This window comes from Streptomyces sp. EDA2-14 (genome assembly GCF_054963755.1).
Window position 1 is genome coordinate 56,404 of sequence record NZ_JBUEGE010000007.1, and the last position, 56,189, is coordinate 112,592.

Here is a 56,189-nt window from a genome sequence, read left to right on the forward strand (position 1 = left end):
TGTGTAGTGATCACGAAGGTGATTTCAAGGAGGCCGACATGAGCGAAGCCCCGAAGCAGCAGCCGTTGGACTACCCGATCGTTGCTCCCACTGCCCTGGCGCCGCCCGCGGAGTGGACCGAACTCCGCAGCAAGTGCCCGGTGGCGGCAGTGAGTTTTCCGAGCGGCGACGCTGCGGTGCTGCTGACCCGCTACGAGGACGTGCGCACCGTGCTGGCCGACCCGCGGTTCAGCCGGGAGGGTCTGGCCCGGCCGGACGCCGCACGTATCACGGCCGGTGACGCAGAGGGCATCTTCAGCAGCCCCATGGCGAAGGCCCTGAACGACGAAGGGCATGAGCGCTGGCGTCGGATGGTGGGCAAGTGGTTCACCGCGAAACGGATGGCGGCGCTGAAACCGCGGATGGAGGAGATGGCCGATCAGCTCGTCGACACCATGATCGAGCACGGCGGCCCCGCGGATGTGATCAGCCACCTGGCTTTCCCGCTGCCGGTCTACGTCATCTGCACGATGCTCGGGGTGCCGGAGAGCGACCGGGAACGCTTCAAGGGCTGGTCCGACACCTTCCTCAACATGACGAAGTACAGCCGGGAGGAGACCGACGCAGCTCACCGGGCCTTCGCCGGCTACATGGCGGATCTCATCGCCGACAAGCGGGAAGCGCCCGGGGACGATCTCCTCAGCCGGCTCATGGACGGGGAGGACGCCGAGGGCGAGCCGATGTCCGAGGCGGGCCTTGTGGCCACCGGCCAGGCCCTGCTGCTGGCGGGACACGAGACCACGGCCGGCTTCATCGCGATGATGACGGCGCACCTGCTGTCCGACCGTGGCCGTTGGGAGCGGCTGGTCGAGGACCCCTCCCTGATCCGCCCCGCGGTGGAGGAGGTGCTGCGCTTCGATCCGAACGGCAGCGGTTTCGGAATGCTGCGCTACGCCCACGAGGACGTCGAGCTCTCCGGTGGCACCGTGCCGCGCGGCACGACGGTCGTGTGCAGCATGGCGGCGGCCAACCGGGACGAACAGGCTTGGCAGACACCCGACGTGATGGACGTGGGGCGCAGCCCCAACCCGCACCTCGCGTTCGGCGCCGGACCTCACTCGTGTCTGGGGCAGCCCCTGGCTCGTACCGAACTGCAGGCTGTGCTCGGGGTGTTGCTCCGCCGCCTTCCGAACCTCCGGCTCGCGGTGGATGCCGACGCCCTGCAACGCCACGAAGGCATGCTCACCAGCCCCCTGCGCGAACTGCCGGTGACCTGGTGACCAGAACCGAGCCCCGCACCGGCCGGGGTGCCGGCACACGCGATGCCATCATGGCCGCGGCCGAGCGCCTCTACGCCGAGCATGGACTGTCGAACGTCTCCAACCGGCAGATCGGCGAGGCGGCCGGCCAGGGCAACACCACCGCCGTCAGCTACCACTTCGGCAGCAAGGCCACGCTCGTACGGGCCATCATGAGCCGGCACAGCGACCACGTCGACCTCCTCCGCACGCGCTACGTGGAGGTCGCCGGCGACAGCACCGACCTGCGGGACTGGGTGCGCTGCCTGCTGCGTCCGGTCACCGAGCACAACGCGGCCCTCGGCGTCCCGTCCTGGTATGCCCGCTTCGCCGTCCAACTCATGACGGACCCGCTGATGCGGACGCTGGTGGAGGACGAGTCCCTCACACGGGACAGTCTGCGCCGCACCCTCCAGGGACTGGGCCGGTGCCTGCACGACACCGTGCCCCCCGAGATCCGGCCCGCGCGCGCCAAGATGGCCCGGCACCTCATCACTCACACCTGCGCGGAGCACGAACGTGCGCTGGCCGAGACCAAGGCCGGGTCCGGCACGTCCTGGGAACGCACCGCCGACGCGCTGGAGGACGCGCTGGTGGGCCTGTTCGCCGCGCCCACCACCTCCCGCTGAACAGACCAGCAGGAGCCGAACCATCCGAACAAGGAGACCGCATGAAGATCACCGTGGATGAGGAGAAGTGCTGCGGCGCCGGCCAGTGCGTACTGATCGCACCGGACGTGTTCGACCAGCGTGACGAGGACGGCATCGTCATCCTGCTCGACGCCGAGCCCGCCGCCGACCAGCACGAGGCAGTCCGCGAGTCCGCCAGTGTCTGCCCGGCCGCCGCCATCGTCGTGCACGAGGACGCGTGAACACGCCGTCAGATGTGCTCGTCGTCGGGGCCAGCGCCGCGGGGCTTGCCGTCGTGGAGAGCCTGCGCCGCAAGGGGTACCGCGGGCGGATCACATTGCTCGGCGAGGAGGCCGGAGCGCCGTACGACCGTCCGCCCCTGTCCAAGCAGGTGCTGGCCGGCACATGGGACGCCGAGCGTACGCACCTGCGCACCCGAGAGGTGCTGGACGCCCTGGACGCCGAGTTCGTCCTCGGCGAGCGCGCGGTGGCCCTCGACACAGCCACCCGCACCGTACGCACCGCGAGCGGAAGTGAGCTGGGGGCGGAAATCGTCGTCCTGGCCACCGGACTGCACGCCCGCAAACTGCCCGGCCTGTCAGGGGCAGCGGGGGTGCACGTCCTGCGCACCCTCGACGACGCCGCACAACTGCGCAAGGAACTGCTGGCGGCCGAACGGGTCGTGGTCGCCGGCGACGGGGTGCTCGGCGCCGAAATCGCCGCCACCGCCCGCCAGATGGGTGCCGACGTGACACTCGCCGGACCACAGAGCGCGCCCATGCAAACCCAGTTGGGCCACGACATCGGCCGACGGCTCGCCGCGCTGCACACCGAGCACGGCGTACGACTTCGCCCGGACACACTGGTGGAGGGCCTGGAGACGATCGAAGGACGCGTCTCCGGCGTCTGCGCGGCCGATGGCGCAACCCTCCCCGCCGACCTCGTCGTCTCAGCCGTCGGCGGTACTCCCGCCACCGACTGGCTGACCGACAGCGGCCTCGATCTCGCGAACGGCGTGGTCTGCGACTCCCACTGCCTCGCGGCAGACGGCATCTACGCCGCAGGGGACGTGGCCCGCTTCCATCACGAGGGCCTCGGCCGTTATCTGCGCCTGGAGAACCGTACGAACGCCACCGAGCAGGCCATGCTTGTCGCGGCGAACATCCTGGGAGAGGAACGCCCCTACAGCCCCGTCCCCTACTTCTGGACCGACCAACTCGGCGTCAAGATCCAGGTGTACGGGCTGCCCGCACCGACCGCCACGGTGCACATCGCCGAAGGCGACCCGGAGCAGGGTCGGTTCGTCGCCCAGTACCTCGACGAGGACGGGCGACCCGTCGCCGTCCTCGGCTGGAACATGCCCAAACAGGCCCGCCAGCACCGCCAGCACCTTCTGGGTCGATACGCCCCCGCAGCCCGGCCAGAACCGGCCGCGGTTCCGCAGTGACCTGAGGCCACGGCCGAGTCGGCCGACACGTCCGGCCGCTCACGCCACCGACCACCCACAGCACCAGACCGGTCGTGACCATTCTGGGCCCGTCGCCTGGACCCGGCCACGGTGGCAGAGACCCTCAGCACGCCCCACATCCGCACACTTCCGTCGCGCGCCACGGACTGATTCGGGCCCGCCTGTCACCTTCCGCACGACGGAAGCGGCCCCCCACCGGAGGACCCCATGACCAGCACGCCTACCACCCCCGGGGCAAACGCCCTCGACATACCCGACTTTCCCGCGGCGCGTTCGTCGAAGTGCCCCTTCGCGCCTTCCCCCGACATGCAGGCGCTCTCCGAGCACGGCCCGCTCACCCGGGTCCGCTCCTGGGGCGACAGCACCCCCTGGGCCGTGACCGGCCACGCCGAACAGAAGACACTGCTCTCCGACCCGCGCCTGAGCGTCGAGTTCACCCGGCCCGGCTTCCCCAGCCCGGTGGACCCGGCGAACGCCCACGCCGGCAGCACCGACCTCAGCTTCGTCGGCATGGACGACCCCGAACACGCCCGGCTGCGCCGCATGATCAGCGGTGCTTTCACCATCAAGCGGATCGAGGCGATGCGCCCCCGCGTGCAGGAGATGGCCGACGACTTCATTGATGCCATGCTGGCCGGCCCCAAGCCCGCTGACCTCGTCCGGGATCTCGCCCTGCCGATCCCGTCGCTGGTCATCTCCGAGATGCTCGGAGTGCCCTACGGGGACCACGAGTTCTTCCAGGCCAACAGCAAGACCATCGTCTCCGCCGTCGCCTCTCCGCAGGAACGGGGGACGGCCCACACGAACCTCGCCACGTACCTCGACGAACTCGTCGGCCGCAAGCTCACCGAACCCGGTGACGATCTCCTCTCCAGCCTCTGCACGCAGATCGAGAGCGGTGAGATCACTCGTCGCCAGGCCGCCACGCTGGGCGTCCTCCTACTTCTGGGCGGACACGAGACCACCGCGAACATGATCAGCCTGGGGACGCTGCTCCTCCTGCAGCACCCCGACCAACTCGCCCTGATCCGCGACACCGACGACCCCGCCGTCATCCGCAACGCCGTCGAAGAACTCCTGCGCTACCTCTCCATCGTGCACCTCGGCCGCCGCCGCACCGCCGCTGAGGACATCGAGATCGCGGGCCAGACCATCCGCGAGGGCGACGGCGTCATCCTCCTCGGCGAACTCGCCAACCGCGACCCCGCGGTCTTCCCCGACCCGGACCGCCTCGACCTGACCCGCAACGCCCGCCAGCACCAAGCCTTCGGCGCCGGCAGTCACCACTGCGTCGGCCAGCCCCTGGCCCGCATGGAACTCCAGGTCATCTACCCCACGCTCCTGCGCCGCATCCCCACCCTCCGCACCGTCGACGGCCTCGACGCGATCCCCTTCAAGTACGACGCCCTCATCTACGGGCTGCACGCCCTGCCCGTCACCTGGTAACCGAGCGGCCCGTGTCGATCCGGCGGAGGGCGCTCGCATGGGGGGCAGAGGGTATCTCGCTCGCTCTGTTGAACAACGTCCTGGAGGGCGCCTGGCCAGGAAAGAGCAGATCAGGCGCCCTTTCGTGTCTCCTAGAAGAACCCGAGCTTCTGTGCCGAGTAGCTCACCAGAAGGTTCTTCGTCTGCTGGTAGTGGTCCAGCATCATCTTGTGGTTCTCGCGGCCGATGCCCGACTGCTTGTAGCCGCCGAACGCCGCGTGCGCCGGGTACGCGTGGTAGCAGTTCGTCCAGACGCGGCCCGCCTGGATCGAACGGCCCGCCCGGTACGCCATGTTGATGTCGCGCGTCCACACCCCGGCCCCGAGGCCGTACAGCGTGTCGTTGGCGATCTTGATGGCGTCGTCGTAGTCGGCGAAGGAGGCGACCGAGACGACCGGGCCGAAGATCTCCTCCTGGAAGATCCGCATGCGGTTGGCCCCCTCGAAGATGGTGGGCTGGACGTAGTAGCCGCCCGCCAGCTCGCCGTCGTACTCGATGCGGTGGCCGCCGGTGAGGACCTTCGCGCCCTCCTGCTGGCCGATGTCCAGGTACGAGAGGATCTTCTGGAGCTGGTCGTTGGAGGCCTGGGCGCCGATCATCGTGTCGGTGTCCAGCGGGTGGCCCGGCTTGATGGCCTCGGTGCGGGCGACCGCCGCTTCGAGGAACTCGCTGTAGTGGCCCTGCTGGATGAGCGCGCGGGACGGGCAGGTGCACACCTCGCCCTGGTTCAACGCGAACATCGTGAAGCCCTCGAGGGCCTTGTCGCGGAAGTCGTCGTCCTTGGCCCAGACGTCGTCGAAGAAGATGTTCGGGGACTTGCCGCCGAGTTCGAGGGTGACCGGCTTGATGTTCTCCGAGGCGTACTGCATGATCAGGCGGCCCGTCGTGGTCTCGCCCGTGAAGGCCACCTTGGCCACACGGGACGAGGACGCCAGCGGCTTGCCCGCCTCGACGCCGAAGCCGTTCACGATGTTGACCACGCCCGGCGGCAGCAGGTCCTTGACCAGGTCGAGCCAGACGTGGATCGAGGCCGGGGTCTGCTCGGCCGGCTTGATGACCACCGCGTTGCCCGCCGCGAGCGCGGGGGCGAGCTTCCACGTCGCCATCAGGATGGGGAAGTTCCACGGGATGATCTGCGCGACGACGCCGAGCGGCTCGTGGAAGTGGTACGCGACCGTGTCGTCGTCGATTTCGGAGAGGCTGCCCTCCTGGGCCCGGACCGCGCCCGCGAAGTAGCGGAAGTGGTCGATCGCGAGGGGGATGTCCGCGGCGAGCGTTTCGCGGACCGGCTTGCCATTCTCCCAGCTCTCGGCCACCGCGAGGCGTTCGAGGTTCTGCTCCATGCGGTCGGCGATCTTGAGGAGGATGTCTCCCCGGGCGCCGGGCGCCGTGCGGCCCCAGGCGGGCGCCGCGGCGTGCGCGGCGTCGAGGGCACGCTCGACGTCCTCTGCCGTGCCGCGGGCGATCTCGGTGAACGGCTGCCCGTTCACGGGGCTCGGGTTCTCGAAGTACTGGCCACGTGCGGGCGGCGTGTACTCGCCGCCGATGAAGTGGTCGTAGCGGGCCTCGTAGGAGACGACGGAGCCCTCGGTGCCGGGCGCTGCGTAGCGGGTCATGTTGGCCTGCCTCCTGTGCGGCTGCCCGCCTTTGGGCAGCGTTCGTGAGGAGGCTAGGAATCCCGACGTTGCAGTGACGTTGCGTACGGGTCCGGGGAGCCCAGTTCGTCGTCGAGTGCGGCGATACGTGCCAGGGTCGGCGGTGTCGGGCGGATCGCAGCGAGGGCCCGCCAGGCGTCCAGGTCGTCCTCGCCCCACGGGGCGTGCACCCAGTCGGCGAGCAGGTCCGGGTCGCCGCGGGCGATGAGCGCCGCCCGGAGTTCGTCGGTCAGCCTGCGCCGGATCCGGGTCACGGCGGGCGCCTGCGACATGGGCAGGAGCGGTCCGGTGTACGCGGACGCCGCCGCCGTGACCGCTCCGGAGGCGAGGCGGCGCTCGACCGTGCCGAAGTCGGAGTCGACCGGGGCCGAGAGGCGGTAGGGGCGGGAGTGCAGCACGTCGGGGCCGAGTACCCGGCGCAGCCGGGCCAGTTCGGCGCGCAGCGTCACCGGTGTCACGGACTCGTCCTCGTAGAGGAAGCAGAGGAGCTCGTCGCCGGTCAGGCCCTCCGGGTGGCGGGCGAGCAGGACGAGGAGTTCGCTGTGGCGGCGGCTGAGGCGGAGCTTGTGGCCGGCCGGGGTGAGGAGGAGGGCCTCGTCACGGCCGAGCGCGGTCAGGCGGAGGGCCGGTTCGGCGGCGGGCGGCGGGGACAGGAGGGCGAGTTGGGACTCCGCCGCCCGCGCCACCGCCTGCACGAACGCCAGGCTGTGCGGGTGCGCGAGGCGGTCGCCGCCGGTGATGTCGACGGCGCCGAGCAGTCGTCCGGTGTGCGGATCGTGCACGGGAGCTGCCGCACAGGTCCACGGCTGGACCTTGCGGATGAAGTGCTCGGCCGCGAAGACCTGCACCGGGCGGTCGACCGCGACGGCCGTGCCCGGCGCGTTCGTGCCCATCGCCGACTCCGACCAGCGGGCGCCCGGCACGAAGTTCATCCGGCCCGCCGCCTGCCGCGTACCCGTGTGCCCCTCCACCCAGAGCAGTCTGCCGTGCGCGTCGCACACCGCGAGCAGATGCTCGCCGTCCGCCGCGAACGTGCCCATCAGCTCACGGAACAGCGGCATCACACGGGCCAGCGGATGCTCCGCCCGGTAGCTGCCGAGATCGCCCTCGGGCATCTCCACCGACGCCGAGTCGTCCGGGCTGACGTGCGCGCCCGCCGAGCGACGCCAGGACGCGGCGACGACCGGCCGCACCGGACGGGCCACGGTGCCCGCAAGGGTGAACCGGTCGTGCGCGCGGCGCAGCGCCCGGACCTGCTCGGACGGATCGGTGCCCGGCTCCAGGGCGACCCACGGATCGGTCAACTCGGCCTCCAGGACGGCTCCCTCGCGACGGTGCGGTGACCACATGGTCGCTCCGGGGACGCGGGCCGACAAGGATCAGGACACGGGTCGGGCGTATCGGCACATGCCGCACACGCGTGTGGAGACGCCCGCGCCCGCCCTGATCTGGCCCTGATCCGGCTCTGATCCGGCTCTGATTCGGCCCTGATCCGGCGGCTCGGATCGGGTCGTGACGCGACCGGAATCAGGCTCCGACGACCAGCCGCATGTACCGGTCCCAGTCCCAGTACCGCCCCGGATCCGTGTGGTCGGTGCCGGGCACCTCGACGTGGCCGATGATGTGGTCACGGGTCCTGGGGATGCCGTGTCGCGCGCAGATCGACGCGGTGAGCGCCGCCGACTCGCGGTACATCGCCGCGGTGAAGTACTCCGGTTTGTCGACCCACCCCTCGTGTTCGATACCGATGCTGCGCGTGTTGTAGTCCCAGTTGCCCGCGTGCCAGGCGACGTTCTTCTCCCGCACCATCTGTGCGATGTGGCCGTCGGAGGAGCGGACGACGTAGTGGGCGGAGACCTGCTTGGCCGGGTTCTGGAAGATGCCGAGCGTCGTCCCGTACGACTCCTGGGTGACGTGGACGACCACGAAGTTGACCGGGTACGTCAACGGGCGGTTGGCCACCGTGTAGTTGGACGTGCTCGCCGGGACGGACTCGGCCTTCGGGTAGTCCACCGTCGCCAGCGGGCGGGCGTCGGCTCTTCCCGTGGCCAGGAGGGCGGTGGGCGCGGCGGCGGCGAGCGCGCCGAGTTGGAGCAGACGGCGGCGGCTGTGGAACGCACCTGTTGCTCGGTTCATGTCAATCCTGCCTCTCGATCACCGGTGGGGGCGGAGCTCATTGGGGCGGAGCGGTGCGGTGGGGGAGATGGAGTGGGGGAGTGCGGTGGGGAGATGGGGCGACATGCCTCACGCGGAACGGTGCGACATGCCTCTTGAGAAATACCGTACGGGGCCCCCGGCCAGGGGCGGAAGAGGGCGCGGTTGAGGTGTGGACAACTCGCGGATTGTGCACAACCGCACGTCAGAGGTCCGCACCTGTGGCACTTGGAGAGACGGCGGCCCCACACCGTGGTCACCGCTGAGATCCACCACCGGCGGCCTACGCCGTGGCCACCGCGCCCACCGGATCGTCGAGCACGGCCCGCACCACCGAGTTCGCCGCGCCCAGGAGCGGCCCGTCCGAGCCGAGGCCGGAAGCGGTGACATCGTCCGCGGGGAATGCCGTGCGGCGCGTCAACTCCCGCTCCAGGGAGGGCAGAAGCCAGGGTGCAAGCCGGGAGAGTGCGCCGCCGAGGACCACCGCGCGTGGGTCCACGAGGTTGACCGCGCCGGTCAGTGCAATGCCGAGAGCGGTGCCCGCCGAGCGCAGCGCGCGCCGCGTCGCGGTGTCGCCCTCGGCGGCCCGCTCGGCGAGCAGCGACACCCGGTCGGGGCCCGGCGCGATGCCCGCGGCGCGCAGCACCGCCTCCTCACCCGCGTACTGCTCGAGACACCCCCGGCCCCCGCACGGGCACGCGGGCCCCTCCGGGCGCACCGGCACATGGCCCAGTTCGCCCGCGAACCCCCGTGTCCCGCGCAGGAGGTGACCGTCCACGACGAGGGCCGCGCCGATGCCGATCTCCGCCGACACATGGAGGAAGTCGGCGGGGGAGTCGTCGGCGAGCCACAGTTCGGCCAGGGCGCCGAAGTTCGCCTCGTTCTCGACGGTGACCGGTACGTCGTCCGGGAGCAGGGCCGCGACGTCCGTGTCGTGCCAGTCGAGGTTGGGTGCGCGTACGACGGTCGTCGTGCCGCGGGCGACCAGGCCCGGCACGGCGATCGCGAGTCCGGCGGGGTGCAGACCGGCCTCCCGCGCCGTCGCGCCGACCTCCCGCACCAGTTCCGCGAGGTCGTCGAGTACGGGCTTCGGGGCGCGCCCCCGGTTGCTCACACGGCGCCGGGCCCGCGCCCGCACCTCGCCGCGCAGGTCCACCGCGCACACCGCGAGATGGTCGACGCCCACCTCGGCGCCGAGCCCGGCGGGCCCCCGACCGCTGACCGTGAGCGCCGAGCCCGGCCGCCCGACGCCGCCCGGACGCTGCGGCCCCAGCTCCTCCAGGAGCCCCGCCCGGATCAACTCGTCGACGAGCGTCGAGACGGCCGCCCGGGTCAGGCCGATGTGCTGCGCGACCGCGGCGCGCGACAGCGGTCCCTCGGCGGCGACGGTGTGCAGGACGCGGGACAGGTTGCGGCGGCGCATGGCCTGCTGGGTGTCGGACGTGCCCGGTCGCGGCCGGTGCAGGGGTGCGGTCATTCGCTCATGTTCCCAGGGGCGGAGAGGTGGGGTGCTGCCGGGATCGGGGGCGGGGCCCGTCGTGGCACGTCCGCGGGCCCCGGGGGTCACCCGTTCCCGAGGAGCGGATCCGCCTGCGCGAGTACCGTCGAGATCCGCTCCAGGGCCGCGTCGTCGCGCCGCTCGACCGGATCGAGGAGCGGGCCGCGCGCCGTGTTCCAGCGCCGGGCCACCGCTCCCGGGTCCTCGCCGGTCAGCACGCCCGCGGCCTGCGCCGCCGCGCCGAGCGCCACCAGTTCGCCGGCCTCCGGCACCTGCACCGGGCGCCCCGACAGGCGTCGCACCGTCTGCTGCCAGGCCGTCCCGCGGGCCCCGCCGCCGATCAGCAGCAGGGGAGCGGTGGGGTCCGCGTCCGCGTCGAGGACCAGGTCGAGCGCGCCGAGCAGGGCGTGCACCGCCCCGTCGTACGCGGCCTGAAGGAGCTGGCCGCCGGTCGTGTCGTGCCGCAGCCCCGTCAACAGGCCGGAGGCGTCGGGCAGATTGGGCGTCCGCTCGCCGTCCAGGTACGGCAGGATCGTCGCCGTGCCGCCCGCCTCGACGGCCTCCCGGTCCAGGCCGAGCAGGGCCGCGATCCGGTCCACCGCGAGCGTGCAGTTCAGCGTGCAGGCCAGCGGCAGCCAGTCGCCGCGCGCGTCCGCGAAACCGGCGACGGTGCCGGTGGGGTCGGTCGGCCGGTTCCGCGACACCGCGTACACCGTGCCCGACGTGCCGAGGCTCAGCACCGGGGTCCCCGGCAGCAGGCCGAGGCCGAGCGCCGCCGCCGCGTTGTCACCGGTGCCGCCCGCCACCAACGTGCCCCTGGCGAACGGCAGGTCGCCGTCGGACGCGTGCACCGTGCCCGCGACCTCGCCGGGCCGGACCACGCGCGGCAGCAGCTTCGGGTCGAGCCCCACATGCCCGAGCACGTCCTCGTCGTACGCCTCGGTGGCCGATGCCCACCACCCCGTACCGGACGCGTCGCCCCGGTCCGTCGTGCCCTCGCCCGTGAGGCGGCCGGTCAGGTAGTCGTGCGGCAGCCGGACCGCCGCGGTCGCCTTCACCGCCTCCGGCTCGTGCTCGGCGAGCCACGCCCACTTGGAGATCGTGAACGAGGCCGCCGGCACGACGCCGAAGCGCTCCGCCCACGTCTTCGCCCCGCCCAGCTCGTCCGTGAGCCGGCGAGCCTGCGGCGCGGACCGCACGTCGTTCCACAGCAGCGCGGGCCGCACCGGGCGTCCCTGCGCGTCCAGCGTCACCAGACCGTGCTGCTGCCCGCCGACCGACACCGCCGAGGCGCGCCGGGCCGCGTCGCCGCACTGGGCGAGCGCCGAGCGCAGCGCGGCGTACCACTCCTCGGGGTCGCTCTCGCGGCCCGCGCCGGAGGTCACGGTGTGCGGAGCCTGCCCGCTCGCCACGGTCTCGCCCGTGGCGACGTCGACGACCAGGACCTTCGTGGACTGCGTGGAAGTGTCGACTCCTACGACGAGGGGTCCGTCGGCAGCTGACATGCGGCTCTCCTGAACTGTGTGTCGATAACTGTGTGTCGATATCGGGCCCCGAAGGACAGCCGTTCGCCCCGGGACGCGATCGACTCTCGCCGATTGCGCCTCGCGGGTCGAGGGCTCTTCCCAGCAGCGTCCTCGCATACTAATTTGTAAAGCGCCATGACGAAATAGGCGGCCGCATCCCGTGTGCGCGGCCGCCGGGCAACGGCTAGGGAGCCGCGAGATGACGTACCAGCCCACCCCTGACGACAAGTTCACCTTCGGCCTCTGGACGGTCGGCTGGCAGGGCCGCGACCCGTTCGGCGACGCCACCCGGCCGGCGCTCGACCCGGTCGAGTCCGTGCAGCGGCTGTCCGAGCTCGGCGCCCACGGCGTGACCTTCCACGACGACGACCTGATCCCCTTCGGCGCGTCCGAGGCCGAGCGCGAGTCGCACATCAAGCGCTTCCGGCAGGCCCTCGACGCCACCGGCATGGTCGTCCCGATGGCGACCACGAACCTGTTCACGCACCCGGTCTTCAAGGACGGCGGCTTCACCGCCAACGACCGCGACGTGCGCCGCTACGCGCTGCGCAAGACCATCCGCAACATCGACCTCGCCGCCGAGCTCGGCGCCAAGACCTACGTCGCGTGGGGCGGCCGTGAGGGCGCCGAGTCCGGTGGCGCCAAGGACGTCCGCGACGCCCTCGACCGCATGAAGGAGGCCTTCGACCTCCTCGGCGAGTACGTCGTCGAGCAGGGCTACGACCTCAAGTTCGCCATCGAGCCCAAGCCCAACGAGCCGCGCGGCGACATCCTGCTGCCGACCGTCGGCCACGCCCTCGCGTTCATCGAGCGCCTGGAGCGGCCCGAGATGTACGGCGTGAACCCCGAGGTCGGCCACGAGCAGATGGCGGGCCTCAACTTCCCGCACGGCATCGCCCAGGCCCTGTGGGCGGGCAAGCTCTTCCACATCGACCTCAACGGCCAGTCCGGCATCAAGTACGACCAGGACCTGCGCTTCGGCGCCGGCGACCTGCGCGCCGCGTTCTGGCTCGTCGACCTGCTGGAGCAGGCAGGCTACGAGGGTCCGCGGCACTTCGACTTCAAGCCGCCGCGGACCGAGGACTTCGAGGGCGTGTGGGCCTCGGCCGCGGGCTGCATGCGCAACTACCTGATCCTCAAGGACCGGGCCGCTTCCTTCCGCGACGACCCGGAGGTCCAGGCGGCGCTGGCCGCCTCCCGCCTCGACCAGCTCGCGCAGCCCACCGCCGCCGACGGCCTGTCCGCGCTGCTCGCCGACAAGAGCGCCTTCGAGGAGTTCGACGTGAACGCCGCCGCCGAGCGCGGCATGGCCTTCGAGCGCCTCGACCAGCTGGCGATGGACCACCTGCTGGGCGTGCGCGCCTGACGTCAGGGCACGTATGGGGATGGTTGGACCGACCGAGCCTCTTCGGCCGGTCGGTCAACTTCCCTCAGGGGCTCGCGTGTTGGTGACTGGGCGGCAATGCTGGAGGGGTGTCCACGCCTCCGGTGCCGCCCCGGTCACCGCCACCGCCCGGCGGCGAATTCGGTGCGCCGCCACCCGACGGCCCGGGCCCCGCCGACCGGCGCCGGTTCCTGCTGATCGCGGTGCTCCTCGCCGTCGTGGTGATCACGTGCGCCGTGGTCCTCGTGGTGAACCGCGACTCCGGCTCCGACGGGGACAAGAAGTCGCCCGACAAGAGCAGCGAACAGGCCACGCCCTCACGGTCCCGCAGCCTCCCGAGCGAGCTGCCGTCTTCGTTGCCCAGCAAGCTGCCGAGCGAGCTCCCCAGCGGTCTGCCGAGCGAGCTGCCCAGCGAATTGCCCAGCGGGCTCGGCGGCTGAGCCGTACCGGTCCGCTCGCCTACAGGGCGCCCTTCGGCAGCTTCACGTGCGTCACCTTCGTCTCGACACCGCTGTCCACGAGCCGCCCGTCGGCGTCGAACGCCTCGGCACCGTCCGTCATCCCGAAGTCGTTGTCGTTGATCAGCGCGAGGGTGTCCTGGCCCGCGAGCGCGATGCCCTCGATCTTGTCAGGGACGCCGTTGACCTTGGCCAGGTCCACCACGAGGCGCTTGTCGAGGACCGGAACGCCGCTGTCCGCCGGGTCGTCCAGCTGCTCCAGCGACGGGGAGGTGGCCGCGTCGTCCCAGCGTCCGCCCAGAATGTCCGCGCCGCGCGTCAGCCTGACCTCCTGGAGACGGGCCGCCTTGTCGGTGCGCTCCTCGACGAGCAGCCGGTCGCCGCCGACCGCGACGACGGACGAGATCTTCAGCTCGGACGGGTCGTCCTCGCCGGGGTCGACCACGTCCACCGGGTCGAACCGGTAGGCGTACTCCGCCGTGACCGCCCGGCTCTTGGGCGAGAACCGGAGCAGCCGCGTCGTGCGCGAGGATTCGCCCGCGTCCTCGTCCGGCAGCGACAGCGGGCTCTGCACCGCCAGCACGAGATCGCCGCCCGGCAGCTGGGCCAGGCCCTCGAAACCGCGGTTGACCTTGCGGTGCAGCAGCACGGACGGCAGCGACTCGACGACCGGGTAGTCCGCACCCTTCAGGTTCAGACCCTTCGGCACGTGCCGCGCGAGGACCTGCCCGTCCGCGGAGACGTGCATGAGCGAGGGGCCGTACTCGTCGACGAGCCAGAAGCTGCCGTCGGCCGCGCGCACGATGCCCTCGGTGTCGAGACCGTTCGGGTTGTACGTGAGCGGGCTCTTGGCGTCGTACGAGTACGGCTTCTCGTCGCGGCCCTCCTGGTTCGACAGACCGGTGACGGCCTTGCCGGACTTCGTGGTGAGCGGGATCGCGTCGAGGACCTTCACCTCGTCACCCGTGACACGGATCTTCACGATCGCCGGGTCGAAACCGGGCACGGGGAACGTGCGGCGCTTCGTCCCGTCCACCTTGATCTGCCCGTTCGGGCCGCGGTCGGTCACCGTCCAGAACTCGCCCTTGCGGCCTGCCGGGTAGAGGTCCGAGCCGATGCCGCCGAGGTGCACGCCCCGGTCGTTGTCGACCGTGCCCGGCAGCAGGGAGTTGCTGAACCCGCCCAGCGGGATGTCGCCGAGCGTCGCGCTGCCGGTGACCTCGGCCGCGCCGGAACCGCTGGGCGCACCCGTGGCGGCCGGCGCGAGCCCGATCGCCACGAGCGCGGCGAGCGGCACGCCCGCCGCGACGGTGAGTCTGACGGTGCGGCGCTTACCGGGGACGAGCGGGGACATGGGGGCCTCCTGCGGCGCGGATACGGTGTACAGCGCACACGTTCGGCCCCCGCCCCGAACACGGAGTGACGCCAGGGTGAACAGGGTTGCTCAGGACGGCGACTTGATCTCCACGGGGAACGCGAGCCGCACCGACAGCCAGGCGTACACCGGCCCGAGCGCGTTCATGGCGACCACGCACAGCCAGGCCGCCCACGGATTGCCCGCCTCGAAGCCGAACCCGCCGAAGAATGTGGCGAAGTAGCTCGCGAATCCGAAGAACATGCCGGGGATCAGTGAGAAGAAGCGGACCCGGCCCGTGTACATCAGCGCGCTGTTCAGCACCAGGATGCACAGCGCCCCGAACGCGTTGCGGGCCAACTGGCTCTCGCCGAACGCCGTGCCCGCGTGGGTCTCCAGGAGCACGATGAGCAGCGCGTACGTGGACCCCACCGGCATCGCGCACCACAGCCGGCGCGCGTTGGCGAGGTTCGGGCCGCCCAGCAGGAACGTACCCGCCCACGAAATGAAGATGGCCCAGGGCGGCAGGTGCAGCGCGGTGCCGCCCACGAACGCGGTCGTCGCGGCGAGCACCGACGCGACGATCTCGTGCGGTATCCGCTCCCGCATCACCGGTGTCACCGCGGTCTCCGGGCTCGTCCCGGTCGTCACCTCGGCCATGTCAGACCACCCCGCCCGCGACGAGGGAACCGTCGAATTCTCTGGAAACGGTCGAACGGGCCACCACACGGCCTGCCTTGACCACCGCCGTGCGGGCGGGCCGGTCCAGGAGCAGCGTGGCGTGGTCGCGCGTGTCCAGCACGACGAAGTCCGCCACCGCCCCCTCGCGCACCCCGTAGTCCGCGTCCGGAATGCCGATCACGCGTGCGGCGTCGTACGTCACCATCCGCAGCACGCGGCGCAGGTCGGCCGGGCCCGACAGATGCGCGATTCGGGCGAGCAGCAGCGCGGTCTCCAGGACGTCCCCGGTGCCGTACGGGGTGAACGCGTTGCGGATGTTGTTGGTGGCGCAGGCGGTGAGGACGTCCGCGTCCCAGAGTTCACGCACGGGGGCCAAGCCCCGGCGCGGCGCCGTGTCGTCGCCACGACCGCCCAGGAAGAGGTCCGTGGCGGGCAGCGGCACCACCGCGACGCCGGCTGCCGAGAGCGCGGTGAGGACGGCGTGGCGTTCGGCGGGCGGGCGCCCGGCGAGCGAGGTGGCGTGGCCGAGTGTCACCCGCCCCTGGAGGCCGCGTTCGGCGGTGCGGGCGGCGATGAACTCGGCGAGGGCGAAGCGGCTGTCGCCGTGGTCGTCGCCGAAGTCCGCGTGCAGATCGGCCGGGACGCCGTACTCCGCCGCGAGGTCCAGGACCAGTTCCACGTGCCGGTGGCAGTCGGCGAGGGACGCCTCGTTGTACGTACAACCTCCGACGGCGTCGGCGCCCGAGTCGAGTGCCTCACGGAGCAGCTTCTCCGTGCCGGGCGCCTTGAAGATGCCCTCCTGGGGGAACGCGACGACCTGGAGCGTCACCAGGGCCGCCCACTTCTCGCGCAGTTCCAGCAGGACGTTCAGTCCCGTGAGTCCGGCCACGGGATCGACGTCGGGGTGGGTGCGGATCGCCGTGGTGCCGTTGAGGACGCACATACGGAGCACCTGCTCGGCACGCGCGCGTACTTCGTCGTACGTGAATCCCGCCTTGAGCTGTGCGGTGATCCTGATGGCGTCCGCGAGGGAACCGGTGCCCTCCGGGGTCAAGCCGTCGAGCAGCGCCTTGTCCGGGTGCAGATGTGCCTCGATCAGTCCGGGTACGACGACGCGGCCCGCGCAGTCGAGGACCTCGGCGCCGGAGTCGTCGGGTGGGGCGAGGCCGGGGCCGATGGCCTCGATCCGGCCGTCCCGGACGCGGATGTCGGTCGGATCGGGCGAGTCCTCCACACGCGCGTGGCGCAGCAGCAGAGCGGTCACGAGGGGTCTCCTTCGGTAGAGGGATGCGTGACGGGCAGGTGCGGGTGCCTGTGCGGTGCGTGCGGGTGCGGTCGGTGGGGTGTCCGGTTACGTCGCGGCGGGGAAGTCCGCCTTGCGGATCAGGCAGTGGACGCCCTTGATCTGGTCGACCACCTGCGAGACCTCGAAGTCGGCCGCCGCGCTGAGATAGGCGTACGCGGTGGCCCGGTCCATGCCGGTACGTGCGGTGAGGAAGCCGAGCGCGGAGCGCACGCACTGGCGCATCGCCTCGTCGAGATCGGCGTCGAGCCCGAGCGCGATCCAGTGCGTACGGGTCTCGGCGAACGGCTCCGCGAGCAGCCCGGTCACCCGGCGCGCCGCCTCCCCGCGCACCACGGACAGTTCGAACGTGGCGCGCAGCGGCGCCTCCAGGGCGGTGAGCGCCACCTCGCCGTTGCCCTGCGCGAAGTGCGGGTCACCCGCGTAGAAGCCCGCGCCGTCGACACGTACGGGCAGGTACAGGGACGAACCACAGGTCAGGTGCTTGACGTCGAGGTTGCCGCCGAAGGGGCCGGGCGGTACCGAACTGAGGGTGTCCGCGCCGTCGTCCGTCACGCCCATGATCCCGACGAACGGGCCGAGCGGGAACCGGGCGCTGAGCTTCGGCGTGCAGCGCAGCACACCGAACTCGGCGCCGTCGCCGTCGCGTTCGACCGTGCAGAACGTGGAGACCGTGCCTTCTTCGGCGCGCCGAGTGTCGGGGCTCGTGAACTCGGCTCCGGGCTCGGGGAGTTCGTCCGGCAGGGAACCGCGGGTGTGCCGGTTGGAGACGATGCCGTAGTGCGTGCGCCGGTGCAGGCTCACGGTCCGTATGCGGAGCAGGTCGCCGGGGCGGGCGCCGCGCACCGCGACGGGGCCGGTGACGATGTGCGGGCCGAGCAGTTCGTCCGGCGTCCGCCCGAGGTCCGAGGCGGCGATCTCCTGCGCGTCGCGCGGCACCTGGTGGGCGGGCACCCCGTACGAGCCGAAGAACTCCACGGGGTCGCGGCCCTGGTCCGGCAGGATCCCCTCGTGGGACACGAGATCGAACGTGACGGTGTCACCGTCGTCGACCTTCAGAACGGGCGCGCTGTCGGCGCCGGGGAGCACGCCCCAGCGGGCGGTGTCCGGTGTGGTGGCGACGTGGTGGCGGCCGTCGAGGGGCAGGGCGTCGGCGGCGGGGGTGGCGACGGTGCCGTGGCTGGGGCTGGTGGTGCCGTTGGTCAGGGGCATACGGGGTCCTTCGGCCGATAGGGGCGGGGGAGTGGCGGCGAGGGAGGGGCGTGCGGTGGGTGCCGGAGGTGACTCGTGCACACTGCGGTGATCTTGCTTCGGTCGTGTTACGGCTCAGAACCCGTCGTGTTGCCGGTGGCGTCGGCCGGTCGGGGCGTCGGAACGATGCGGGTGCCCGTCGTGCCGCGCAGCGCCTCGCTCAGCGCGCCCGGCGACGTGATCAGGACACGGTGTCCGCCGGACGCGAGGAAGTCCAGGGCGGAACGCACCTTCGGCCCCATGCTGCCCTCGGGGAACTGCCCCGCCGCCAGATGCTCACGGGCCTGCGCCGCGTCCATGCGGTCGAGGTCGCGGTGGCGCGGGGTGCCCCAGTCGAGGGCGATCCGCTCGACGCCGGTCGTCACGATCAGCTCGTCCGCGCCGAGCGCCGAGGCGAGCAGCGCGGACGTCGCGTCCTTGTCGACGACCGCCTCCACACCGCACAGCGCCCCGTCGGGCCCACGGGTGACGGGAATCCCGCCGCCCCCGCCCGCCACCACGACATGGCCGGCGTCCAACAGCGCGGCGACGGCGTCGAGTTCGACGATGGACTGCGGCGCGGGCGAGGGCACGACCCGGCGCCAGCCGCGCCCCGCGTCGTCGGCGACGGTCCAGCCGTGCCGGGCGGCGAGCCGCTCCGCCTCCGCCCGCTCGTAGTGCGCACCGATCGGTTTCGTGGGCCGCGCGAACGCCGGGTCGTCCGGATCGACGACGGTGTGCGTGAGCAGCGCGACGGGCCGCGAACCCGCGGGCAGGGCGTCGGACAGGCCGCGTACGAGGATGTAGCCCAGGCTGCCCTGCGAGTCGGCGACACACATGTCGAGGTCGAGCAGTGGCAGCTCGGGGGCGAGCTCGGCCGCGAGGTCGGCGCGCCGCTTGATGAAGCCGACCTGCGGGCCGTTTCCGTGCGTGACGACCACGCGGTGTCCCGCGCGGACGAGTTCGGCGACCGGCCGGGCCAACTGCCCTGCGGCGACGAACTGTTCCGCGATGGTGGCGCGCGGACCGCCGTTCAGGAGGGCGTTGCCGCCGATGGCGAGCACCGTGACAGGGGCGGCAGGGTGCGTCACGGCCGGCGATCGCACGAGCGAAGCGGCTGGTGAGGGCGCGGTTCCTGGAGGCATGTCAGGACGATAGGAACGCCGGACGCGCCGGTCATGGGCAGCCGGTGCCAGCGTGTGCGCGGGGGCGTTGACGCCCGCTGACAGTGCCTCAGGGCCGACCGGGTGGGGGTGGCGGAGCCGGTCACCGACGCATCCAGCAATCGTATACAACCTTGTGTCACGAGCGTTTACAGCCCCCGCGAGGGCGCCCATAGTGAGCTGCGTGACCCCTGTTCCGCGCACCGTGACGGCGCCCAGTCCCGCCCGCGCCGCGGCCCTGACCGTGGCCGGAGCGCTGGAGCTGCCCGCGCTCGCGGGCGCCCGCCTCGCGGCAGGGGAGCAGGGCGCGCGACGCGCCATCCGGGTCGCGAACATCATGGAAGTGCCGGACATCATCCGCTGGATGCGCGGCGGCGAGTTCCTGCTCACCACCGCCTACGCCGTCCGCGACGACGAACAGGCGCTCACCGGCCTCGTGCCCGAACTCGCCGACCGCGGACTCGCGGCCCTCGGCGTGAAGGTCGGCCCCTACCTGCCGCGGCTGCCCACCCCGATGCTGCGCCGCGCCGACGAACTCGGCTTCCCCATCGTCGAGTTGCCCGGCGACGTCATGCTCAACGACATCCTCTCCGAAGTCATCGGCACCGTACTCAACCGGCAGGCGCTGACCCTGGAGCGCTCGCAGGCACTGCGCGACCGGCTCTCCCAGGCGGTGCTCGGCGGTGGCTCCTACCGCGAACTCGTCGTCCTCCTCGCGGGTGAGACCGGCTGTCCCGCCGCCATCCGCGGCCCGGAGGGAACCCTCGTCGCGGCGGCCGGGGACATCCCCGAGAACACCCCCGCGGCCGTGACCCGGCCGATCGCCGTAGGACACCGCAGCGGCGGCGAGGTCGCCCTGTGGGCGGGCCCCGGCTGCGCGCCCGACGAGGAGTGGGGCACCGCGGCCGACCACGTGGCGAGCCTGGCCGGAATGCTCGCGGTGCAGGAACGCGTACTGGCGGAGCGCGAACGCCGCTACCGCACACTGTTGTTGACCGAGCTCGTCTCGCACCCGCCGCGCGACCGCGCGGAGTCGGCGCGCCGGGCCGCCGCGCTCGGCTGGGACCTGGAGCGGCCGCGCGCCGCCGTGGTCGTCGAGGCCGCGGCGGGCCCGGACGGCGGCGGCGTACGCCTCACAGAGGAGCGGCTGCTCGCCGCCGCCCGCACCGCGCTCGGTGACCGCACACCCGCCTGGGGCACCCCCGGGGGCCTCACCGCGCTGGTCGCGCCCGAGGGCGACGAACTGCGCACGCACTGTGAGGCGTTGCGGCGCGCCGTCACCGCCGCCTGCCCGGGGCGGGCCGTCGCCGTCGCGGCGGGCACCGTCCGAGACGACTTCACCGAACTGCACCTCAGCCACAGCGAGGCGCTCAGCGCGCTCGCCCTCGGCCGTGAACTGGAGGGCCCGGCCCGCTCGTTCGTCCGCCTGCACGAGGAGAGCGGCGTGTACCGGCTGCTCGACCAGCTGCCCGCGGGTGAACTCCAGGCGCTGGTCGACGACGCCCTCGGCCCGCTGCTGACCTACGATGCCGGGCACGACGGCAGCCTCGTGCACAGCCTCACCGTGTACCTGCGCCACGACCGCAACGGCGTGGAGGCCGCAGAGGAACTCCACGTGCACTACAACACGCTGCGCTACCGCCTCAAGCAGATCGAACGGCTCACCGGCGCACCCGACAAGGATCCGATGCGCCGGCTCCAGACGGAACTCGCCGTCCACGCCCACCGGCTGCTCAGCGCGCGCGCTCGCTGACGGTCGCGGGACCGGCGCCGACGACCGCGGCCGCCGGGCCCCGGCGACGCAGCTGCGGCAGCGAGAACAGCAGATACAGCAGGGCCCCGGTCAGCGGCAGGACGTGCCACAGCTCGTCGTCGAGTGCGAATCCGAGCACCAGATTGACGCAGAGACCGACCGCGAAGGCTGCCACCGCCCGCCAGTTGACCGCGGCCACCGCCGCCTCCGACAGGTCGTAACGGCCTCGCCGCACGAGAAAGTAGTCCGCCAGCAGAATGCCGGGGATCAGCGGGACGGCGTAGCCGAGGTATCCGAGGTATGTGAGGAAGGCGTCGAGGATCCCGGCGCTCAGCCCGTAGTAGGCGAGCCCGCAGGCGAGCAGCCCCGCGACGACGTTCACCGCGATCCGCGGCACGTCGAACGCCGACCGTCCGGCCAGCGACGCCGCGTACATGTTGTTGACCTCGTGCGGAAAGCCCTGCACGAAGATGGCGACGGTGGCGAGCGCCCCCACTCCCACGATGCCGAATGCCGTGCCCATGTCGGACTCGCCGACCCCGAGGCCCAGCAGGATGCCCAGCAGGTTGAAGCCGAGGTTGCCGACGACGAACTCGGCGATCGTGGTCGTCCACACGGCGACGTCGCTGCGTGCGAACCGGGTGATGTCAGGGGAGACCGTGGCGCCCGTCATCCACTTGTTGATGCCGAGGGCGAACAGGCCGAGCGCCGTCGCCTCCCCGGCCCGCACCGGCTCACTGCCCACGACGGCGCCGAGCCCGCCCGCGTGATCCAACGTCGCTACGACCGCGACGAGCACGGTGGCCAGCATCAGCGGCACACTGATCCGGCCCACCCAGGTCAGCCCCTTGCTGAACCCGGCGATCGACACCGCGGTGTACGCGGCGCTCAGCACCACGCAGTACACGAGACCCAGCCACGGGTGCCCGCTGCCGGGCAGTACCCCGGCCGTGATGCCAGTGCTGTACCCGACGAACCCGGCCGACAGCAGCGCGATCACGAACGACGGGATCCGGCTCCCGCCCCGCCCGAACGCGGCCCGCAGCCCGAGCGCCGTAGTGATCCGCTCCCGGCGGCCGATCAGCCCGCACAGGATGGACACCGCGCTCACCACGAGGGACGAGCCGAGCGCGATCAACAGCGCCGTCCAGAAAGGGAAGAACAGACCGAGTGACATGCCGTAGAGGAGATCCGTCGCCGAGACCGTGAACCCCATGCGCACCATCATGATCGACAGGGTGGGACGAGCACTGCCGGGCGGCAGCCGCTCGTCCGCGAAGTCCTCGGTGGCCGCGGCGGCCCTGCGGGCCCTGGCGCGCGGATCGTGCGACGGGGGAGGGGCGTGCGAAGGGGGCGGAGGCACGGGCATGGGGACACCTTTCGAGTACGTCGAGGTGGAGTCCGTCGGCGGAGAGGAGCGGGCCGACGGGGCACGGCTGCGGGTGTCCCCGACCATGCTGGTGCGCGCCCGGCGCCCCGGTCACTGTCAGCCGCTGCCGGTGATCCACACCCACGCGCTGGCACCGCTCGCCGAAGACCGCACCCCGGCGGCGGCCGTAGCGTCGAAGCCATGGAGCCCACCCCGCCCGCCACCGACGGCCACCTGGCCCCGGACACCCTGACGTCGAACTCCGTGCGGTGCGACGCCTACGCCGACTCCGTCGCCCTGATGCGCGCGGCCCAGCACCTCACCCAACTGCCCGGCATCACGGCCGCCAGCCTCGTCATGGCGACCGAACCCAACCTGCGGCTGCTCGCCGACGCCGATCTGCTGACCGACGAGGGCCGCGCCGCACGCCCCGCCGACCTGATCGTCGCGCTGCGCGGCACCGCCGACGCCATCGAGGGCGCCCTGCGCGAGGTGCCGTCGCTGCTCGAACAGCCCGCCGCCGCGGAGCACGCCGCGCCCGACGCGTGGGTGCCCCGCGCCCTCACCGAGGCCGACCCGGCGACCGCCCTCGCACTGATCTCCACACCCGGCCCGTACGCGGCGGCCGAAGCGCTCAAGGCGCTGCGCTCCGGCATGCACGCCTTCGTCTTCAGCGACAACGTCCCCGTCGACCAGGAGATCCGCATCAAGGAGGAGGCACACCGCCGCGGCCTGCTCGCCATGGGCCCCGACTGCGGCACCGGACTCCTGGACGGCGTGCCCCTCGGCTTCGCGAACGTCCTGCGCCCCGGCCGCGTCGGCCTGATCGGCGCCTCAGGGACGGGACTTCAGCAGGTGTCGTGTCTGCTCGACGCCGCCGGCGAGGGCGTGCGCCAGATGATCGGGACCGGCGGCCGCGACCTGAGCGCCGAGGTCGGCGCGCGCACCACGCTCGACGCGCTCGACCTGCTCGCCGCCGACCCCGGCTGCGAGTTGATCGTGCTGGTGTCCAAGCCGCCCGCGCCCGAGGTGGCCGAACGCGTCGTCGCCCGCGCCGCGCGCACCGGCAAGCCGGTCGTCGCCGCGTTCCTCGGCACCGAACGGCCTGCGACGGGCACGGATCTCGTGGTCGCCGCGCGGCCGGGGACGCCGGGCCCCGTGGCCGTCGTCGGGACACTGCGCGACGCGGTCCGGACGGCCGTGCGCACCCTCGGCGGTGTCCCGGCACCCCAGTGGACGGCTCCCGCGGTGGACCCGGTCCCCGGCCGGTATCTCCGCGCCCTGTACGCGGGCGGAACCTTCGCCTACGAGGCACGGCACCTGCTGCCTGGCGCGGCGACCGCGATCGACCCCTACGTTCCCGGCCGCGCCATCGACCTGCCGCAGCGTCACATGGTGCTGGACCTCGGGGACGACGCCTACACCGCGGGCCGACCCCACCCGATGATCGACCCCACGGTGCGGGCCGCCCATCTGCGCGCCGCGCTGGCCGACCCGCACACCGCGGCCGTGGTCCTGGACGTCGTGCTCGGACACGGCGCGGGCGCCGACCCGGCCGGGGCGCTCGCGGACGAACTGGAGCGCGCGGGGGAGCGGGGACGGCCGCCCGTCGTCGCGTTCGTCGTCGGCACGGACGGCGACCCGCAGGACGCGGACGCCGTGCGCGAACGCCTCGCGAAGGCGGGCGCACTGCTCGCCCCGACCAGCACGGACGCCGCCGAGTGGGCGGTGTCGCTGGTGACCGGGGGTGGTGCACCTCGCCGGGAGGCGGGGGAGTTGATGCGTGCGGGGAGGGCGGGGCGGTGAGGGCGCCCCGATGCGGCTGAGGCCGCTGTTTCCACGGTCCGCTCACGACGGTCCGCTCACCCGCACCCCTCCCGTCCCACCGCACCCCACCCCTCGTACAGGAGGCCCCACATGACCCCGCAACTGGCGCCCGGTCTGCTCGGCGCGGGTGACGCCGCGCCGCGTATCGCCGCCGTCGGCGTCGCCGACTTCGCCGACGTGCCCCGCACCGCCGGCGCCCACGTCAGCGCCCTCGACTGGCGACCACCGGCCGGCGGCGACCCCGACCTCGGCTGGAGGCTGGCCCAACTCACCGGCCACGAAGCCGTCGAGGCCGCGAACCGGACCGCCGTCGACCGGCTGCTCGCCGTGCGCCCGGTATGGCGCGAGGTGCGCACCGCCCGCGACGTGCTGCCGGTGCTGGACGACCGGGCCACCGGCGAACACGTCCTGCTGCACGCCGGACCGCCCGTCGACTGGGCCGACATGTGCGGCCCGATGCGGGCCGGAGTCGTCGGGGCCGCGCTCCTCGAAGGGTGGGCCGACACCCCGGAACAGGCCGAACTCCTCGCGGACACCGGGGCCGTGCGCTTCGAACCGTGCCACCACCACGAGGCCGTCGGACCCATGGGCGGCATCACCTCGCCGTCCATGCCCGTACTCGTCGTCGAGGACCCCGCCACCGGCCGCCGCGCCTACGCCAACCTCAACGAGGGCGCCGGGCGGTGCCTGCGCTACGGGGCGCTCGGCGACGACGTGATGGACCGGCTCCGCTGGATGGCCGACGTACTGGCACCCGCCCTGAGCGCCGCCCTCGCCACCCGGCCCGACGGCGTCGATCTGCGCGCCGTCGTCGCCCAGGCGCTCCAGATGGGCGACGAGTGCCACAGCCGCAACACCGCCGCCTCCGCGCTGCTGCTGCGGGAACTCGCCGCGCCGCTCGCCCGCGTGCCGCACGGGCCGGACGTCCTGGAGTTCCTCGCCGAGAACCATTACTGGTTCCTCAATTTCTCGATGGCGGCCGCCAAACTCGCCACCTCCGCCGCCCACGGCGTCCCCCACTCCACGCTCGTCACCGCCTTCGCCCGCAACGGCGTCGAGGTCGGCATCCGCGTCAGCGGTCTCGGCGACGCCTGGTTCACGGCGCCCGCCGCCGAAGTACAGGGCCTGTACTTCGCCGGATACGGGCCCGAGGACGCCAACCCGGACATCGGTGACAGCGCCATCACCGAGACCAACGGCCTCGGCGGCTTCGCCCTCGCCGCCGCGCCCGCCATCACCGGCTTCGTCGGCGGCACGGTGCAGGAGGCGCTGCGCACCAGCCGCGACATGGCCCGCATCACGCTGGCCCGGCACGAGGCCTACCGGCTTCCGGCTCTCGGCGGCATCGGCTCACCCGTCGGCATCGACGTGCGCGCCGTCCTCGACACCGGCATCGAACCGGTCGTCACGACGGGCATCGCCCACCGCGAACCCGGCATCGGCCAGATCGGCGCGGGCCTGGCCCACGCGCCGCTGGAGTGCTTCCGCAAGGCGCTGAAGGCGTTCCCGGTGCCGGACGAAGCCGTCGTGTCCCGAGCATGAGTCCCGCCCAACTGGCGTGCACCGTCAGCACCTTGACCCGGTCCGCTGTTGCCGGGCCACCTCGCCCCGCCCGCGTTCTGGCCGTCGCCCGGCAGGCGCTGTATCTGCTGCCGCACGGCGACGACACCCCGCTCGCCGTGGTGGTGCCGCAGGCCGTGCGGGTGCCCACCGCCGTCGTCGTACCGCGCGCCGCGGGGGAGCGGCCGTTCGACGCTCTGGCCGTCGGCGACGCGGGGCGGGTCGGGGGCGGACGCGTCGCGGTCGGCGGTCTGTGTCTGGCCGCTGCGGAGTTCTGGGCGCCGCCCCGCGTCCAGGACACCCCGCACGGTCCGGCCGCCCTCGCCCGACTCGCGGAACTGCGCCCGCCCCGGCCGCTGGCAGGCGCCGCCCGCCCCGCCGCCACCGCGCTCACGCGCGCGCTCGCGCACGGGGCGCCGAGCGCTCAACGCCCATTAGCCGTCGCCCTGTTGGGTCTGGGCCCCGGAGCCACCCCGTCCGGCGACGACTTCCTGTGCGGGCTGCTCCTGGCGGCACGCCTGTCCTCGCGGCCACCCACCTGGCTGCCCGTCCTGACAGCCGTCGCCCGACAGGCCGGGACCCGGACGCCCCCGGTCTCGGCCGCGCTCCTGCGGCACGCCGCCGACGGCCACTGCATCCCTCAGGTCGCGGAGCTGCTGCGGGCCGCGGCTTCCGGCGACGACCCGACCGCGCCGCTCGCCGACCTCCTCGCCGTAGGACACAGCTCCGGGAGCGACCTGCTGCACGGGCTCTGCGCGGCTGCCCGGCTCGACCGGTCCGTGCACCGTCCGGCCCGGCCGATCCCCGCGCCGCCCGGGCCTCGCCGCCGTCAGGCCCCGATCCACACCGTGGTGACGTTGCAGAACTCCTTGATGCCGTGGTCCGACAGCTCGCGCCCGTAGCCGGAGCGCTTCGCGCCGCCGAAGGGGAGGGCCGGGTGCGAGGCCGTCATGCCGTTGACGAAGACACCGCCTGCCTGGCTGTCGCGGGCGAACCGCTCGATCTCGTCCTCGTCGCGCGTCCAGAGGTTGGAACTCAGTCCGAACGGCGTGTCGTTGGCGACGGCGATCGCCTCGTCCAGGTCGCCGACCCGGTACAAGGTCGCCACCGGACCGAACGTCTCCTCCTGGTGGATGCGCATCTCGGGGGTCACGTCCGCGATGACGGTCGGCTCGTAGAACCAGCCGCGGTCGGCGAAGTCCTTGGGCCGCTGCCCGCCGCACAGCACCGTCGCGCCGCTCTCCACCGCGTCGTCGACCAGCTCCTCCAGATCGCTGCGCCCCTGCTCGCTGGAGAGCGGCCCGACGTCCGTGTCCTCGTCGAGCGGATCGCCCACCCGCAGCGCCCGCATCCCGGCGACGAACGCCTCCCGGAATTCCTCGAACACCGACTCGTGCACGATGAACCGCTTGGCGGCGATGCACGACTGGCCGTTGTTCTGCACGCGCGCCGTGACGGCCGTCTTCGCCGCCTTCGCCACGTCCGCCGAAGGCAGCACCACGTACGGGTCGCTGCCCCCCAGCTCCAGGACCGTCTTCTTCACCTCGTCGCCCGCGATCGACGCGACGGAGCGCCCGGCCGGTTCGCTGCCGGTGAGCGTCGCCGCCGCCACCCGCTCGTCGCGCAGAATGCCCTCGACGGCGCCGGAACCGATGAGCAGCGTCTGGAAACAGCCCTCGGGGAAACCGGCCCGCCGGAAGAGGTCCTCCAGGTAGAGGGCGGTCTGCGGCACGTTCGACGCATGCTTGAGCAGGCCCACGTTCCCGGCCATCAGGGCGGGCGCAGCGAACCGTACGACCTGCCACAGCGGGAAGTTCCAGGGCATCACCGCGAGCACCGGGCCGATCGGCCGATAGCGCACATGCGCCCGCACCGCGCCCGAGTCCTTCACGTCCGGCTCCGCCGGATGCTCGTCCGCGAGCAGTCGCGCCGCGTGCTCCGCGTACCAGCGCATCGTCTTCACGCACTTCAACGCCTCGGCACGGGCCGCCGCGACCGGCTTGCCCATCTCGGTCGTCATCGTGCGGGCGATGTCCGGCGCGTCCGCCTCCAGCAGGTCGGCGGCCCGCTGCAACAGCCTCGCCCGGTCGAAGAACGTCGTCGTCCGGTACGAGTCGAAAGCGTCCGCCGCCAGGGCGAGCCTGCGCTCGATCTCCTCGGGGGACAGGGCGTCGTACGTCTTGAGGGTCTCACCGTTCGCCGGGTTGACCGTCGCGATGGGCATGGCTGCCGACCTCCTCTGCGCGGTTCCTTCGACCTTCCCGCGCGCCACGGGGGTGCGCAACGCGGGCTGCGGGCAGTTCACCGTGTACCCGCACGCCCCGACGTCAGACCTGCTCGGCCAGCCGGTCAAGGAACACGGCCTGCGCCTTCACGATCCTGGACCGCGCCGCGTCCAGACCGAACCAGGACACCCGGTCCAGCTCGGGAAACTCCGCCGTACGACCGGAGCCGCGCGGCCACTCCATCGTGAACGTCCCCGGCACGATCCGTGCCGGATCCAGGTCCGCCTCCACCGCCCATACGGTCACGTGCTTGCCCCCGGACTGCACCGTCTCGCCCAGCGGCAGCGCGGTCCCCTCCGGCGGCGGCAGGCCCAGCTCCTCCTGGAACTCGCGCCGGGCCGCCTCCCACGGCGTCTCGTCCTGCTCGTACTCGCCCTTCGGCACACCCCACGCCCCTGCGTCCCTGCGCGCCCAGAACGGACCGCCCATGTGCCCGAGCAGCACCTCGACACCCTCCGACCGCCGCCGGAAGAGAAGCAGGCCGGCGCTGCGCTTCGTTCGCCTCGTCCTGTCAGCCATGCGTCAAGTCTCGCCGCAGGAACCGGAGGACCGCAGCAGCGCCGTACGGGTGGGGCTCAGGCCCGCCCCCGAGGCACCACGCCGAGCGCCGTCGCGTCCGCGAGGGACTGACCGAGACGCAGCCGCAGCGGCCCGATCGGACCCGGCCGCTCCGACAGCAGGCTTAGCGAGCCGACCGCCCGCTCCGGGGCCCGCAGCGGCACCGCCACCACGCACGCGAAGCCCAGCCTGCGCGCCATCTCCGTGTACGAGGGCCAGTTGGCGCGGGCGTACGGGTGCGCGAGCGGGACGCCGCTGATGGCCGTGGCGGAGCTGCGGCAGTCCTGGCCGGGGCCCTCGCCCCAGGTCAGTGCGGCGCGCTCCAGGCGCAGTCCACGCGGGTCGGAGGCCGCGACCTCGACCCGGCCCGCGGGCGGTTTCAGCACCGCCACCGCGGACGCCACCCCGAGCACCGACACACAATTGCCGACGAGGGCGCTGAGGGCCTGCGGACCACCCCGCAGGGCGGCGTCGGCCACTTCCACGAACGCCGTGGCGAGCCGCTCGCTGTCCACCTGGTTCACCTCGTACGGCACGCCACGCATGACGGCCCCCTCGCCCCTGTCTCGTCCGCCCCGCACGCCGCACCGGCCCGCCCCGCCACCTGCCCGCGGGTGGACTGTGCTCAGTGGGTATGCCCCGTGGACGGGAGGTGCGAACCGGCACCGGTTCGCCGGACTCACATGTGCGCGGCGCCTTCGCCCGACATGACCTTCGGCGTCCCCGGCCGGTACAGCAGCAGCGTCACGACGAAGCCGACCCCGAAGAACACGGCCGACCACCAGTAGGCGGTCGAATAGCTCTCGATCGCGGCCTGCGCCCGCACCAGCGGCGTGGGCCGCTTGCCGACCAGGTAGTTGGTCGCCGCGGTCGTGGCCAGCGTGTTCAGCAGCGCGGTACCGATCGAACCGCCGACCTGCTGGCTCGTGTTGACCATGGCGGAGGCCACGCCCGCGTCGTGCGCGGCGATGCCGGACGTGGCGAGGTTCATCGCCGTGGCGAAGATCAGGCCCATGCCGAGCCCCATCACCAGCGTCGGTGGCAGCACATGGGTGGCGTAGCTGCTGGTGAGGTCGAGGAAGGTCAGCCAGATCATCGCCAGCACCGCGAGCGCCATGCCCAGCGGCACGAGCGGCTTCGGCCCGAACCGCGGCGCCAGGACGTTCTGCGTGACGATCGACGAGAAGATCATGCAGGCGACCATCGGCAGGAACGCCACACCGGTCGACACCGGCGAGAACTCCAGGATCTGCTGGAGGTAGTACGTCAGGAACAGGAACACGCCGAACATGCCCGCACCGGCGATGAACATCGCCAGGTACGAAGCGCCGCGGTCCCTGTCGAGCGGCACGCGCAGCGGCAGCAGCGGATGCGCCGCCCGTGTCTGGGACCAGGCGAACGCGGCGAGCAGGATCACGCCGATCACCAGGAAGCCCCAGGTCAGGAAGTCGCTCCAGTCGTGCGTCTCGGCGTTGGAGAACCCGTACACGATGCAGAACAGGCCCGCCGACACCAGGATCGTGCCGGGCACGTCCAGCTTCGGCCGGTCCACGGGACGACCGCCGTGCAGCAGGCGCAGCCCGCCGAGGAACGCGAAGGCGGCGAAGGCCAGGTTCACGAACAGGCACCAGCGCCAGTCCAGGTACTCGGTCAGCACCCCGCCGAGCAGCAGCCCGACCGCGCCGCCCGCACCGGCGATGGCGCCGTAGATGCCGAACGCCTTGGCCCGCTCCTTGGGGTCCGTGAACGTCGTCGTCAGCAGGGACAGCGCGGCCGGCGCGAGCAGCGCGCCGAACGCGCCCTGGAGCGCACGGGCCAGGACCAGCATCCCGAAGCTGCCCGCGGCGCCGCCCAGGGCGGACGCCACCGCGAATCCCACCAGACCCGTGAGGAAGACGGCCTTGCGGCCGACGAGGTCGGCGATCCGCCCGCCGAGCAGCAGCAGGCTGCCGAACGCGAGGGAGTACGCGGTGACGATCCACTGCCGCTGACCGTCGGAGAACCCGAGGTCCTGCTGGGCCGACGGCAGCGCGATGTTCACGATCGTGGCGTCCAGCACGACCATCAGCTGGGCCAGGCCGATCACGGCCAGGATCACCCAGCGGTGCTCGTGGCTGCCCCCGCCCGCGTGCGGCACGGAGCCGTCGCCGGGAGGGGCGCTCTGTATGCCGGGTTCGGAACCGGCCTGAGAGGTGTCGGGCGAGCGATCCATCGTGGCCTCCAAACCACCCGGCCCCCCGATCGGCGTCGCCCACCACGCTAAGCGCCCTGGTCACGGCGGGCGACTTCAGAGAGAACGGGGCCGTTCCCCGGGTCTGGGGAACGGCCCCGTCGGGTGCCGGTGGGAGGCGGTGCAGCGTCAGCGGATGCGCTCGTCCACGGCCGGCTGCTCGTCCACGCCCGATGCCTCGTCGGCGGCGTCCGACGTGTCGTCGGTCTTCGCCAGCTCGACGCGCCCGGGCTCCGCCTGCGGGGACGGCTCGGCCGCGCGCTGCTCGGGCACCGCGCCCGCACCGGCCGTCGCCACCGCGGCGCGCTGCGGGAACAGCCGCTGCGCGAGGGGCTGGACGTACCGCGCGGTCAGCGGACCGACGATCACCAGGATCAGGACGTACGCGGTGGCCAGCGGGCCGAGCCTCGGCTCGATGCCGGAGGTGACGGCCAGACCGGCGATGACGATGGAGAACTCGCCGCGCGCCACCAGGGCGCCACCGGCCCGCCAGCGCCCCTTGACGGAGATCCCCGCGCGGCGTGCCGCCCAGTACCCCGACGCGATCTTCGTGCAGGCCGTGACCACGGCGAGCAGCAGCGCGGGCAGCAGCACCGGCGGAATGCTCGCCGGATCGGTGTGCAGGCCGAAGAAGACGAAGAAGACGGCCGCGAACAGGTCGCGCAGCGGGGACAGCAGCGTATGCGTGTTCTCGGCGACCTCACCGGACAGCGCGATGCCCACGAGGAAGGCGCCCACGGCCGCGGACACCTGGAGCTGCTGCGCGAGGCCGGCGACCAGGATGGTCAGACCCAGCACCACGAGGAGCAGCTTCTCCGGGTCGTCGCTCGACACGAACTTCGAGATGTGCCGCCCGAACCGCACCGCGATGAACAGCACGAGCCCCGCCGCGCCGAGCGCGATGGCGAGCGTGAGCCCGCCCGCCGCCCAGCCGACACCGGCGAGCAGCGCCGTGATGATCGGCAGGTACACGGCCATCGCCAGGTCCTCGAGCACCAGGATGCTGAGGATCACCGGTGTCTCGCGGTTGCCGAGCCGGCCCAGGTCCCCGAGCACCTTGGCGATCACGCCGGACGACGAGATCCAGGTGACACCGGCGAGCACCACGGCGGCCACCGGACCCCACCCCATGAGCAATGCGGCGATGGCGCCGGGAAGGGCATTGAACGTCATGTCGACAAGACCGGCCGGATACTGCGTCTTCAGGTTGGTGACGAGATCGCTGGCCGTGTATTCGAGACCCAGCATCAACAGCAGCAGGATCACGCCTATTTCGGAGCCGATGGCGACGAATTCCTCGCTGGCGCCGAGCGGCAGCAGACCGCCCTCGCCGAACGCGAGCCCCGCCAGCAGGTACAGCGGGATCGGCGAGAACGACAGCCGCCCCGCGAGCCGCCCCAGCAGTCCGAGCGCGAGTGTGATCGCCCCGAATTCGATCAGAAAGACAGCGCTGTGCATACGGTCACTCCCGCCCCAGAATCGCGGCCGCCGCGTCGACGCCCTCTCTCGTACCGATCACGATCACCGTGTCGCCGCCCGCCAGCCGGAAGTCCGGCGTCGGCGACGGAATCGCGTCGGCGCGGCGCAGCACGGCCACGATCGACGCCCCGGTCTCGGTGCGCATCTTCGTCTCGCCCAGCAGCCGCCCGTTCCACACCGAGGCCCCCGGCACCTCGATGCGCTCGGCTACGAGCCCGAGATCGGTGGTGTGCAGCAGGTTCGGGCTGTGGTGCGAAGGCATCAACGCGTCGATGAGATACGTCGCTTCCCCCGACGTCAGCTTCAGCGACAGGTCGCAGGCATCCGGATCGTCCGCCCGGTACGCGCTGAGGGTGCGGCCCCCGTCCCGGTGTGCGACGACCGACAGCTGGCGCTGCTCGCGGGTCGTGAGGTCGTAGCGGTAGCCGATTCCCGGCAATGGTGTCCTGCTCAGGCGTGAAGCGGGCACGTCTCTCCCCTTGTCCGTGCGTGGCCGCTGTCCCGGCGGCCAATAGGTGGCAGATGCAACTTTGATTGGATGTCCGTCACCCTATACGCGCCAAGCTTTGGCAAAGAAACCGTCAGACGCAGGAAAGATCACACCGCGGCGACACGGTCAGGCGTCGAGCGGCGGATGCGCGGCGAGCACCGTTTCCACCGAATCCGCCTGCGCGGCCGTCTTGTCCTCCCGGTAGCGCACCACGCGCGCGAAGCGGAGCGTCACACCGGCCGGATAGCGCGTCGAGCGCTGCAGGCCGTCGTAGGCGATCTCCACGACCAACTCGGGCCGCACGGTCACGACATGTCCGTCGTCGCTCTCCGCCAGCTCGAGCAGCCGCTCCGTCTGCCAGGTCAGCAGTGCGTCGGTGAGCCCCTTGAACGTCTTGCCGAGCATCGCGAACGTCCCGTCGGGACGGCGCGCCCCTAGGTGCAGATTGGACAGCTTGCCCGTGCGCCGCCCGTGCCCCCACTCGGCGGCCAGCACGGCCAGGTCCAGCGTGTGGACGGGCTTGACCTTCAGCCAGGACGCGCCTCGGCGTCCCGCGCTGTACAGGGCCTCAAGACCCTTGAGCACGACGCCCTCGTGGCCGCGCGCGAGGGTGTCGGCGAAGAACGCCTCGGCCGCGCGCCGCCGCTCGGCCAGGGCGTCGGGGTCCTCCTCGCCCTCGACGACGACACGGCGTACGCGCATCGGCTCCGGCACGAGCAGGGCCAGCTGCTCGTGCCGCTTGGCGAACGGCAGATCCAGCAGATCCCGCCCGTCCACGTACAGCGCGTCGAAGAACACGGGGGAGACCGGCAGCGCCTCCGCGGCACGCGCGACGTCGACCCGTGAGCCGACCCGACCGGCGACGTCCTGGAACGCCCGCGGCCGCCCGTCCGCGCCGAGCGCGATCACCTCCCCGTCGAGAATGAACCGCTCACCGCCGAACTCCCTCACGGCGTCGGTCACCTCCGGAAGCCGATCGGTGATCTCGTCGAGCGTCCGCGTATAGACGCGCACCTCGTGGCCGTCCCGGTGAACCTGCACACGGATGCCGTCGAGCTTCTCCTCCACGGCGCACGTGCCCAACTTGTCGAGCGCCTCACCGATGCCGCCGGCGCTGTGCGCGAGCATCGGCTGCACGGGCCGGCCGACGGTGAGCCGGAAGTCGTCGAGCGCGGCGGGACCGCGGGCGAGCAGCGCCCGCGCGACGTCCTGCAAGCCGCCCGCCAGCATCACGGCCCGCCGTACGTCCGCCGGAGCGGCACCCGTCGCCTGCGCGAGACCCTCGGCCGCGACGGCGTCCAGCGCGCCCTGGCGCACCTCACCCGTCACAAGGCCGAACAGAAACCGCTGCTCGTCCTCGGTGGCGGCCCCCATCAGCTCCCCGACGAGCCGCTTGCGCTCGGCCTGCGACCCGGCACCCGACACATCGCCGAGCTCGGTCATCAGGGCGTCGACGTCCTGCACGCTGAGCCGCGCCTCGGGCGCCGCGTCCACCCGCTCGCTGAGCACCCGCCACCCGACCCCGAGCCGCCCCTGCGGCAGCCGCCCCGCCAGATACGGGATGACGATCGGCACATCGTCGGGATCGGCGTCCCGGAACAACTCGGCGAGCAGCGCGACCTTCCGCGACCGCGCGGAGGTGGCGGCGACTTCCTGGGACACCTGAGCAAGCCGGGCGAACAGCATGCAGCCATCGTGCAACGCCGGGGACGGGCACGCAGCGGGGCACCCCGGCGCCACAGCCCAGGGATACCCCGCACGGCTCAGCCCGCCGCGCCCACTTCCCGCTCGACGGCACCGACGACCTCGGCCGAGTCCGGCGCGGTCTGCGGCCCGAATCGAGCGACGACGTCACCGGACCGCCCCACGAGAAACTTCTCGAAGTTCCACCGGATGTCGCCGGTGTGCCCTTCGGCGTCCGCCGTGTCCACCAGGTTCGCGTACAGCGCGTGCCGCTCCTCGCCGTTGACGTCGACCTTCTCCGTCATTGGGAACGTCACGCCGTAGGTCGCCGAGCAGAACTCGGCGATCTCGTCGGCGGTACCGGGCTCCTGCCCCATGAACTGGTTGCACGGCACCCCGAGCACGGTGAACCCGCGGTCCGCGTACTGCTTCTGGAGCTGCTCCAAGGCGGTGTACTGCGGCGTGAGGCCGCACTTGGATGCCACGTTGACGATCAGCACGGCCTTGCCGAGGTACTGACCCAGGTCGGCGGAGCCGCCCTGAAGCTTGTCGATCTCTACTGCGTCGTAAACGGTCATGGTGCGGAGCGTACGCCGCCGCCCCACCGCGACCGCGACTCGTCCCCTCCCCGTACCGTGACGCGCGCCTACGGCACGTCCACACTCGCCGTGGGCTTCAACCCCTTGTGGGCTTACTGCACCCGGCGAAGGTCGACATGACGGTCGTGCCCGTCGATGCGCTGCCGTCCGCGCACGAAGTGTGCTGTTCCAGTGGCAGCCACGCCCTTGCAGGCGGCTTCAACGTGGCTACTGGCTTCGCCGCATCATGTCCTTCCGCGTCACCGCCGGAAGCTCCGTGCGGGGCAGCGGGGTGACCTCAAGATCGGCGGGGTGGGACACTCGGCAGGTGAGTGCCGGGATCGTCTTTCAGGTCGTGTGGGGTCTGGTCGTGTTCCCCGCCGGGACGAGTCTTGCCCTCAACTTCCGTGGTGCGGCGGACTGGTACTACGACCTTGTACCCGAGTACGGCCGCTGGCCGCGGACCGTCACCGGGACCCGCGTTCTGGGCGGCGTGTTCGCTGCGATAGGAGCCGTGGTGCTCGTCACCCTTGTCGTGTAGTTGCCGACGGTGTGTGCGAGTGGCGATTGAGCGATACGAGGGAATCTTGGTGGGGGCCAGTTCCCCGTCAGGCGTGGAGGGCGTTGAACCCTGAGTTCATCACGCCGACACGGAGGAACTGCCCCCATGCTCAACGAAGATGTGCGTCGAATGTCCTTCAGGGGGCTGAGTTACGGATGCCGGATCATCGAGAACCCTGACCCCCGGACGGAGCCGATCGTGCTGATCGGCGGCGCCTTCCAGGACATGTACGCCTTCCGGCGCCTGGAGGGGCCCTGGGCCGAGGCGGCGACGGTCGTGGCGGTCGAGCTGCCGGGGTCGGGGACCGCGGACCATCTGCCCGGCGAGTACGGGTTCGACTTCCTCACGGAAGCGCTCGACGACCTGCTTGGGCAGCTGTCCTTGGGGCCGGTCAACCTGCTCGGGGCGTCGTACGGCGTCCCCATCGTGTACCCCTTGGCTCAGCAAAGCCCCGAGCGGGTGAAGCGCCTCATGCTGGTCGGCGCGAGCATGCAGTACCCGCAGGAAGGCCGCAGCCGCGTCCAGGACATGGTCGACTGTCTCAAGAGCGGTGGCAGCATGGCCAGTTACGGTAAAGCCTCCGTCGACGCCATGATGGCCCACCCCGACCACCCCGTGCGCAACCGCGCCATCGCCGCCCGCATGGTGTCCTGCGCCCTGAGCTCCATCAGCGGGCCCGAGATTCCGCGGCACATCGCCTCCTCGGAGCGGCTGCTGTCCTGGGAGGGGCTGCCTGCCGGCGGTATCGGCGATGTTCCGGCCCTGTGCTTCACCGGGGAGTACGACCAGTTCACCTATCCGGAGCTGGGGCGCGAGGTCGCCTCGACCATCCGGAACGGACTGTTCACGCTCATTCGCGAAACCGACCACCTGCCCAACCTCGAACGGGGCAAGGAATTCTCCCGGCTCGTACGCGACTACTTCACCGACCAGCCGCTCGAGGAACTCGACTTCCTCACCCCGATCGAACGGCCGTACCGGGACCTGCAGCCTGTAGTCGGCCGTCAGGTCGGTCAGGCCGGCGCTCTCTGCCCCGTTCCGTAGGTCCGTCGGCGAATCGGCTGCGGCCGAAAGCGCTGGGCGGGCAGAAACGTCATTTCGACTGGTCGGCCCGGTCCGGGGTCTCCATCTCGCCCAGGAAGTCCGACAACACCCGGTTGAACTCCGCCGGGCGTTCCATGTTCGGGTAGTGGGCGGTGTCCGCGATCGACGTCGCGCGGCCGTCGGCGACGCTGTTCGTCAGGCGTTCGGCCATGGAGATGTGGTCGGGGGAGTCGACGGCGCCGTTGATGGCGCGGACCGGGACGGTGAGCTTCGCGGCGCGGTCCCAGGTGTCGCGGAGCGGCACGCTCCAGTCGGGCTCGGCCGCCGTGTGCTTGGACATCGTGCCCCACGTCATCTCGCGCAGCCGCTCGACGACCTGAGGGTCGAGGTCGTCGAGCGAGCGGCGCGGGCCCGCCCCGAAGATGGTGAACGCCTCGACCGCGGCGGCCACGTCGCCGGCGGCCATCGCCGACTGCCAGGTCGCCCAGATCCCCGTGGTCCAGGGGTCCGTGAAGTACGGCTCGCTGGTCCCCGCCCCGCTGACGACCACACCGGCGACGAGGTCCGGGTGCTCCAGCGCCGTGTCGACCGCGAGGCTCGCGCCCATCGAGACGCCCACCAGGAGCGCCGGACCGGTGTCCAAGTGGCGCAGCAGCGCGGCCAGATCGTCCGTGTGCCGGAACGGCTCCGTGGCATTGGGCGACCGGCCGTGCCCCCGTGCGTCGGGCGCGATCACACGGTGGCCCGAGGACGCCAGGAACGGGATCTGGTCGTCCCACATGTGGTGGTCGAGGAAGCCGCCGTGCAGCAGGACGAGCGGGCGGCCGGTGCCTTTGTCGATCCAGAAGAGGTCGGACATGACAACTAGGTTGTCATTCTCGCGGTGCGCGCACAAGCCGAATGACAACCCGGGTGTCATGATGGCGGGGTGAGTGAGACAGGTCGTACCCGTGCAGGGCGCAGCCCGGTGTCCATCGGCGTCGCAGACCGGCTCTCCGAGGTGTTCGACCTCGTGGGGCCGCTGTACCGGCGCACGTACGCGAGAGTGGAGCGGGACGTCGCCGCCGACGGGCTGTCCGTGGGCGTGCGCGCCGTGCTCAGCATGCTGCACGGGAAGGGACCCATGACGGTTCCTCAGATGGGCCGATTCCAGGCGCTGAGCCGACAGTTCGTGCAGCGGATGGTGAACGACGCCGCCGGGCGGGGCCTCGTCGAAGCCGTGCCCAACCCCGCCCACAAGCGGTCCTCCCTGATCCGGCTGACCGAGCGGGGGCGGACCGTCATCGGCGACGTGGTCGAACGCGAGCGCGCGGTGCTGCGCGATGTCGACGGAAGAATCACCGAGGACGACATCGACACCTGCCTGCGCGTCCTCTCCGGCCTCCTCGCCGTCATCGAAAGCGACACGCCCGGACAGACGACGGAGTCGCGGCAGGCGGAGGACTCGTAACCGAGCGACGGACCTGACGGTCCTCAGGCCGTGGGCGGCCTGTGCAGCCGCCCCCGCGCCACCAGCTCCACCGTCGTCGCCACCGCGATCGCCTGTACGGCCATCAGCGCCACCAGGACGAAGAGTTGCACCGCCCCGGCCGCCACCGGCGAGGCCCCGCCGAGCAGCATGCCGACGAAGGCGCCGGGAAGCGTGACCAGGCCCACCGTCCGCGTCTGGTCCAGGCCGGGCAGGAGGGCGTCGGACGCGGTGGGGCGGACGATCTCCAGGCGCGCCTCGTGGGGGAGCAGGCCGAGGGCCAGGCACGCCTCCACCTCGCCCTTGCGCGCGGTCAGCTCGTCGAGGGCGCGGCGCCCCGCCAGCACGGTCGCCGTGAGCGCGCCACCGATCAGGATGCCGGTCACCGGGATCACGGCGATCCCCCGCAGCGGGAGGAGACCGGAGGCGATGAGCGCCACGACGAGCGGGGTCACCGGGGCCGCGATCGGGAGCGCCGCCCACACCCAGCTGCCGTCCGACGTGATGCGGCGGCCCGCCGTGCGCGCGGCCACCGACAGCATCAGGAGCAGAAAGGCCAGGAGCGCCGCGCCGTGCTGCACCACCCAGCCGATCAGGACCGACACCACGGCCAGCTGCGCCGTCGCCCGGACCCCCGCGATCGCGATGTCGCGGGCCCGGCGCCGCGAACCGTCCGGGGACAGCCGGTACACCGCCGCCACGCCCGCCGCGATCAGCAGCAGAACGACGAGCACCACCGCGAGGGCGCCGTTGACCGGGAGGAGGGTGGTCGCAGCCAGGGTTCGATCACGCACGAGAGCAGCCTAGAGCGCCCCGACCTGGGCACCGGTGCTGTTCTCCGCTCGACCGGTGAGCGAGGATGGGCGGGTAACAAAGCGTGAAGCTGCCGCGATTGAGAAAGAGGGCTGACCGTCATGGCACAGCAGGTGCAGGGCGTGATCGCGCGGGCCAAGGGTGCCCCCGTGGAGATCGCGACGATCACGGTGCCGGACCCGGGTCCGGGCGAGGCCGTCGTGAAGATCCAGGCGTGCGGGGTCTGCCACACCGATCTGCACTACCGGGAAGGCGGGATCAACGACGAGTTCCCGTTCCTGCTCGGTCACGAAGCGGCGGGCGTTGTCGAATCGGTGGGGGACGGGGTGAGCGAGGTCGCCCCCGGTGACTTCGTCATCCTCAACTGGCGTGCGGTGTGCGGGCAGTGTCGTGCCTGTCAGCGCGGGCGCGCCCAGTACTGCTTCAACACCCACAACGCGAAGCAGAAGATGACCCTGGCCGACGGCACCGAGCTGTCGCCCGCACTGGGCATCGGCGCGTTCGCCGAGAAGACCCTGGTGGCCGCGGGTCAGTGCACCAAGGTCGACCCGGCGGCCTCGCCGGCCGCCGCGGGCCTGCTCGGCTGCGGCGTGATGGCCGGGATCGGCGCCGCGATCAACACGGGGAACGTGGGCCGCGGGGACTCCGTCGCCGTCATCGGCTGCGGCGGCGTGGGCAACGCCTCCGTCGTCGGGGCCAAGCTCGCCGGTGCCGCGAAGGTCATCGCCGTGGACATCGACGACAAGAAGCTCGCCACGGCACGGGAGCTGGGCGCCACCCACACCGTCAACTCGAGCTCCACCGACCCCATCGAGGCCATCCGCCAGCTGACCGGCGGCTTCGGCGCCGACGTCGTCATCGAGGCGGTCGGTCGCCCGGAGACGTACGAGCAGGCGTTCTACGCCCGCGACCTGGCCGGCACCGTCGTTCTCGTCGGCGTGCCGACGCCGGAGATGAAGCTCGAACTGCCGCTGCTCGACGTCTTCGGGCGCGGTGGCGCGCTCAAGTCGTCCTGGTACGGCGACTGTCTGCCCTCGCGCGACTTCCCGATGCTCATCGACCTGTATCTGCAGGGCCGCCTCGACCTCGACGCGTTCGTCACCGAGACGATCGCGCTGGACGACGTGGAGAAGGCGTTCGAGCGGATGCACCACGGCGACGTGCTGCGTTCGGTGGTGGTGTTCTGATGAGCGGGACGACGGCACGCATCGACCACCTCGTCACCTCCGGCACGTTCTCCCTCGACGGGGGCACGTGGGAGGTCGACAACAATGTGTGGATCGTCGGGGACGACCGCGAGGCGATCGTCATCGACGCCGCCCACGACGCCGACGCCATCGCCGAGGCCGTCGGCGACCGGCGGCTCGTCGCGATCGTGTGCACGCACGCGCACGACGACCACGTCGACGCCGCGCCCGCGCTCGCCGCGCGGACCGGTGCGCCGATCCTGCTGCACCCGGCCGACACCGAGCTGTGGAAGCGCACGCACCCGGACCGCGCGCCGGACGGCGAGCTGGCCGACGGGCAGCGGATCGGTGTCGCGGGCGTCGAGCTGACGGTGCTGCACACGCCGGGGCACTGCCACGGCGCGGTCAGCCTGTACGCTCCCGCGCTCGGCACGGTGTTCACCGGCGACACCCTGTTCCAGGGCGGGCCGGGCGCCACCGGTCGGACCTTCAGCGACTTCCCGACCATCGTGGAGTCGATCAAGGACCGGCTGCTGGCGCTGCCAGCCGAGACCGTCGTACGCACCGGTCACGGTGACAGCACGACGATCGGCGCGGAGGCCCCGCACCTCGACGAGTGGATCGCCCGCGGGCACTGACGTGTCCGCGCCGCCGGGGCGGTGTCCGCACCGCTCCGGCGGTCAGGCGAGCACCGCGGTGACCGTCTTGCCGCCCCGCGGATCGGGCTGCACGCTCCAGCGGCGGGCGAGCGCGTGCACCAGCGCGATGCCACGGCCCGATTCGGCGGTCTGCGACGCCGGAGCCTGCCGGGGCATGCCCGGCACGTCGTCGTGGACCGCCACGGTCAGGCCTCCGGAGCCGAGCCGCAGGCTCATCCGGCAGTGGCTGCCGTGCTCCTTGGTCGCGTTGGCGACCAGCTCGGACACCACCAGCTCGGCCTCTGGCGCCGGGGCGTCGGCGTGCCCGGCCAGAAACTCCCGGGTCAGCCGGCGGGCCCAGCGGGCGGCGCCCGAGCCCTGCGGCATGAGGAACTCCACGCGTGCGGCACGCCGGTGGGCGCCCCTCGACGCACGCATGACGACCACTTCCTTTCTTGCTGCTCTGCACGGGGTTCTGCTTCGGTGCCGGGTCTCCTTCCCCCGGAACCGCGACGTCACCCCTGCCTCGGGCACCGAGTGCCCCGCACCGGCCCGTTCAGGCCGCGTCAGCCGCTTTCGGTGGGGTGCGGGTGGGCCAGAGTGTCGAGGAAGCGGTCGAGCGCGGGCGAGGAGGCGCCGTCCGCGCAGTGGGAGCGCTCCACCTGGGGGATCGGCAACTTGCCCAGATGCGGCGCACGGGCCTCCATGGCCCGCGTCACATGGATCCGCGCCAAGGCCCGCTCCGCGGCCGATGAGCGTACGTACTCGATGACTGTCACGCCCAGCTGGTCCGCGTGACTGCGGACCGCGGCGTACTCGTCGGGCGTAAAAAGCTCCCGCAGGAGCGCAGTACTACCGTCCATGTCGGCATGATGCCGCCCCGCGCCCCGCTGCGGGGGCGGTTGGCATATTCACCCCTCGTTCGCGTGGAGTTCGTGCTGTTCGATGGCGCGGGCCGGGGCGGGCGACCTTCAGAAGCGGTCGGGGTCCGCGGCCGCCCAGTCCGCCGCCCAGGTCGCGGGCGGGTGGACGGTCAGCTCGCCCGGTTCCAGCCAGTCGTGGAGGCGGGCGTAGGGGACCGGCATGTGCGCGCCGGTCCGGCGCATCAGGTGGTGCGGCGTCAGCTCGCGCGGCTCCCGCACGCCCATCGCCGCCATGATCTGGCCCGCGCTGCGCACGGTCGCCTCCTGGTAGTGGCGGACGCGCTCGGCCTTGTCGGCGACGTCCAGGGCCCGTACGCGGCGCGGGTCCTGCGTCGTGACGCCCACGGGGCAGGTGTTGGTGTGGCAGCGCTGGGCCTGGATGCAGCCGACGGCGAACATCATGGCGCGGGCCGCGTTCGTGAAGTCGGCCCCCTGGACGAGGCGTTTGACGATGTCGGCGCCGGTGGCGACCTTGCCGCTCGCCCCGATCCGGACGGTGTCGCGCAGCCCCGTGCCGACGAGCGCGTTGTGCACCGTGATCAGGCCCTCGGTGAGCGGCATGCCGAGGTGGTCGGCGAACTCCAGCGGCGCCGCGCCCGTGCCGCCCTCCGAGCCGTCCACGATCACGAAGTCCGGTGTCACGCCCTCCGCGACCATCGCCTTGCACACCGCGAGGAACTGCGTCCGTGAGCCCACGCACAGCTTGAACCCGACGGGCTTGCCACCCGCGAGCCGCCTCAACTCGGCCAGGAACAGCACCATTTCGCGCGGCGTACCGAACTCCCGGTGGTACGGCGGCGACACGACCGTTTGCCCCTCGGGCACGTCCCGTACGCGCGCGATCTCCGCGTTGACCTTGCCGCCGGGCAGTACTCCGCCGATGCCGGGCTTCGCGCCCTGCGACAGCTTGAGGGAGACGCACTTGACGTGCTCGTGCGCCGCCTTGTCGGCGAACTCGGCGCGGTCGAAGCGGCCCTCGCGCGTACGGCAGCCGAAGTAGCCGGTGCCGATCTCCCACACCAGGTCCCCGCCGTGCGCGAGGTGGTGGTCGGACAGGCCGCCCTCTCCGGTGTCGTGCGCGAAACCGCCGAGCGCCGCGCCCTTGTTGAGCGCGCGGATCGCGTTGCCGGACAGGGCCCCGAAGCTCATTCCCGATACGTTCAGCAGGGCCATGTCGTACGGCCGCGTGCAGTCCGGGCCGCCGAGGCGGACCGTGGCCGGCCGCTCGGGCGCGTCGACCGGGCGCAGCGACGGCACCAGGAACTCGTGCCCCGAGGCGTACACGTCGCGCTCGGTACCGAACGGCTCCTCGGCCTCCACCGCCTTCGCCCGCTCGTACACGATGCTGCGCACGTCCCGGTCGTAGGGCCGGCCGTCGTAATTGCGCTCCACGAAGTACTGCTGGAGCTCGGGGCGCAGGGACTCCATCAGGAAGCGCAGATGCCCGAGGACCGGATAGTTGCGCAGGACGGAGTGGCGCGACTGGGCCAGATCCCAGATGCCCAGCGCGGCGAGGGCGAGCGACGGAGCGGCGGCCCACCACCACCAGGGCGAGAGCAGCAGCGCCAGGGCCACGGTGGCGACGGACGCGACGACAGCGGTCAGGAACACGGCGAATCTGCGCACCCGTCGAGTCAAGCGCACCGGGCGCCGCGCATCGGTGGACGACACAGGAAGACGGACGACGGGTGGGGTGGACCGCCGCCGACGATCTCCGATAAGTTAGGCAAGGCTTACCTAATGGAGGTTCGGGATGGGTGTCCGACAGATCACTGCCGCCGTGCCCAGCACGGCGGCTCACGCACGCTCCGTGCTCGCCGCCGCATGGACCTGCGGCGTCACCACCGAGGTGGGGCAGGACGACCTCGTCGGCGCGCACCGCGTCGACGACGACGGCACCGTGCGCATCACCGCGCCGGCCGACAGCGTGCTCGCCGCCGCCGTGCTCTGCTCGCCACACGGACGGCCCACCACGCTCCTGGAGTTCGCCGACGCGGCTCCCGTCCCCGTACGCGACCGGCTGCGCGCCCGGCTCTGGATCTCCGGGGAGCTCGTGCCCGAGGAGGGCGCGGACGGCATGGAGCTGGTGCTGCGCCCCGAACGCGCCGTCCTGCACGCCCGGTCGGGACGCGTCTGCGTCGACCTCGACGAGTTCGCCGCGACCTCGCCCGACCCGCTGGCGCTCGCCGAGCCCCGGCTGCTCACCCATCTGGCCGACGCCCATCCCGAGGCCGTCGAGCAGCTCACGCGGCTCATCGCGCCCGAGAGCCTGCACGGGGTCGTGCGGGTCCAGCCGCTCGCCGTCGACCGGCACGGTCTGACGCTCCGTCTGGAGCGGATGCGCGGCCAGGCGGACGTGCGCCTCGCCTTCCACCGGCCCGCCGACGACCTGAGTTCGCTGACCGAGCGCATGCACTGCCTGCTCGCCTCGGCGCAGACCGTCAGCCGCCGCCGGAGGTGACCCGCTCCCGCGGCGCCGCCTGTTCGGGCAGCGCGCGCTTCTGCTCGGACCGCCGGAACGCCCAGTCCATGCGGGGTTCGACGACGTAGCGGAACACCCGCCGTACCGGCTGCGTGCACAGCGCCGTGACGAGGACGGTCGCCGCCACCGTCACGGCCAGCTCGCCGAGCGGGCTGTGCAGCCACGGGTGGTCGTACCAGTCCCAGAACCGCGAGGACTTGATGACGAAGCCGTGCAGCAGGTACGCGTAGATCGTCCCCGCCCCGAGCGCCGTGAACCACAGCCTGCGGCCCGGCACCCAGGCCAGGAAGCACGCGGTCAGCACGAGCGCGAGCACGAACAGGGCGGGCGTCGCGAACAGGCCCGCCCACGCGGGCACGCCCCGCCCCACGACGCTCCCGCGGTGGTAGAACCAGCCCGCGTCGAACCACGGCGCCACCCAGTACGCGGCGACCAGTGAGGCACCCACGACCGGCAGCGCCGCCCACCGCACGCGCCAGCTCCGCAGCCACGCGAAGTGCTCGGGCCGCAGCACCAGGCCCGCCACGAAGAACGGCAGGAACTGCAGCACCCGTTGCAGCGCCAGGTCGCCGCCCGCGCCCGGCCACATCGACACGCCCGTGCCCACGGCGAGCGACACCAGGACGGGATGGCGCAGCTGGAGCCACAGTGGCGTCGAGAGGCGCCAGATGAACAGGGCCACCAGGAACCACATCAGATACCAGGGGTCCAGCAGGCTGATCGGATACCCCGGATCGTCCTGCGCCCACCGGTAGAACAGTGTGTACGCCACCTCGAAGACGACGTACGGCACGACGACCCCGGTCACCAGGCGCCTGAGCCGGTGCGGGGCCATGTCGAACGTACGCGAGAAGTACCCCGACACCAGGGCGAACGCCGGCATGTGGAAGGCGTAGACGGTGAGATACACCGCCGTCACCGCGCGGGAGCCGTAGGTCAGCGGCTCCCACGCGTGCCCGCAGGCCACCAGGACGATCGTCAGGAACTTGACGTTGTCGAAGTACGACTCGCGTGCCTTTTGTGCCATCGCGTTCTCCGCGCCCCTCCAGGTCGGACGATTCGGGTCCCCTGCCCGTATCTCTGGCAGACCGTTCCATGGGGGGACGGTGTGACACAAGCCGCCTGGAGGGGTTCGGCGGGTCACACGGCGGTGTAGGCGCCGTCCACGAGGTGGTAGCTGCCCGCGATGAACGAGGCGCGGTCCGAGAGCAGGAACACGATCAGCTCGGCGACCTCCTCGGAGGTGCCCAGGCGGGCCGCCGGGTGCAGCGAGACGAGACCGTCGTACGCGGCCTTGTCCATCTCCTTGAGGAGCGGGGTCTCGATGAAGCCGGGGCCGACCGCGTTCACACGGATGCCCTGTGCGGCGTACTCGGCGGCCGCCGACTTCGTCAGGCCGACCACGCCGTGCTTCGCGGCGACGTACGCGGGCGAGCCGGCGAAGCCGACCGAACCGAGGATCGAGGCGACGTTCACGATGGCGCCGCCGGCGCCCGCGGACTGCATCGCGGGGAGCTCGTAGCGCATCGAGTAGAAGACGCCGTCGAGGTTCGTGCGCACGACGCGGTTGTACACGTCGATGTCGTACTCGCCGGTGGGGGCGCTCGCGCCGCCGATTCCGGCGTTGTTCACGGCCAGGTGGAGTCCGCCGAACGTGTCGACGGCGAACTGGACCGCCGCCTCCACGGAGGCCGGGTCGGTCACGTCGACGGCCACGGCGGCGGCCTTCAGGCCCTCTGCCGTGAGCGCCTCGGCTGCCTCCCGTGCGCCCTTCTCGTTGTAGTCCGCGATGACGACGTTGGCGCCGCCGCGGCCCAGGCGGCGGGCGGTGGCCAGGCCGATGCCGGAGGCGGAGCCGGTGACGAGGGCCGTCCTGCCGGCGAACTCCGCGGAGTAGTCGATCACTTCACCGGTGGTGGGGGTGGTGCTCATGGTGCGATTTCACTTTCTGGTGGCGACGTCGGGGGCCGCCGCGTCGGCGGCCTCCCTGATGAGGGCGTCGTAGGCCCGCGCGACCAGATCGGCGAGGTCTTCGGCGTCCGTGCCCGCGCCGCGCGCCCATGTGCGCAGCGCGGCGGTCAGCACTCCGGCGGCGGCGCCGACCACGACCTCGGGACGCGGGTCCCTGGCCGGGTCGGTGCCGAGCCGGTCGGCGATGATGCGTACGGACTCGTCCTGGGCATCCACCCGGATCCGTTCGTACGCGGCGAAGAGGGCGGGCTCCTCGTCCACGGCGGCGTACAGCTCGCGCAGTGACGGGCGGTGGTGCCAGGCGGACGTGTCGCGGTCGGCGAGCCAGTCCGTGACCGCGCGCCGGTAGGCGAGCAGCGGCGGTTCGCCCGCGGGACGGGCGCGCAGCGCCGCGTTGATCCCCGCGCCGTCGGCGCGCGTGAAGTCCAGTGCCGCGTCCTCCTTGCCGGCGAAGTGCCGGCTGAAGGTGCGGCGCGTGACGTCGGCGCGCTCGGCGATCGCCTCGACCGTCACGGCGCCGAGTCCGCGCTCGAGGACCAGCTCCACCGCGGCCTCCGCGAGCGCCTCACGCGTTCGCTGGGCCTTGACCTGCCGACGGTCGCCGGCAGGTCGGGGGCTGGTGGCCTCGTTCGCCTTCATGTCTTCACGGTACACCTAAATGTCCCAATGGGACACGTGTCCCACAGGGACATTTTTGTCGTGAGGTGTCGGACAGGGAGCGTCAGGCGTGCCAGTGGCCGTGCACTGCGGCGGTCGTGAAGCCGGGGCCGTACGCGACCATCGTTCCGCGGGCGCCCGCGGGGGGTGGCTCCAGATGGGTGCGCTCCAGGACCCGCAGCACGCTGACCCCGCCCAGGTTCCCCTCGTTGGTGAGCGTGGCCGTGGAGTGCCGGCTGTCGTGGGCGCCGAGGCCCAGCGCCGCGGCCGTGTCCGCGATGATGCGCGGAGAACCCGGATGGATCACGGCGAAGTCGGTGGGGCGTGCGCCGAGCCAGCCGGTGACGCTCGGCAGGGTCTCTCCGAAGGCCGCGCGGCCCTGCTTCGTGGCGTCGAAGTGCAGTCCGTCGGCGGTGATGCGGCCGCCCAACTGCGTCGCGGTACCCGGCAGGACGTGCTCGAAGTCGTCCTCGCACGCGAAGCCGGGGCCGAGCGGTTCGTCGCTCACCACGGCCGCTCCGGCCGAGTCGCCGAACAGCGCCTTGTAGATCATCGCGTCGATGCCGGTGTCGCTGTGGTGGTAGACGGCGGAGATCACCTCGGCGGCGACCACGAGCACCTTGCTGCCGGGGCGGGCCGCCACCATGTCCGCCGCCCGGATCAGCGACTTGGTGCCGCCCGTGCAGGCCAGCGTGGTGTGGGCGAGGGAGCGGGCGGTGGGGCGCAGGCCGAGCCGGGTCATGAGGTGCACGTCCAGGTTGGGCGCGGCCCACCCCGTGGAGTGCGTGGTGACCACGCCGTCCAGGTCCTCGGCCCGCAGGCCGGCCGCCGCGATGGCCCGGGAGGCCGCCTGCTCGGCGAGTTCGAGGGCGTCCGCGAACGCGGTACGGGCGCGCTCGGCGATGCCCGCGGCGCCCGCGACGGTGGGTGAGTCGAGCGGCCGGGCGAAGTAGCGGGTCTGCACGCCGCAGCCCTGAACGGCGCGCACCGCTGCGGCGATCCGCGGATGACCGGGGTGGCGGTCGCGTATGTCTTCGGCGATCTCGTCGGTGGTCACCTTGTGGGCGCCGAGGACGGTGTGCGGCATCGAGATGTAGGCGGGCATGGCTGTCTCCCACGGGGCTGAAGGGCTGTGGGGGGCCAGTTCAACCTACGTTGTGGCGACGCGTCCGCCTCGGGCGCCCGGTTCCCGAGGGGTGGAAATCAGCCTGCGCGCAGTGCGGGACTCCTGGGGTGGGCGCGCTCCACGCCCGGATGGAAGACCAGGATCATCAGGCGCGCGCCCGGCGTGGTGAGCGGCTGCGCGGCGCACATCGTCGCCCAGCCGGGGCCCAACCGGGCGTGCAGCAGCGGTCGTTCGTCGCCGTCGGGGTGCATGGCGGACCCGCCGGACTCGTAGATCGGGGCGGCGTCCGGATCGGCCAGCACCTCCTTCTCGATCTGGGCGAGCGTGTCGTCGTCGGGGCGGGCGGCAAGAGCGGCGCGCAGCTGGGGGAGCAGCAGGGGCGCCCACGCGTTCCGCCAGTCCACGAGCATGTGCCGGGCGTGCGGGTCGAGCAGCATCCAGCGCATCGTGTTCGCCGGGGGCCGGTGGTCGGGGAACAGTTCCGTGAACGCCCGGTTGCAGGCCAGCAGGTCCCAGGACGAGTCCGAGACGTACGCGATGTGGTCGATGCCGTCGACCGCTTCCTGCCACACGCCGGGGATCTCCTTGCCCGACGTCGGATACAGCGGGCCGGGCGGGTCCTGCAGGAGCGCGTAGCGGCACAGCAGTACCCACTCCTGCTCGTTCAGCCCGAAAAGACGAGCCACGTCGCGCAGCAGTTCCGCCGGGGCGTTCGGGTACGTCCCCGACTCCAGCCGGTGGTACGTCCCGAGCGTCCGGTGCAGCAACTGGTCGACCTGGTGCTGGGAGAGGCCGGGAGCGCGGCGGCCCTGGCCTGTGGGGCGGGCAAAACCGTGGGATTCGGGGGCTATGAGGGCGCGCCGTTCACGGAGCAGGGCGCGAAGCGCCTTCTTGTTCATGGTGGGTAATCCCTCGTTGTTCACGCCTGGTTGAGCCAGAGCAGTCTAAATAGTCCCAAGGTCTTTGGTAATAAACATTGCCCGAAGAAAACGATCAGACGGTGCGTCATGATGAGGAGAGTTGGGTTGCCCACCTGCTGGTTTCCTCGCTCGTGAGCATCAGGGCACGGCGAAGCGGCACCTGTGTCGAGCCACTCGAAAATGGCTGAAATTTCCTGCTGGGGGTAACCCGCACGCCTCTGCGACCGTTCACGCAGGTGCGAGTGGGGCCGGGCCACCAATTGCGTTCGATGTGGCCGGAAAATGCGTTGTGAGACGCAAACGCCCACACTCGTCCGGGCGGTCGGTGGAGGTCACTGGCTGCGGTCGGTGCCGTCACTCGCCATCACGTAGCGGCCACGGCACCGGCCGCGCCCGGTCCAGGCTCCCGTCCGAGCCGGCCTTGTGCACCGTCCGCACGTAGTCGTCGGCCGCCGCGTCGAGCCCGATGTCGTGCTGGGCGCGCTCCGACAAGTACCAGCGGTGCTCCAGGAGTTGGTGGTACAGCTCGGCCGGGTCCATCGGCGTCGGGACGCGGTCGCGGACGGCGCGGACCGTGGGGCGGAACACGTCGCGGACCCAGCGGTGGGCGAGGACTTCCGGCCGGGCGTCGGCCGCGTCCTCCTGCGTCGCCATCCAGCTCTCCAGATCGCCCAGGAGCCGCCGCGCCTGGTTCTCCTCGGCGTCCATGCCCGTCAGGCGCAGCAGTTGCCGCTGGTGGTGGCCCGCGTCGACGACCTTCGGCACGAAGGTGACGGTGTCGCCGTGCGGCGAGCGGGAGATCTGCATCTCGGCGACGTCGAAGCCCAGGTCGTTCAGGCGGCGGATGCGGCGCTCCATGTAGTGGTGCTTGCCCGCCGGGTACACCGACGTCCGCGTCAGCTCGCTCCACAGGTCCGTGTACCGCTGCACGATCTCCGTGCCGAACTCGATCGGGTCGATCGACGGGTGCAGCGCCCCCGACGCCTCCAGATCGAGCATCTCGCCCGCGATGTTCACCCGCGCCAGATCGATGTCGTACTCCCGCTGCCCGTCGCTCAGCCGCGGGTGCAGCTCGCCGGTCTCGGCGTCCACCAGATACGCCGCGTACGCGCCCGCGTCCCGGCGGAAGAGGGTGTTGGACAAGGAGCAGTCGCCCCAGGCGAAGCCGCTGAGGTGCAGACGGACCAGGAGCACCGCCAGCGCGTCCATCAGGCGGTGCACGGTTTTCGGCCGCAGTGTCGTCTCGAACATCGAGCGGTACGGCTGAGAACCGCCCAGGTGCCGCGTGATCAGCACGGGCTCCAGCGGGCTGCCGTCGGGCTGCTCGCGGCCCGTCACCACGGCGAGTGGATCCACCGCGGGGATCCCCATTCGGTCGAGCGTGCGCAGCAGTTCGTACTCGCGCAGCGCGGGACGCTCGGCCAGCTCCTTCACCGCGACGACCTCGTCCCCGGCGCGCGCATAGCGCACCACGTGCCGCGAGATGCCGCGCGGCAGCGGCACCAGGTACTCCTCCGGCCACTCCTCCAGCGGGATGTGCCAGGGCAGGGCGAGCAGGAGCACCGGGTGCTCGGGGTTGGTGGCGCTGATCTCGAGCGGCATGGCCACCAGCGTAAAGGGGGCCCGCACGGCTTTTCGTCGATCTACTGATCGGGTCCCGGTTCGGGGCGGCCCGACGCCAGGGACCGCTGGGCGGCCGCGAGCAGCTCCGTGAGCAGCAGGCCGAACCGGGCGTCGCACGGGTGCGGGACGCCGCCGCGCGCCGACTCCAGCAGGGAGTCGACCGCCGCGGCGAGCGAATCCCGGGCCGTACCGGCGCCCGTCGGCATCGCCGACACGCCCCGCGTGCCGCGCAGTTCGACCACGACACCGCCCGCCGCCGGGGGAGCGGTCAGGGTGAGCGTCGCCGTGCTGGAGGCGCCGCCCTTGTGCCGGAGCACGAGATGCACCGTGTCACCGGGTCCGCCGTGCGCCGCCACCGTCGTCACGTCGCCCAGGAGCGGCAGCAGCACGGACAGGGCATGCGGGCCGACGTCCCACAGGGCGCCCTTCTCGGCCCGCCACGGCGTCGTGGCCCGCACATGCGCGTCGTCGCCGGGTGTGTAGAGCGCGCCGTACCAGTCGGCGCGGCCCGTGAACCAATCGTCCGACGCGGCCTGTTCGGTGATCCAGTCAGCCGTGGACGGCGAGTGCCGCAGCGTGCAGAAGACGATCGACGCGACGCCCGCCGCGTCGGCCGCGTCGACCACGGCGCGCGCCGCTTCGGGGCGGGTGGCCAGCGGCTTGTCGAGGAGCAGATGACAGCCCGCGGCGGCGGCCCGTGCCGCGAGCGGGGCCTGCACGTCCGGCGGCACCGCGAACGCCACGGCGTCGCTCGCCGCGAACAGCGCGTCCACGTCGTCGTACGCCGTCGTGCCGTGCTCGGCCGCGAGTTCGGCCGCCGCCTCCGGCCGGCGCCCCCAGACACCGACGAGATCGACGGCCTTGTGGGCCTCCAGCGCGGGGGCGTGCGTGCGGCGGGCCCAGGAGCCGGTGCCGACGAGCCCGAAACGCACGGGGCCGGACGGGGTGGGCGTGGTGGATGAGGTCATGGCCAGCAGTATCGGTCCGTGGGGCGCCAGGGGCACAGAGGGCGGGGACCGGGCGCGCCGCCACCGTGCCCCGGCAGCCGCTCAGTCCTGTCGCACCCCCAACGGCTCGAACCCGACGACCGTGCGCGCGCCGTCGGCCCAGCGCACCGTCAACTCCCCGTCCAGCACGGCGACCTCGGACACGGCGTCCGCAAGCGGCGCCCGCGGAGGCCGCGCCCCGAGCGACGCCAGCGCCACGAACAGTGCCGTCCCCTCCACGTCCGCCGCGAGACGCGGCACCCGCACCCAGGGCTCGTACGCCGTGCCCCCGGGCGCCCGCACCTCGTCGCGCCCGTCCCAGCCGTACAGGCCCACCAGCTCAGAGTGCAGGCCCTGCGTCGCCCAGCCGGTGAGTGTCACGCGCGCGCCGTGCGGGGCGCCGACCACCCGGTGCACCCGCAGCTCGTGCGCGCCGCGGGCCACGGTGACGCTCTCCACGCGCAGCCCCGGCACCATCGGCGGACCCGACGCGAACACCGGCCGGTGCCAGGACGCCGCCCAGCCCCAGCCGTCGCCGTGGCCCGCGCCCAGCGGGTGGATGCGGCGCCGCACGCTGCCGACGCCGCCGCGCTCCACCGACAGATGGTTGTCCGCGGGATTCACCGAGGACGTGGGACCCGTGTGCGTCGAGTAGGCCTGACGGCTGTAGAGCGCGTCCTCCTCGGAGGCGGACTCGCCCTCGAACGGTCGGACGTGGTCGCTGCCGTGGTTGTGCAGCCGCACGATCCCGTCGTCCCGCGTCGACTGCACCAGCAGGCCGGGCGCCGGCAAGGCGAGCACCCGGTCGGGGCCCTCGCTCGGCGCCGGCTCCTCGGTCGCCGTCCACAGCGGATCGTCCTCGCCCGCGAGCAGCGCGACGAACCCCTTCGACGCCCAGTACGGAGATGCCGGACCCGAGTAGTGCTGCAGTGTCGCGTCGTGCGGGCCGTGCCAGCCGAGGCTGAGCAGCCCCTCGTCCGTGACCCCGCCACGGTCCAGGAAGTAGCGCAGGTTCCCGCTGATCAGACGGCGCGACGTGCCGGGGGACAGGGGAGTGTGGCCGGTGACCGCGCCGACGCCGACGGCGGCCGACGCCGCGAACCGGTACGTCAGCGAGCGGCCGAAGTGGATCGGCGCCCCGTCGCCGCCGAAGAGCAGCGAGAAGCTTTCGAGGTGCTCGCGCAGGCGCGGCCCGACCCACTCCGACAGCGCCGTGTCGCCCCGCAGGTGCGCGTGCAGCAGCGGGTAGAGGTGCAGCGCCCACCCGTTGTAGTGGTCGAAGGCCCGCCCGTCGCCGTCGCGGTACCAGCCGTCGCCCTCGTACCAGGTCTCCAAAAGGTCCAGCGCCCGCTGGATGGCGCGCGTCGTCGCCGCGTCGGACCGGCCGACGGACTCCAGGAACGACGCCACCATGAAGGGGAACAGATACCAGTTGTTCGGGGCGGGCGTATGCGTGATCGCGCCGCGCAGCCACTTCTCCGCCCGGTCCTGCACGTCCCCGTCGAGCCGGTCCCACAGCCACGGCCGGGTCAGCGAAAGACCGAGCGCCACCGACGCGGACTCCACCATCGGCTGACCCTGTACGTGGTGGTCGAGGATCAGCGGCCAGGACTCGGCGTCGGCGCGGCCCGGCGTGCGGGTGCCCGCCGCGAGGCCGCTCGCGTACCGGTCGAGCCAGCCGTGCGGGTCCTTGCCCTGCGCGCCGGCGACCCGGAAACCGGCGGCCAGGAACGTACGGGCATAGCCTTCGAGACCGTCCGAGCGGACGCCGGATCCGGAGGGCCGGCCCGGCAGGTCGAGCAGCGCGCCCTCGGGCGTCGCCCACCGCCAGGCCGCACCGAGCAGCCCGTCGGCGACGGCCTCCCAGTGCGCGCGGGTGAAGCCGGTGTGCGGGCTCAGCTCGCGGTCTTCCGCGGGAAGGTCGAACGGGGGGTTGCTCATGCGAGGAACGCCAGCCTTTCGCGTCGTACGGGATGGGCGAAGCCGTCGCCCGCGGCCCAGCGCGCCAGCTCACCGGTCGCGGTGTCGGCGAGGCGCTGCCACTCGCTGCCCTGGGACCCGGCCAGATGCGGCGTGATCAGCGCGTTCGGGCAGCTCCACAGCGGATGGTCCGCGGGCAGCACCTCCGGGTCCGTGACGTCGAGGACCGCCCGGATGCGGCCCGCGCGGACGACGTCGGTGAGGGCGTCCTGGTCGACGACGGCGCCGCGCGCGGTGTTGACGAGGGTCGCGCCCGGCCGCATCGAGTGCAGGAGTTCCCGGCTGACCAGTCCGCGCGTGGTGGGCAGCAGGGGCGTGTGGACGCTCAACAGGTCGCTGTCGGTGAAGAGTTCGGGCAGACCGACCCGCCGCACACCCAGCTCCGCCGCGTCCGCGTCCGAGATGTACGGGTCGTGGAGCAGCACCTCGAAGTCGAAGGGCCGCAGGAGTTCGACGACGCGGCGGCCGATCAGCGAGGCGGACAGGATGCCCACGGTGCGGCGGTAGTTGCCCACCTCCGGCGAGGTGAGCAGCCAGTCGTCGCGCTCACGGGTGCGCCGGAAGTCGCGGGCCCGCTCCAGGACGCGCTTCCCGTGCAGCAGGATCATCGCGAGGGTGTACTCGGCGACGGGCAGCGCATTGGCCGAGGCCGCCGACGACACCTCGATGCCGCGCTCCCAGCACGCGTCGGTGACATGCCCGCGCACCGAACCGGCCGAGTGCACCACGGCCTTGAGCGCGGGCGCCGCCGCCAGCACCTCGGCGTCCAGTGGCGGGCAGCCCCAGCCGGTGACGAGCACCTCGACGTCGGCGAGCACCTCCTTCGCCCGCACCGTCGTCAGATCGTCGAGCACGGGCAGCGGCGCGAGCGCGCACACCTCGTTCAGCGCGGCCATCGACCGCGGCGTGAACACGGCCGCCGCTGCCTGCGGGGACATGGCCAGCGCCACGCGGGGCCTGCTCATTTGACCGACCCCGCCGTCAGACCGGACTTCCAGAAGCGCTGGAGGAAGACGAACGCGAGGACGAGAGGGAGGACCGCGAGGAGCGAGCCCATGATCACCACCGGGTAGTACTCGGGCGAGACGGAGGCCTGGCTGTTCCACTGGAACAGACCGAGGCTCACGGGGTACAGATCCTGGTTCGACAGCATCACCATCGGCAGGAAGAAGTTGTTCCAGATCGCCGTCAGCTGGAAGAGGAAGACGGTGATGAGGCCGGGGCCGAGCATCCGCAGGGCCACCCGGACATAGGTCGTCAGCTCGCCGGCACCGTCGACACGCGCCGCCTCCAGGACCTCGTTCGGTACGTACCCCTGGGCGAAGATGCGGCCCAGGTAGACGCCGAACGGATTGAACAGGACCGGGACGAACACCGCCCAGAAGGTGTTCACGACACCCATCTCGGAGGCAATCAGATACAGCGGCAGCGCCAGCACCGTCTGCGGCACCATGACCGCGGCAAGGACCAGGCCGAACAGCTTCTCCTTGTGCCGGAAGTGGTACTTGTCGAAGGCGTAGCCGCAGGCGACGCTGATCAGCGCGCCGATCGCCGCGCCGAGCACCGCGTACAGCAGGCTGTTGCCGTACCAGCGCGCGTACAGACCGCCGTCCATCGCGAACAGGTCCTTGAGGTTCTGCACGAAGGAGAAGTCGCTCAGCGACAGGATGCTGCTGCTGAACAGGGCGTCGCGGGCCTTGGACGCGGCGAGGACCAGCCACAGGACGGGGAGCAGCGTGTAGAGGACGGAGATCGCGACGACGACGTTGACGGTCGCCCGGCCCAGCAGCCGTGGGCGCAGCAGGGTGGAGTGCGTGGCGCTCATCGGACGTCCTCCTCGGCCGAGTTGACGCGGTTGGTCCAGCGGGTGACCCCGTAGGAGACGGCGATGGTGACGATCAGCAGGACCACGGAGGCGGCCGCGGCGAGCGAGTAGTTGTTGCGGCTGAACGCGGCGTCGTAGATGTACATGCTCGGGGAGAAGCGCGAGTTGATCATCTGCGACGACTGATGGAGCAGCATCGGCTCGGTGAAGAGCTGAAGCGCCCAGATCATCGTGAACATCGCGACCATGACGACCGAGGAGCGCACGAGCGGCGTCTTGACCTGGAGCGCGGTACGCACCGGGCCCGCGCCGTCGACGACCGAGGCCTCCAGGACCTCGCGCGGGACCGCCTGCAGGGCCGCGTAGAAGACGACCATGTTGTAGCCGAGATTGGACCACAGGGCGATGTTCACGATCGACGGCAGCGTGGTGTGCAGGCCGAGGAAGTCGACGGTGATGTCGGCCTTGCCCAGCGCCTCGATGACGGGACTGATGCCCGGCGTGTAGAGGTACAGCCAGATCAGCGCGGCGATGATGCCGGGCACCGCGTGCGGCAGGAACAGGCCCAACTGGGCCCACGAGCGCAGCCGTACGACACCCGAGTCGAGCAGCAGGGCCAGCGCCAGGGAGCCGATCACCATCAGCGGGATGTAGATCACGCAGTAGAGCCCCACCGTGCCGAGACCCGACAGGAACGTCGGGTCGCTGAGCACGGCGGCGTACGACCGCAGGCCCACGAACACCGTGCGCTCGGCGCCGAAGCCGAGGCCCGGCTGGTCGTCGCTGAACAGGCTCAGCCACACCGCCGTCGCCACCGGGGCCAGGAACACCAGTCCGAGGAGGAGGAAGAACGGGGTCATCAGGACGCCCGCCGCACCGCCTCGGCGGCGCTTCGCCGCCCGCTGTG

General features: G+C 72.0%; 53 protein-coding genes (1 of these 53 running past the window's edge). 18 read left to right on the forward strand and 35 right to left on the reverse strand.

Annotation, left to right across the window (positions count from 1 at the left end; translation table 11 throughout):
• The first annotated feature begins 38 nt into the window (after positions 1-38).
• The 5 genes from ACY34M_RS19515 (at position 39) to ACY34M_RS19535 (ending at position 4,820) form a co-directional block, all read left to right on the forward strand.
• Positions 39-1,259, forward strand: a complete 1,221-nt coding sequence (locus ACY34M_RS19515; RefSeq protein ID WP_462722911.1) for a cytochrome P450 — start codon at positions 39-41, stop codon at positions 1,257-1,259.
• Positions 1,256-1,906, forward strand: a complete 651-nt coding sequence (locus ACY34M_RS19520; protein WP_462722912.1) for a TetR/AcrR family transcriptional regulator — start codon at positions 1,256-1,258, stop codon at positions 1,904-1,906. The genes ACY34M_RS19515 and ACY34M_RS19520 overlap by 4 nt, the downstream gene beginning before the upstream one ends.
• Before the next feature lie 41 nt (positions 1,907-1,947).
• Positions 1,948-2,148 carry a ferredoxin gene (locus tag ACY34M_RS19525; RefSeq protein WP_462722913.1) on the forward strand — a complete coding sequence of 67 codons (201 nt, stop codon included), beginning with the start codon at positions 1,948-1,950 and terminating at the stop codon, positions 2,146-2,148.
• On the forward strand, positions 2,145-3,353 hold the full coding sequence (locus tag ACY34M_RS19530; RefSeq protein ID WP_462722914.1) for an NAD(P)/FAD-dependent oxidoreductase: 1,209 nt from the start codon (positions 2,145-2,147) through the stop codon (positions 3,351-3,353). The genes ACY34M_RS19525 and ACY34M_RS19530 overlap by 4 nt, the downstream gene beginning before the upstream one ends.
• Before the next feature lie 228 nt (positions 3,354-3,581).
• Positions 3,582-4,820, forward strand: a complete 1,239-nt coding sequence (locus tag ACY34M_RS19535) for a cytochrome P450 (protein WP_462722915.1) — start codon at positions 3,582-3,584, stop codon at positions 4,818-4,820.
• Positions 4,821-4,951: 131 nt separating this feature from the next.
• Here the strand turns inward: ACY34M_RS19535 and exaC are convergent, their stop codons facing one another.
• The 5 genes from exaC to xylB all read right to left on the reverse strand — a co-directional run bounded on the left by exaC (position 4,952) and on the right by xylB (position 11,671).
• Positions 4,952-6,475 carry an acetaldehyde dehydrogenase ExaC gene (exaC, locus tag ACY34M_RS19540; RefSeq protein ID WP_462722916.1) on the reverse strand — a complete coding sequence of 508 codons (1,524 nt, stop codon included), beginning with the start codon at positions 6,473-6,475 and terminating at the stop codon, positions 4,952-4,954.
• A 53-nt stretch (positions 6,476-6,528) separates the two neighbouring features.
• Positions 6,529-7,818, reverse strand: coding sequence for a GAF domain-containing protein (locus ACY34M_RS19545; protein WP_462722975.1), 1,290 nt, complete (start codon positions 7,816-7,818; stop codon positions 6,529-6,531).
• 223 nt (positions 7,819-8,041) lie between these two features.
• A complete protein-coding gene (locus ACY34M_RS19550; protein ID WP_462722917.1) occupies positions 8,042-8,650 on the reverse strand; it encodes an N-acetylmuramoyl-L-alanine amidase in 609 nt (202 codons plus the stop codon).
• Between the two features lie 301 nt (positions 8,651-8,951).
• Complete coding sequence (locus ACY34M_RS19555; protein WP_462722918.1) at positions 8,952-10,145, reverse strand: ROK family protein; 1,194 nt, start codon at positions 10,143-10,145, stop codon at positions 8,952-8,954.
• An 86-nt stretch (positions 10,146-10,231) separates the two neighbouring features.
• Positions 10,232-11,671 (reverse strand): xylulokinase, encoded by a 1,440-nt coding sequence (gene xylB, locus ACY34M_RS19560; RefSeq protein ID WP_462722919.1) that lies wholly within the window; start codon positions 11,669-11,671, stop codon positions 10,232-10,234.
• 220 nt (positions 11,672-11,891) lie between these two features.
• Here xylB and xylA point away from each other — a divergent pair, with 220 nt between their 5' ends.
• Both xylA and ACY34M_RS19570 read left to right on the forward strand, forming a co-directional pair.
• Positions 11,892-13,058 carry a xylose isomerase gene (gene xylA, locus ACY34M_RS19565; RefSeq protein ID WP_462722920.1) on the forward strand — a complete coding sequence of 389 codons (1,167 nt, stop codon included), beginning with the start codon at positions 11,892-11,894 and terminating at the stop codon, positions 13,056-13,058.
• A 107-nt stretch (positions 13,059-13,165) separates the two neighbouring features.
• Positions 13,166-13,516: a hypothetical protein gene (locus ACY34M_RS19570; protein ID WP_462722921.1), complete on the forward strand. Its 351-nt coding sequence runs from the start codon at positions 13,166-13,168 to the stop codon at positions 13,514-13,516.
• A gap of 19 nt (positions 13,517-13,535) precedes the next feature.
• Here ACY34M_RS19570 and ACY34M_RS19575 read toward each other — a convergent pair whose 3' ends face one another.
• The 5 genes from ACY34M_RS19575 to ACY34M_RS19595 form a co-directional block, all read right to left on the reverse strand.
• Entirely contained in the window at positions 13,536-14,888 is a 1,353-nt protein-coding gene (locus ACY34M_RS19575) for an esterase-like activity of phytase family protein (protein ID WP_462722922.1), read from the reverse strand.
• A gap of 90 nt (positions 14,889-14,978) precedes the next feature.
• Positions 14,979-15,548: a DUF1097 domain-containing protein gene (locus tag ACY34M_RS19580; protein WP_462722923.1), complete on the reverse strand. Its 570-nt coding sequence runs from the start codon at positions 15,546-15,548 to the stop codon at positions 14,979-14,981.
• Position 15,549: 1 nt separating this feature from the next.
• Complete coding sequence (locus ACY34M_RS19585; RefSeq protein WP_462722924.1) at positions 15,550-16,833, reverse strand: amidohydrolase family protein; 1,284 nt, start codon at positions 16,831-16,833, stop codon at positions 15,550-15,552.
• 87 nt (positions 16,834-16,920) lie between these two features.
• Positions 16,921-18,084: an acetamidase/formamidase family protein gene (locus ACY34M_RS19590; RefSeq protein ID WP_462722925.1), complete on the reverse strand. Its 1,164-nt coding sequence runs from the start codon at positions 18,082-18,084 to the stop codon at positions 16,921-16,923.
• Positions 18,085-18,191: 107 nt separating this feature from the next.
• The gene (locus ACY34M_RS19595; protein ID WP_462722926.1) at positions 18,192-19,193 is read right to left on the reverse strand and encodes a carbamate kinase; all 1,002 of its coding nucleotides are present in this window, start codon (positions 19,191-19,193) and stop codon (positions 18,192-18,194) included.
• A gap of 256 nt (positions 19,194-19,449) precedes the next feature.
• Between ACY34M_RS19595 and ACY34M_RS19600 the strand changes: the two genes are divergently transcribed.
• Positions 19,450-21,018 carry a PucR family transcriptional regulator gene (locus ACY34M_RS19600; protein ID WP_462722927.1) on the forward strand — a complete coding sequence of 523 codons (1,569 nt, stop codon included), beginning with the start codon at positions 19,450-19,452 and terminating at the stop codon, positions 21,016-21,018.
• On the opposite strand, the gene ACY34M_RS19605 is transcribed toward ACY34M_RS19600, so the two are convergent.
• Positions 20,999-22,387: a purine-cytosine permease family protein gene (locus tag ACY34M_RS19605; RefSeq protein WP_462722928.1), complete on the reverse strand. Its 1,389-nt coding sequence runs from the start codon at positions 22,385-22,387 to the stop codon at positions 20,999-21,001. The genes ACY34M_RS19600 and ACY34M_RS19605 overlap by 20 nt on opposite strands.
• On the opposite strand from ACY34M_RS19605, the gene ACY34M_RS19610 reads away from it, so the two are divergent.
• The 4 genes from ACY34M_RS19610 to ACY34M_RS19625 all read left to right on the forward strand — a co-directional run bounded on the left by ACY34M_RS19610 (position 22,386) and on the right by ACY34M_RS19625 (position 26,676).
• The gene (locus ACY34M_RS19610) at positions 22,386-22,640 is read left to right on the forward strand and encodes a hypothetical protein (protein WP_462722929.1); all 255 of its coding nucleotides are present in this window, start codon (positions 22,386-22,388) and stop codon (positions 22,638-22,640) included. The two genes, ACY34M_RS19605 and ACY34M_RS19610, sit on opposite strands and share 2 nt — an antisense overlap.
• Positions 22,589-24,193, forward strand: coding sequence for an acyl-CoA synthetase FdrA (locus ACY34M_RS19615; protein WP_462722930.1), 1,605 nt, complete (start codon positions 22,589-22,591; stop codon positions 24,191-24,193). The genes ACY34M_RS19610 and ACY34M_RS19615 overlap by 52 nt, the downstream gene beginning before the upstream one ends.
• A 111-nt stretch (positions 24,194-24,304) precedes the next feature.
• Positions 24,305-25,756, forward strand: a complete 1,452-nt coding sequence (locus tag ACY34M_RS19620) for a YlbE family protein (protein ID WP_462722931.1) — start codon at positions 24,305-24,307, stop codon at positions 25,754-25,756.
• A 32-nt stretch (positions 25,757-25,788) separates the two neighbouring features.
• On the forward strand, positions 25,789-26,676 hold the full coding sequence (locus tag ACY34M_RS19625; RefSeq protein ID WP_462722932.1) for an oxamate carbamoyltransferase subunit AllH family protein: 888 nt from the start codon (positions 25,789-25,791) through the stop codon (positions 26,674-26,676).
• Here the strand turns inward: ACY34M_RS19625 and ACY34M_RS19630 are convergent.
• The 8 genes from ACY34M_RS19630 to ACY34M_RS19665 all read right to left on the reverse strand — a co-directional run bounded on the left by ACY34M_RS19630 (position 26,604) and on the right by ACY34M_RS19665 (position 35,077).
• Complete coding sequence (locus ACY34M_RS19630; protein WP_462722933.1) at positions 26,604-27,998, reverse strand: NADP-dependent succinic semialdehyde dehydrogenase; 1,395 nt, start codon at positions 27,996-27,998, stop codon at positions 26,604-26,606. The genes ACY34M_RS19625 and ACY34M_RS19630 overlap by 73 nt on opposite strands.
• A gap of 103 nt (positions 27,999-28,101) precedes the next feature.
• On the reverse strand, positions 28,102-28,578 hold the full coding sequence (locus ACY34M_RS19635) for an NUDIX domain-containing protein (RefSeq protein WP_462722934.1): 477 nt from the start codon (positions 28,576-28,578) through the stop codon (positions 28,102-28,104).
• A gap of 56 nt (positions 28,579-28,634) precedes the next feature.
• On the reverse strand, positions 28,635-29,162 hold the full coding sequence (locus ACY34M_RS19640; RefSeq protein ID WP_462722935.1) for a GAF domain-containing protein: 528 nt from the start codon (positions 29,160-29,162) through the stop codon (positions 28,635-28,637).
• 134 nt (positions 29,163-29,296) lie between these two features.
• A complete protein-coding gene (locus ACY34M_RS19645) occupies positions 29,297-30,829 on the reverse strand; it encodes an MFS transporter (RefSeq protein ID WP_462722936.1) in 1,533 nt (510 codons plus the stop codon).
• A 147-nt stretch (positions 30,830-30,976) separates the two neighbouring features.
• Positions 30,977-32,305, reverse strand: coding sequence for a cation:proton antiporter (locus ACY34M_RS19650; RefSeq protein ID WP_462722937.1), 1,329 nt, complete (start codon positions 32,303-32,305; stop codon positions 30,977-30,979).
• 4 nt (positions 32,306-32,309) lie between these two features.
• On the reverse strand, positions 32,310-32,795 hold the full coding sequence (locus ACY34M_RS19655) for a cation:proton antiporter regulatory subunit (RefSeq protein ID WP_462722938.1): 486 nt from the start codon (positions 32,793-32,795) through the stop codon (positions 32,310-32,312).
• A gap of 147 nt (positions 32,796-32,942) precedes the next feature.
• A complete protein-coding gene (locus tag ACY34M_RS19660) occupies positions 32,943-34,502 on the reverse strand; it encodes an ATP-dependent DNA ligase (protein ID WP_462722939.1) in 1,560 nt (519 codons plus the stop codon).
• 77 nt (positions 34,503-34,579) lie between these two features.
• Positions 34,580-35,077, reverse strand: a complete 498-nt coding sequence (locus ACY34M_RS19665) for a glutathione peroxidase (RefSeq protein WP_462722940.1) — start codon at positions 35,075-35,077, stop codon at positions 34,580-34,582.
• Between the two features lie 328 nt (positions 35,078-35,405).
• Here ACY34M_RS19665 and ACY34M_RS19670 point away from each other — a divergent pair, with 328 nt between their 5' ends.
• Entirely contained in the window at positions 35,406-35,618 is a 213-nt protein-coding gene (locus ACY34M_RS19670; protein ID WP_462722941.1) for a hypothetical protein, read from the forward strand.
• 126 nt (positions 35,619-35,744) lie between these two features.
• On the forward strand, positions 35,745-36,683 hold the full coding sequence (locus tag ACY34M_RS19675) for an alpha/beta fold hydrolase (RefSeq protein ID WP_462722942.1): 939 nt from the start codon (positions 35,745-35,747) through the stop codon (positions 36,681-36,683).
• Positions 36,684-36,732: 49 nt separating this feature from the next.
• On the opposite strand, the gene ACY34M_RS19680 is transcribed toward ACY34M_RS19675, so the two are convergent.
• On the reverse strand, positions 36,733-37,542 hold the full coding sequence (locus ACY34M_RS19680) for an alpha/beta fold hydrolase (protein ID WP_462722943.1): 810 nt from the start codon (positions 37,540-37,542) through the stop codon (positions 36,733-36,735).
• A 69-nt stretch (positions 37,543-37,611) separates the two neighbouring features.
• Between ACY34M_RS19680 and ACY34M_RS19685 the strand changes: the two genes are divergently transcribed.
• On the forward strand, positions 37,612-38,133 hold the full coding sequence (locus tag ACY34M_RS19685; RefSeq protein WP_462722944.1) for a MarR family winged helix-turn-helix transcriptional regulator: 522 nt from the start codon (positions 37,612-37,614) through the stop codon (positions 38,131-38,133).
• Positions 38,134-38,156: 23 nt separating this feature from the next.
• Here ACY34M_RS19685 and ACY34M_RS19690 read toward each other — a convergent pair whose 3' ends face one another.
• Positions 38,157-38,945 carry an ABC transporter permease gene (locus ACY34M_RS19690; RefSeq protein WP_462722945.1) on the reverse strand — a complete coding sequence of 263 codons (789 nt, stop codon included), beginning with the start codon at positions 38,943-38,945 and terminating at the stop codon, positions 38,157-38,159.
• A gap of 120 nt (positions 38,946-39,065) precedes the next feature.
• Between ACY34M_RS19690 and ACY34M_RS19695 the strand changes: the two genes are divergently transcribed.
• Positions 39,066-40,151: an S-(hydroxymethyl)mycothiol dehydrogenase gene (locus tag ACY34M_RS19695; RefSeq protein ID WP_462722946.1), complete on the forward strand. Its 1,086-nt coding sequence runs from the start codon at positions 39,066-39,068 to the stop codon at positions 40,149-40,151.
• Positions 40,151-40,789 (forward strand): MBL fold metallo-hydrolase, encoded by a 639-nt coding sequence (locus tag ACY34M_RS19700; RefSeq protein ID WP_462722947.1) that lies wholly within the window; start codon positions 40,151-40,153, stop codon positions 40,787-40,789. The genes ACY34M_RS19695 and ACY34M_RS19700 overlap by 1 nt, the downstream gene beginning before the upstream one ends.
• A 42-nt stretch (positions 40,790-40,831) precedes the next feature.
• Here ACY34M_RS19700 and ACY34M_RS19705 read toward each other — a convergent pair whose 3' ends face one another.
• The 3 genes from ACY34M_RS19705 to ACY34M_RS19715 all read right to left on the reverse strand — a co-directional run bounded on the left by ACY34M_RS19705 (position 40,832) and on the right by ACY34M_RS19715 (position 43,338).
• A complete protein-coding gene (locus ACY34M_RS19705) occupies positions 40,832-41,227 on the reverse strand; it encodes an ATP-binding protein (protein WP_462722948.1) in 396 nt (131 codons plus the stop codon).
• A gap of 128 nt (positions 41,228-41,355) precedes the next feature.
• Complete coding sequence (locus tag ACY34M_RS19710; protein WP_462722949.1) at positions 41,356-41,652, reverse strand: hypothetical protein; 297 nt, start codon at positions 41,650-41,652, stop codon at positions 41,356-41,358.
• Between the two features lie 108 nt (positions 41,653-41,760).
• A complete protein-coding gene (locus tag ACY34M_RS19715; RefSeq protein ID WP_462722950.1) occupies positions 41,761-43,338 on the reverse strand; it encodes an FMN-binding glutamate synthase family protein in 1,578 nt (525 codons plus the stop codon).
• Between the two features lie 127 nt (positions 43,339-43,465).
• On the opposite strand from ACY34M_RS19715, the gene ACY34M_RS19720 reads away from it, so the two are divergent.
• Positions 43,466-44,173: a DUF2470 domain-containing protein gene (locus ACY34M_RS19720; protein WP_462722951.1), complete on the forward strand. Its 708-nt coding sequence runs from the start codon at positions 43,466-43,468 to the stop codon at positions 44,171-44,173.
• Here the strand turns inward: ACY34M_RS19720 and ACY34M_RS19725 are convergent.
• From ACY34M_RS19725 to ACY34M_RS19775, 11 genes are all read right to left on the reverse strand, one after another.
• On the reverse strand, positions 44,154-45,221 hold the full coding sequence (locus ACY34M_RS19725) for an acyltransferase family protein (RefSeq protein WP_462722952.1): 1,068 nt from the start codon (positions 45,219-45,221) through the stop codon (positions 44,154-44,156). The two genes, ACY34M_RS19720 and ACY34M_RS19725, sit on opposite strands and share 20 nt — an antisense overlap.
• Before the next feature lie 113 nt (positions 45,222-45,334).
• Positions 45,335-46,126 carry an SDR family NAD(P)-dependent oxidoreductase gene (locus ACY34M_RS19730; protein WP_462722953.1) on the reverse strand — a complete coding sequence of 264 codons (792 nt, stop codon included), beginning with the start codon at positions 46,124-46,126 and terminating at the stop codon, positions 45,335-45,337.
• Between the two features lie 9 nt (positions 46,127-46,135).
• Positions 46,136-46,804 carry a TetR/AcrR family transcriptional regulator gene (locus ACY34M_RS19735; RefSeq protein ID WP_462722954.1) on the reverse strand — a complete coding sequence of 223 codons (669 nt, stop codon included), beginning with the start codon at positions 46,802-46,804 and terminating at the stop codon, positions 46,136-46,138.
• An 82-nt stretch (positions 46,805-46,886) separates the two neighbouring features.
• Positions 46,887-47,927 (reverse strand): beta-ketoacyl-[acyl-carrier-protein] synthase family protein, encoded by a 1,041-nt coding sequence (locus tag ACY34M_RS19740; protein WP_462722955.1) that lies wholly within the window; start codon positions 47,925-47,927, stop codon positions 46,887-46,889.
• 98 nt (positions 47,928-48,025) lie between these two features.
• A complete protein-coding gene (locus ACY34M_RS19745) occupies positions 48,026-48,847 on the reverse strand; it encodes a helix-turn-helix transcriptional regulator (RefSeq protein ID WP_462722956.1) in 822 nt (273 codons plus the stop codon).
• A 375-nt stretch (positions 48,848-49,222) separates the two neighbouring features.
• Positions 49,223-50,470 carry a DUF4032 domain-containing protein gene (locus tag ACY34M_RS19750; protein WP_462722957.1) on the reverse strand — a complete coding sequence of 416 codons (1,248 nt, stop codon included), beginning with the start codon at positions 50,468-50,470 and terminating at the stop codon, positions 49,223-49,225.
• Positions 50,471-50,511: 41 nt separating this feature from the next.
• Complete coding sequence (locus ACY34M_RS19755; RefSeq protein ID WP_462722958.1) at positions 50,512-51,459, reverse strand: Gfo/Idh/MocA family protein; 948 nt, start codon at positions 51,457-51,459, stop codon at positions 50,512-50,514.
• An 81-nt stretch (positions 51,460-51,540) separates the two neighbouring features.
• Complete coding sequence (locus tag ACY34M_RS19760) at positions 51,541-53,418, reverse strand: DUF2264 domain-containing protein (protein WP_462722959.1); 1,878 nt, start codon at positions 53,416-53,418, stop codon at positions 51,541-51,543.
• Entirely contained in the window at positions 53,415-54,422 is a 1,008-nt protein-coding gene (locus ACY34M_RS19765; protein ID WP_462722960.1) for a hydroxyacid dehydrogenase, read from the reverse strand. The genes ACY34M_RS19760 and ACY34M_RS19765 overlap by 4 nt, the downstream gene beginning before the upstream one ends.
• Positions 54,419-55,282 (reverse strand): carbohydrate ABC transporter permease, encoded by an 864-nt coding sequence (locus ACY34M_RS19770; RefSeq protein ID WP_462722961.1) that lies wholly within the window; start codon positions 55,280-55,282, stop codon positions 54,419-54,421. Before ACY34M_RS19770 ends, ACY34M_RS19765 begins: the two co-directional genes overlap by 4 nt.
• On the reverse strand, positions 55,279-56,189 hold the 3' portion of the coding sequence (locus tag ACY34M_RS19775) for a carbohydrate ABC transporter permease (RefSeq protein ID WP_462722962.1). It continues 73 nt past the right edge of the window; 911 of the gene's 984 nt are visible here — the last part of the coding sequence; the start codon falls outside the window, past its right edge; its stop codon occupies positions 55,279-55,281. The genes ACY34M_RS19770 and ACY34M_RS19775 overlap by 4 nt, the downstream gene beginning before the upstream one ends.

What these genes read in the sequence shown, in the direction of transcription:
- ACY34M_RS19515 (WP_462722911.1), top strand. Translation starts at nt 39, where the DNA reads ATGAGCGAAGCCCCGAAGCAGCAGCCGTTGGACTACCCGATCGTTGCT.
- ACY34M_RS19525 (WP_462722913.1), top strand. Translation starts at nt 1,948, where the DNA reads ATGAAGATCACCGTGGATGAGGAGAAGTGCTGCGGCGCCGGCCAGTGC.
- ACY34M_RS19535 (WP_462722915.1), top strand. Translation starts at nt 3,582, where the DNA reads ATGACCAGCACGCCTACCACCCCCGGGGCAAACGCCCTCGACATACCC.
- exaC (WP_462722916.1), bottom strand. Translation starts at nt 6,475, where the DNA reads ATGACCCGCTACGCAGCGCCCGGCACCGAGGGCTCCGTCGTCTCCTAC.
- ACY34M_RS19550 (WP_462722917.1), bottom strand. Translation starts at nt 8,650, where the DNA reads ATGAACCGAGCAACAGGTGCGTTCCACAGCCGCCGCCGTCTGCTCCAA.
- ACY34M_RS19555 (WP_462722918.1), bottom strand. Translation starts at nt 10,145, where the DNA reads ATGACCGCACCCCTGCACCGGCCGCGACCGGGCACGTCCGACACCCAG.
- xylB (WP_462722919.1), bottom strand. Translation starts at nt 11,671, where the DNA reads ATGTCAGCTGCCGACGGACCCCTCGTCGTAGGAGTCGACACTTCCACG.
- xylA (WP_462722920.1), top strand. Translation starts at nt 11,892, where the DNA reads ATGACGTACCAGCCCACCCCTGACGACAAGTTCACCTTCGGCCTCTGG.
- ACY34M_RS19575 (WP_462722922.1), bottom strand. Translation starts at nt 14,888, where the DNA reads ATGTCCCCGCTCGTCCCCGGTAAGCGCCGCACCGTCAGACTCACCGTC.
- ACY34M_RS19580 (WP_462722923.1), bottom strand. Translation starts at nt 15,548, where the DNA reads ATGGCCGAGGTGACGACCGGGACGAGCCCGGAGACCGCGGTGACACCG.
- ACY34M_RS19590 (WP_462722925.1), bottom strand. Translation starts at nt 18,084, where the DNA reads ATGCCCCTGACCAACGGCACCACCAGCCCCAGCCACGGCACCGTCGCC.
- ACY34M_RS19610 (WP_462722929.1), top strand. Translation starts at nt 22,386, where the DNA reads ATGGGGACACCTTTCGAGTACGTCGAGGTGGAGTCCGTCGGCGGAGAG.
- ACY34M_RS19605 (WP_462722928.1), bottom strand. Translation starts at nt 22,387, where the DNA reads ATGCCCGTGCCTCCGCCCCCTTCGCACGCCCCTCCCCCGTCGCACGAT.
- ACY34M_RS19615 (WP_462722930.1), top strand. Translation starts at nt 22,589, where the DNA reads ATGGAGCCCACCCCGCCCGCCACCGACGGCCACCTGGCCCCGGACACC.
- ACY34M_RS19620 (WP_462722931.1), top strand. Translation starts at nt 24,305, where the DNA reads ATGACCCCGCAACTGGCGCCCGGTCTGCTCGGCGCGGGTGACGCCGCG.
- ACY34M_RS19630 (WP_462722933.1), bottom strand. Translation starts at nt 27,998, where the DNA reads ATGCCCATCGCGACGGTCAACCCGGCGAACGGTGAGACCCTCAAGACG.
- ACY34M_RS19635 (WP_462722934.1), bottom strand. Translation starts at nt 28,578, where the DNA reads ATGGCTGACAGGACGAGGCGAACGAAGCGCAGCGCCGGCCTGCTTCTC.
- ACY34M_RS19640 (WP_462722935.1), bottom strand. Translation starts at nt 29,162, where the DNA reads ATGCGTGGCGTGCCGTACGAGGTGAACCAGGTGGACAGCGAGCGGCTC.
- ACY34M_RS19645 (WP_462722936.1), bottom strand. Translation starts at nt 30,829, where the DNA reads ATGGATCGCTCGCCCGACACCTCTCAGGCCGGTTCCGAACCCGGCATA.
- ACY34M_RS19650 (WP_462722937.1), bottom strand. Translation starts at nt 32,305, where the DNA reads ATGCACAGCGCTGTCTTTCTGATCGAATTCGGGGCGATCACACTCGCG.
- ACY34M_RS19660 (WP_462722939.1), bottom strand. Translation starts at nt 34,502, where the DNA reads ATGCTGTTCGCCCGGCTTGCTCAGGTGTCCCAGGAAGTCGCCGCCACC.
- ACY34M_RS19665 (WP_462722940.1), bottom strand. Translation starts at nt 35,077, where the DNA reads ATGACCGTTTACGACGCAGTAGAGATCGACAAGCTTCAGGGCGGCTCC.
- ACY34M_RS19675 (WP_462722942.1), top strand. Translation starts at nt 35,745, where the DNA reads ATGCTCAACGAAGATGTGCGTCGAATGTCCTTCAGGGGGCTGAGTTAC.
- ACY34M_RS19680 (WP_462722943.1), bottom strand. Translation starts at nt 37,542, where the DNA reads ATGTCCGACCTCTTCTGGATCGACAAAGGCACCGGCCGCCCGCTCGTC.
- ACY34M_RS19695 (WP_462722946.1), top strand. Translation starts at nt 39,066, where the DNA reads ATGGCACAGCAGGTGCAGGGCGTGATCGCGCGGGCCAAGGGTGCCCCC.
- ACY34M_RS19700 (WP_462722947.1), top strand. Translation starts at nt 40,151, where the DNA reads ATGAGCGGGACGACGGCACGCATCGACCACCTCGTCACCTCCGGCACG.
- ACY34M_RS19705 (WP_462722948.1), bottom strand. Translation starts at nt 41,227, where the DNA reads ATGCGTGCGTCGAGGGGCGCCCACCGGCGTGCCGCACGCGTGGAGTTC.
- ACY34M_RS19710 (WP_462722949.1), bottom strand. Translation starts at nt 41,652, where the DNA reads ATGGACGGTAGTACTGCGCTCCTGCGGGAGCTTTTTACGCCCGACGAG.
- ACY34M_RS19720 (WP_462722951.1), top strand. Translation starts at nt 43,466, where the DNA reads ATGGGTGTCCGACAGATCACTGCCGCCGTGCCCAGCACGGCGGCTCAC.
- ACY34M_RS19725 (WP_462722952.1), bottom strand. Translation starts at nt 45,221, where the DNA reads ATGGCACAAAAGGCACGCGAGTCGTACTTCGACAACGTCAAGTTCCTG.
- ACY34M_RS19730 (WP_462722953.1), bottom strand. Translation starts at nt 46,126, where the DNA reads ATGAGCACCACCCCCACCACCGGTGAAGTGATCGACTACTCCGCGGAG.
- ACY34M_RS19735 (WP_462722954.1), bottom strand. Translation starts at nt 46,804, where the DNA reads ATGAAGGCGAACGAGGCCACCAGCCCCCGACCTGCCGGCGACCGTCGG.
- ACY34M_RS19740 (WP_462722955.1), bottom strand. Translation starts at nt 47,927, where the DNA reads ATGCCCGCCTACATCTCGATGCCGCACACCGTCCTCGGCGCCCACAAG.
- ACY34M_RS19745 (WP_462722956.1), bottom strand. Translation starts at nt 48,847, where the DNA reads ATGAACAAGAAGGCGCTTCGCGCCCTGCTCCGTGAACGGCGCGCCCTC.
- ACY34M_RS19750 (WP_462722957.1), bottom strand. Translation starts at nt 50,470, where the DNA reads ATGCCGCTCGAGATCAGCGCCACCAACCCCGAGCACCCGGTGCTCCTG.
- ACY34M_RS19755 (WP_462722958.1), bottom strand. Translation starts at nt 51,459, where the DNA reads ATGACCTCATCCACCACGCCCACCCCGTCCGGCCCCGTGCGTTTCGGG.
- ACY34M_RS19760 (WP_462722959.1), bottom strand. Translation starts at nt 53,418, where the DNA reads ATGAGCAACCCCCCGTTCGACCTTCCCGCGGAAGACCGCGAGCTGAGC.
- ACY34M_RS19765 (WP_462722960.1), bottom strand. Translation starts at nt 54,422, where the DNA reads ATGAGCAGGCCCCGCGTGGCGCTGGCCATGTCCCCGCAGGCAGCGGCG.
- ACY34M_RS19770 (WP_462722961.1), bottom strand. Translation starts at nt 55,282, where the DNA reads ATGAGCGCCACGCACTCCACCCTGCTGCGCCCACGGCTGCTGGGCCGG.